41 protein-coding genes, 6 tRNA genes, 1 rRNA gene, 2 pseudogenes and 1 riboswitch (2 of these 51 cut by a window edge) are annotated in these 57,671 nt (G+C 71.1%); of the genes and pseudogenes, 29 read left to right on the top strand and 21 right to left on the bottom strand.

Annotation, left to right across the window (positions count from 1 at the left end; translation table 11 throughout):
- The 9 genes from purQ to purM all read left to right on the top strand — a co-directional run.
- Positions 1 to 265, top strand: the end of a protein-coding gene (purQ, locus tag ACOBQB_RS27760; protein WP_423595332.1) for a phosphoribosylformylglycinamidine synthase subunit PurQ. 416 nt of this gene lie to the left of the window's left edge; the window shows 265 of its 681 coding nt (coding positions 417–681); the start codon falls outside the window, past its left edge; its stop codon occupies positions 263 to 265.
- Positions 262 to 2,511, top strand: a complete 2,250-nt coding sequence (gene purL, locus ACOBQB_RS27755) for a phosphoribosylformylglycinamidine synthase subunit PurL (RefSeq protein ID WP_423595330.1) — start codon at positions 262 to 264, stop codon at positions 2,509 to 2,511. Before purQ ends, purL begins: the two co-directional genes overlap by 4 nt.
- 128 nt (positions 2,512 to 2,639) lie before the next feature.
- On the top strand, positions 2,640 to 3,146 hold the full coding sequence (locus ACOBQB_RS27750) for an ArsR/SmtB family transcription factor (protein ID WP_423595328.1): 507 nt from the start codon (positions 2,640 to 2,642) through the stop codon (positions 3,144 to 3,146).
- 51 nt (positions 3,147 to 3,197) lie between these two features.
- The gene (locus tag ACOBQB_RS27745) at positions 3,198 to 4,037 is read left to right on the top strand and encodes a M23 family metallopeptidase (RefSeq protein WP_423595326.1); all 840 of its coding nucleotides are present in this window, start codon (positions 3,198 to 3,200) and stop codon (positions 4,035 to 4,037) included.
- A gap of 5 nt (positions 4,038 to 4,042) precedes the next feature.
- Positions 4,043 to 4,681, top strand: coding sequence for a TetR/AcrR family transcriptional regulator (locus ACOBQB_RS27740; protein ID WP_423595324.1), 639 nt, complete (start codon positions 4,043 to 4,045; stop codon positions 4,679 to 4,681).
- A 9-nt stretch (positions 4,682 to 4,690) separates the two neighbouring features.
- Entirely contained in the window at positions 4,691 to 5,491 is an 801-nt protein-coding gene (locus ACOBQB_RS27735) for a sterol carrier family protein (RefSeq protein ID WP_423595322.1), read from the top strand.
- Positions 5,492 to 5,558: 67 nt separating this feature from the next.
- On the top strand, positions 5,559 to 6,416 hold the full coding sequence (locus ACOBQB_RS27730; protein ID WP_423595320.1) for an META domain-containing protein: 858 nt from the start codon (positions 5,559 to 5,561) through the stop codon (positions 6,414 to 6,416).
- Positions 6,417 to 6,515: 99 nt separating this feature from the next.
- Positions 6,516 to 8,042: an amidophosphoribosyltransferase gene (gene purF, locus ACOBQB_RS27725; protein ID WP_423595318.1), complete on the top strand. Its 1,527-nt coding sequence runs from the start codon at positions 6,516 to 6,518 to the stop codon at positions 8,040 to 8,042.
- A 69-nt stretch (positions 8,043 to 8,111) separates the two neighbouring features.
- Complete coding sequence (gene purM, locus ACOBQB_RS27720; RefSeq protein WP_423595316.1) at positions 8,112 to 9,185, top strand: phosphoribosylformylglycinamidine cyclo-ligase; 1,074 nt, start codon at positions 8,112 to 8,114, stop codon at positions 9,183 to 9,185.
- An 88-nt stretch (positions 9,186 to 9,273) separates the two neighbouring features.
- On the opposite strand, the gene ACOBQB_RS27715 is transcribed toward purM, so the two are convergent.
- Together ACOBQB_RS27715 and ACOBQB_RS27710 are read right to left on the bottom strand one after the other, a co-directional pair.
- Positions 9,274 to 9,534 (bottom strand): DUF3073 domain-containing protein, encoded by a 261-nt coding sequence (locus ACOBQB_RS27715; protein WP_423595314.1) that lies wholly within the window; start codon positions 9,532 to 9,534, stop codon positions 9,274 to 9,276.
- A 284-nt stretch (positions 9,535 to 9,818) separates the two neighbouring features.
- Complete coding sequence (locus ACOBQB_RS27710; RefSeq protein ID WP_423595312.1) at positions 9,819 to 10,895, bottom strand: Leu/Phe/Val dehydrogenase; 1,077 nt, start codon at positions 10,893 to 10,895, stop codon at positions 9,819 to 9,821.
- A gap of 231 nt (positions 10,896 to 11,126) precedes the next feature.
- Between ACOBQB_RS27710 and ACOBQB_RS27705 the strand changes: the two genes are divergently transcribed.
- The gene (locus ACOBQB_RS27705) at positions 11,127 to 11,978 is read left to right on the top strand and encodes a hypothetical protein (protein WP_423595310.1); all 852 of its coding nucleotides are present in this window, start codon (positions 11,127 to 11,129) and stop codon (positions 11,976 to 11,978) included.
- A 531-nt stretch (positions 11,979 to 12,509) separates the two neighbouring features.
- Positions 12,510 to 12,716, top strand: coding sequence for a developmental transcriptional regulator BldC (gene bldC / locus ACOBQB_RS27700; RefSeq protein WP_003949541.1), 207 nt, complete (start codon positions 12,510 to 12,512; stop codon positions 12,714 to 12,716).
- Between the two features lie 477 nt (positions 12,717 to 13,193).
- Here bldC and ACOBQB_RS27695 read toward each other — a convergent pair whose 3' ends face one another.
- The 3 genes from ACOBQB_RS27695 to hrpA all read right to left on the bottom strand — a co-directional run bounded on the left by ACOBQB_RS27695 (position 13,194) and on the right by hrpA (position 17,793).
- On the bottom strand, positions 13,194 to 13,490 hold the full coding sequence (locus ACOBQB_RS27695; protein WP_423595308.1) for a DUF6274 family protein: 297 nt from the start codon (positions 13,488 to 13,490) through the stop codon (positions 13,194 to 13,196).
- A gap of 129 nt (positions 13,491 to 13,619) precedes the next feature.
- Positions 13,620 to 13,694, bottom strand: a tRNA-Asp gene (locus tag ACOBQB_RS27690).
- 94 nt (positions 13,695 to 13,788) lie between these two features.
- Positions 13,789 to 17,793: an ATP-dependent RNA helicase HrpA gene (hrpA, locus tag ACOBQB_RS27685; RefSeq protein ID WP_423595306.1), complete on the bottom strand. Its 4,005-nt coding sequence runs from the start codon at positions 17,791 to 17,793 to the stop codon at positions 13,789 to 13,791.
- An 83-nt stretch (positions 17,794 to 17,876) separates the two neighbouring features.
- Here hrpA and ACOBQB_RS27680 point away from each other — a divergent pair, with 83 nt between their 5' ends.
- The 4 genes from ACOBQB_RS27680 to ACOBQB_RS27665 are packed head-to-tail and all read left to right on the top strand — an operon-like array spanning position 17,877 to position 21,057.
- Positions 17,877 to 18,236 (top strand): hypothetical protein, encoded by a 360-nt coding sequence (locus ACOBQB_RS27680; RefSeq protein ID WP_423595304.1) that lies wholly within the window; start codon positions 17,877 to 17,879, stop codon positions 18,234 to 18,236.
- Between the two features lie 56 nt (positions 18,237 to 18,292).
- Entirely contained in the window at positions 18,293 to 19,045 is a 753-nt protein-coding gene (locus tag ACOBQB_RS27675) for a DsbA family protein (protein WP_423595302.1), read from the top strand.
- Positions 19,042 to 19,920 carry a cytochrome c biogenesis CcdA family protein gene (locus ACOBQB_RS27670; RefSeq protein ID WP_423595300.1) on the top strand — a complete coding sequence of 293 codons (879 nt, stop codon included), beginning with the start codon at positions 19,042 to 19,044 and terminating at the stop codon, positions 19,918 to 19,920. The genes ACOBQB_RS27675 and ACOBQB_RS27670 overlap by 4 nt, the downstream gene beginning before the upstream one ends.
- A 33-nt stretch (positions 19,921 to 19,953) precedes the next feature.
- Positions 19,954 to 21,057 (top strand): ABC transporter permease, encoded by a 1,104-nt coding sequence (locus tag ACOBQB_RS27665; RefSeq protein ID WP_423595298.1) that lies wholly within the window; start codon positions 19,954 to 19,956, stop codon positions 21,055 to 21,057.
- Between the two features lie 327 nt (positions 21,058 to 21,384).
- Here ACOBQB_RS27665 and ACOBQB_RS27660 read toward each other — a convergent pair.
- The 4 genes from ACOBQB_RS27660 to ACOBQB_RS27645 all read right to left on the bottom strand — a co-directional run bounded on the left by ACOBQB_RS27660 (position 21,385) and on the right by ACOBQB_RS27645 (position 23,280).
- A tRNA-Phe gene (locus tag ACOBQB_RS27660) sits at positions 21,385 to 21,458 on the bottom strand.
- A gap of 25 nt (positions 21,459 to 21,483) precedes the next feature.
- Positions 21,484 to 21,558 (bottom strand) — tRNA-Asp (locus tag ACOBQB_RS27655).
- 39 nt (positions 21,559 to 21,597) lie between these two features.
- Positions 21,598 to 21,670: transfer RNA gene (locus ACOBQB_RS27650), tRNA-Glu, on the bottom strand.
- Positions 21,671 to 21,750: 80 nt separating this feature from the next.
- On the bottom strand, positions 21,751 to 23,280 hold the full coding sequence (locus ACOBQB_RS27645; RefSeq protein WP_423595296.1) for a metallophosphoesterase family protein: 1,530 nt from the start codon (positions 23,278 to 23,280) through the stop codon (positions 21,751 to 21,753).
- 71 nt (positions 23,281 to 23,351) lie between these two features.
- On the opposite strand from ACOBQB_RS27645, the gene ACOBQB_RS27640 reads away from it, so the two are divergent.
- The 4 genes from ACOBQB_RS27640 (at position 23,352) to ACOBQB_RS27625 (ending at position 27,193) form a co-directional block, all read left to right on the top strand.
- The gene (locus ACOBQB_RS27640; RefSeq protein WP_205036692.1) at positions 23,352 to 23,702 is read left to right on the top strand and encodes a metallopeptidase family protein; all 351 of its coding nucleotides are present in this window, start codon (positions 23,352 to 23,354) and stop codon (positions 23,700 to 23,702) included.
- A 134-nt stretch (positions 23,703 to 23,836) separates the two neighbouring features.
- Positions 23,837 to 24,409 (top strand): hypothetical protein, encoded by a 573-nt coding sequence (locus tag ACOBQB_RS27635; protein WP_423595294.1) that lies wholly within the window; start codon positions 23,837 to 23,839, stop codon positions 24,407 to 24,409.
- A gap of 225 nt (positions 24,410 to 24,634) precedes the next feature.
- The gene (locus tag ACOBQB_RS27630) at positions 24,635 to 26,953 is read left to right on the top strand and encodes a DEAD/DEAH box helicase (protein ID WP_423595292.1); all 2,319 of its coding nucleotides are present in this window, start codon (positions 24,635 to 24,637) and stop codon (positions 26,951 to 26,953) included.
- A gap of 166 nt (positions 26,954 to 27,119) precedes the next feature.
- A tRNA-Lys gene (locus tag ACOBQB_RS27625) sits at positions 27,120 to 27,193 on the top strand.
- A 756-nt stretch (positions 27,194 to 27,949) separates the two neighbouring features.
- On the opposite strand, the gene ACOBQB_RS27620 is transcribed toward ACOBQB_RS27625, so the two are convergent.
- The 5 genes from ACOBQB_RS27620 to ACOBQB_RS27600 form a co-directional block, all read right to left on the bottom strand.
- Entirely contained in the window at positions 27,950 to 28,165 is a 216-nt protein-coding gene (locus ACOBQB_RS27620) for a DUF3073 domain-containing protein (protein WP_423595290.1), read from the bottom strand.
- A gap of 161 nt (positions 28,166 to 28,326) precedes the next feature.
- Positions 28,327 to 28,707, bottom strand: coding sequence for an adenosylmethionine decarboxylase (speD, locus tag ACOBQB_RS27615; RefSeq protein WP_423595288.1), 381 nt, complete (start codon positions 28,705 to 28,707; stop codon positions 28,327 to 28,329).
- 908 nt (positions 28,708 to 29,615) lie between these two features.
- Complete coding sequence (locus tag ACOBQB_RS27610; RefSeq protein ID WP_423595286.1) at positions 29,616 to 29,867, bottom strand: chaplin; 252 nt, start codon at positions 29,865 to 29,867, stop codon at positions 29,616 to 29,618.
- Between the two features lie 274 nt (positions 29,868 to 30,141).
- A complete protein-coding gene (locus tag ACOBQB_RS27605) occupies positions 30,142 to 30,957 on the bottom strand; it encodes a MerR family transcriptional regulator (protein ID WP_423595284.1) in 816 nt (271 codons plus the stop codon).
- Between the two features lie 108 nt (positions 30,958 to 31,065).
- Entirely contained in the window at positions 31,066 to 31,980 is a 915-nt protein-coding gene (locus ACOBQB_RS27600; protein ID WP_423595282.1) for an alpha/beta fold hydrolase, read from the bottom strand.
- A gap of 101 nt (positions 31,981 to 32,081) precedes the next feature.
- On the opposite strand from ACOBQB_RS27600, the gene ACOBQB_RS27595 reads away from it, so the two are divergent.
- The 4 genes from ACOBQB_RS27595 (at position 32,082) to ACOBQB_RS27580 (ending at position 36,052) form a co-directional block, all read left to right on the top strand.
- A tRNA-Met gene (locus ACOBQB_RS27595) sits at positions 32,082 to 32,155 on the top strand.
- Between the two features lie 190 nt (positions 32,156 to 32,345).
- The gene (locus tag ACOBQB_RS27590; protein ID WP_423595280.1) at positions 32,346 to 33,530 is read left to right on the top strand and encodes a PP2C family protein-serine/threonine phosphatase; all 1,185 of its coding nucleotides are present in this window, start codon (positions 32,346 to 32,348) and stop codon (positions 33,528 to 33,530) included.
- A 231-nt stretch (positions 33,531 to 33,761) separates the two neighbouring features.
- Positions 33,762 to 33,909: riboswitch (cyclic di-AMP (ydaO/yuaA leader) on the top strand.
- 11 nt (positions 33,910 to 33,920) lie between these two features.
- Positions 33,921 to 35,015 (top strand): M23 family metallopeptidase, encoded by a 1,095-nt coding sequence (locus ACOBQB_RS27585; RefSeq protein ID WP_423595278.1) that lies wholly within the window; start codon positions 33,921 to 33,923, stop codon positions 35,013 to 35,015.
- Positions 35,016 to 35,107: 92 nt separating this feature from the next.
- Positions 35,108 to 36,052, top strand: coding sequence for an aldo/keto reductase (locus tag ACOBQB_RS27580; protein ID WP_423595276.1), 945 nt, complete (start codon positions 35,108 to 35,110; stop codon positions 36,050 to 36,052).
- Positions 36,053 to 36,077: 25 nt separating this feature from the next.
- Here the strand turns inward: ACOBQB_RS27580 and ACOBQB_RS27575 are convergent, their stop codons facing one another.
- The 4 genes and pseudogenes from ACOBQB_RS27575 to ACOBQB_RS27560 all read right to left on the bottom strand — a co-directional run bounded on the left by ACOBQB_RS27575 (position 36,078) and on the right by ACOBQB_RS27560 (position 41,573).
- Positions 36,078 to 37,466: a PrsW family intramembrane metalloprotease gene (locus ACOBQB_RS27575; protein WP_423595274.1), complete on the bottom strand. Its 1,389-nt coding sequence runs from the start codon at positions 37,464 to 37,466 to the stop codon at positions 36,078 to 36,080.
- Between the two features lie 54 nt (positions 37,467 to 37,520).
- A pseudogene (gene trmB, locus ACOBQB_RS27570) lies at positions 37,521 to 38,391 on the bottom strand (tRNA (guanosine(46)-N7)-methyltransferase TrmB).
- A 426-nt stretch (positions 38,392 to 38,817) separates the two neighbouring features.
- The gene (gene lhgO / locus ACOBQB_RS27565) at positions 38,818 to 40,026 is read right to left on the bottom strand and encodes an L-2-hydroxyglutarate oxidase (RefSeq protein WP_423595272.1); all 1,209 of its coding nucleotides are present in this window, start codon (positions 40,024 to 40,026) and stop codon (positions 38,818 to 38,820) included.
- Positions 40,027 to 40,127: 101 nt separating this feature from the next.
- Complete coding sequence (locus ACOBQB_RS27560) at positions 40,128 to 41,573, bottom strand: MFS transporter (protein ID WP_423595270.1); 1,446 nt, start codon at positions 41,571 to 41,573, stop codon at positions 40,128 to 40,130.
- 947 nt (positions 41,574 to 42,520) lie between these two features.
- Here ACOBQB_RS27560 and ACOBQB_RS27555 point away from each other — a divergent pair.
- A pseudogene (locus ACOBQB_RS27555) lies at positions 42,521 to 44,604 on the top strand (asparagine synthase-related protein).
- A gap of 117 nt (positions 44,605 to 44,721) precedes the next feature.
- The gene (locus tag ACOBQB_RS27550) at positions 44,722 to 48,435 is read left to right on the top strand and encodes an AfsR/SARP family transcriptional regulator (RefSeq protein ID WP_423595268.1); all 3,714 of its coding nucleotides are present in this window, start codon (positions 44,722 to 44,724) and stop codon (positions 48,433 to 48,435) included.
- Here the strand turns inward: ACOBQB_RS27550 and ACOBQB_RS27545 are convergent.
- Both ACOBQB_RS27545 and ACOBQB_RS27540 read right to left on the bottom strand, forming a co-directional pair.
- On the bottom strand, positions 48,432 to 50,369 hold the full coding sequence (locus ACOBQB_RS27545; protein WP_423595266.1) for a sigma-70 family RNA polymerase sigma factor: 1,938 nt from the start codon (positions 50,367 to 50,369) through the stop codon (positions 48,432 to 48,434). The genes ACOBQB_RS27550 and ACOBQB_RS27545 overlap by 4 nt on opposite strands.
- Before the next feature lie 202 nt (positions 50,370 to 50,571).
- A complete protein-coding gene (locus ACOBQB_RS27540) occupies positions 50,572 to 51,348 on the bottom strand; it encodes a TetR/AcrR family transcriptional regulator (protein WP_423595264.1) in 777 nt (258 codons plus the stop codon).
- Positions 51,349 to 51,722: 374 nt separating this feature from the next.
- On the opposite strand from ACOBQB_RS27540, the gene ACOBQB_RS27535 reads away from it, so the two are divergent.
- Together ACOBQB_RS27535 and ACOBQB_RS27530 are read left to right on the top strand one after the other, a co-directional pair.
- Positions 51,723 to 53,117, top strand: coding sequence for an NAD(P)/FAD-dependent oxidoreductase (locus tag ACOBQB_RS27535; RefSeq protein WP_423595262.1), 1,395 nt, complete (start codon positions 51,723 to 51,725; stop codon positions 53,115 to 53,117).
- A 185-nt stretch (positions 53,118 to 53,302) separates the two neighbouring features.
- Positions 53,303 to 54,979 carry an ATP-binding SpoIIE family protein phosphatase gene (locus ACOBQB_RS27530; protein WP_423595260.1) on the top strand — a complete coding sequence of 559 codons (1,677 nt, stop codon included), beginning with the start codon at positions 53,303 to 53,305 and terminating at the stop codon, positions 54,977 to 54,979.
- Positions 54,980 to 54,983: 4 nt separating this feature from the next.
- Here ACOBQB_RS27530 and ACOBQB_RS27525 read toward each other — a convergent pair whose 3' ends face one another.
- On the bottom strand, positions 54,984 to 56,270 hold the full coding sequence (locus tag ACOBQB_RS27525; protein ID WP_423595258.1) for an MFS transporter: 1,287 nt from the start codon (positions 56,268 to 56,270) through the stop codon (positions 54,984 to 54,986).
- A 122-nt stretch (positions 56,271 to 56,392) separates the two neighbouring features.
- Between ACOBQB_RS27525 and ACOBQB_RS27520 the strand changes: the two genes are divergently transcribed.
- The gene (locus ACOBQB_RS27520; RefSeq protein ID WP_127911820.1) at positions 56,393 to 56,941 is read left to right on the top strand and encodes a MarR family winged helix-turn-helix transcriptional regulator; all 549 of its coding nucleotides are present in this window, start codon (positions 56,393 to 56,395) and stop codon (positions 56,939 to 56,941) included.
- Between the two features lie 690 nt (positions 56,942 to 57,631).
- Positions 57,632 to 57,671, top strand: a 16S ribosomal RNA gene (locus ACOBQB_RS27515); it runs 1,487 nt beyond the window's last position.

The following is a 57,671-nucleotide window of genomic DNA, read 5'->3' as shown; positions in this document are numbered from 1 at the left end:
CCCGCTCAAGAACATCGACGGGCAGTACACCGCCGACGAGCGGACCCTGGACATGCTGGAGGCCGAGGGCCGCGTCGCCTTCCGGTACCTCGACACGAACCCCAACGGTTCACTCCGTGACATCGCCGGCATCACCAACGCGGCGGGCAACGTCGTCGGTCTCATGCCGCACCCCGAGCACGCGGTCGAACCGCTGGTCGGGACCGGCCGCACCGACGGCCTGGGATTCTTCACCTCGATCCTGAAGAAGCTGGTCAACGCATGACTCTGGACACCGTCAAGCACGCAGCCGAGACCCCCGACGTCAAGCTGCCCTGGGCCGAACTGGGCCTGAAGGAAGACGAGTACGAGCGCGTCCGCGAGATCCTCGGCCGCCGCCCGACCGGCGCCGAGCTCGCCATGTACTCCGTCATGTGGTCCGAGCACTGCTCGTACAAGAGCAGCAAGGTCCACCTGCGGCAGTTCGGCGAGAAGGTGCCGCAGAACGACGCGATGCTCGTCGGCATCGGGGAGAACGCGGGCGTTGTCGACGTCGGTCAGGGCTACGCCGTCACCTTCAAGGTCGAGTCGCACAACCACCCCTCGTACGTCGAGCCCTACCAGGGCGCGGCCACCGGCGTCGGCGGCATCGTGCGCGACATCATCGCGATGGGCGCCCGGCCGGTCGCGGTCGTGGACCCGCTGCGGATGGGCGACGCCCACCACCCCGACACCAAGCGCGTCCTGCCCGGCGTCGTCGCCGGCATCGGCGGCTACGGCAACTGCCTCGGCCTGCCCAACATCGGCGGCGAGCTGGTCTTCGACGCCTGCTACCAGGGCAACCCGCTGGTCAACGCCGGTGCCATCGGCGTCATGCGGCACGAGGACATCCACCTCGCGAAGGCTTCGGGCCCCGGCAACAAGGTCATCCTGTACGGCGCCCGCACGGGCGGCGACGGCATCGGCGGCGCCTCGATCCTGGCCTCCGAGACCTTCGACGACACGAAGCCGTCGAAGCGTCCCGCCGTCCAGGTCGGTGACCCCTTCCAGGAGAAGCTCCTCATCGAGTGCACCCTGGAGGCCTTCGCCGAGAAGCTCGTCGTCGGCATCCAGGACCTGGGCGCGGCCGGACTCTCCTGTGCCACCAGCGAGTTGGCGTCCAACGGCTCCGGCGGCATGCGGGTCGAGCTGGACGACGTACCGCTGCGCGATTCCACGCTCACTCCCGAGGAGATCCTCATGAGTGAGTCGCAGGAACGCATGTGCGCCGTCGTGGAGCCGGAGAAGGTCGCCCGCTTCCTGGAGATCTGCGAGAAGTGGGACGTCATCGCCACCGTCGTCGGTGAGGTGACCGACGGCGACCGGCTGGAGATCTTCTGGCACGGCGAGAAGATCGTCGACGTCGACCCGCGCACGGTCGCGCACGACGGCCCGGTCTACGAGCGTCCCTACGCGCGGCCGCGGTGGCAGGACGCGCTCCAGGCTGACGACGCCGACAAGCTCGCGCGGCCCGTGAATTCGGCCGAGCTGCGCGAGCAGGTCCTCAAGCTGGTCGCCGCCCCGAACCAGGCCGCGAAGTCCTGGGTCACCGACCAGTACGACCGCTTCGTGCAGGGCAACACCGTCCTCGCCCAGCCCGAGGACTCCGGGATGATCCGGATCAACGAGGAGACGGGCCTCGGCGTCGCCATCGCCACCGACGGCAACGGCCGGTACGCGAAGCTCGACCCGTACAAGGGCGCGCAGCTCGCGCTCGCCGAGTCGTACCGCAACGTCGCCGCCTCCGGCGCCAAGCCGCTCGCGGTCTCGGACTGCCTGAACTTCGGTTCGCCCGAGGACCCGGACGTCATGTGGCAGTTCGCCGAGGCCGTCCGCGGCCTCGCGGACGGCTGCCTGGAGCTGGGCACCCCGGTCACCGGCGGCAACGTCTCGCTCTACAACCAGACGGGCGAGGCGGCGATCCACCCGACGCCGGTCGTCGCCGTGCTCGGCGTGATCGATGACGTGGCCCGCCGCACGCCGATCGCGTTCAAGGAAGAGGGCCAGCTCCTTTACCTGCTCGGCGAGACGCGCGAGGAGTTCGGCGGCTCGGCCTGGTCGCAGGTGGTCCACGACCACCTCGGCGGGCTCCCGCCCGAGGTCGACCTGGGCCGCGAGAAGCTGCTCGCGGACATCCTGATCTCGGCCTCCCGTGACGGCATGATCGACGCCGCGCACGACCTCTCCGACGGCGGCCTCGTGCAGGCCGTCACCGAGTCCTGCCTGCGCGGCGGGAAGGGCGCGCGCCTGGTCGTCCCGGACGGTCTGGACGCGTTCACCTTCCTGTTCTCCGAGTCGGCGGGGCGCGCGGTCGTCGCCGTGCCGCGGAGCGAGGAGCTGCGCTTCACCGACATGTGCGGGGCGCGGGGCCTGCCCGTCGCGCGCATCGGTGTGGTCGACGGCGACGCGGTGGAGGTGCAGGGCGAGTTCACGCTGCCGCTGAGCGAGCTGCGCGAGGCGCACGAGGGGACGATTCCGGGGCTCTTCGCCTGACGGCCGTCTCTCGGAAGCCCCCGCCCGGACCTCACGGTCCGGACGGGGGCTTTTCCGTTTCCGCGGGCTCTCCGCAAGCCCTACGGCCGGCCTTGCCAAGAATTACGTACTTACGTAATCTCGTACATGTGGATCTCGAAGAGCGCGTCGCCGAGCTGGAACGGCGCATGGCGGAGCTGGAGAGCGCGGGGCCGGCCGTGCCCCCGGTGGGAGAGGGCGACTTCTGGGCCCTCGACGCCCTCAAGGCACGGCACCCGGTGGCCGAGGACGCGGACGGCGCCGTCCTGTTCACCGGAACGGTGCGCGTGCCGACCGGGCACCGGTACGACTGGCAGTACGGCCTGCTCACCGAGACGGTGTTTGAGGGCGACTGGTCGGACGCGGCCGAGTCGTTCGCCGCACTCGGCCATCCCGTACGGCTGCGGCTGCTGCGGGAGATCCTCGGCGGGCTGCGCACCGCCGCCGAGCTGGCCGCGCTCGACGACGTCGGGACGACCGGCCAGATCTACCACCACCTGCGCCAACTGACCGGCGCGGGCTGGCTGCACACCTCGGAGCGCGGCCGGTACGAGGTGCCCGCCGGGCGGGTGGTGCCCCTGCTCGTGGTGCTCACCGCCGCGCGCCCCGTGACCTGACCGTTGACCGCGCCACCCGACCGTTTTCCGTACCAGGACCAGGGGGAAGTCATGTTTGTAGGCTTGCGCAAAGCCGCCGCGCCGGTCCAGCGCGTGCTGTGGGGGATCTTCTTTGTCCAGGTGGTCGCCCGGTTCTTCGTGGACCTGCCGTACGACTACTGGGTGAGCTGGCTGCCCGCCGTCGGTGCGATCGCCATCAGCCTGGTGACCGCGCGCTCCGCCCGTCGGCGTTTCGAGGCGGAGCCCCCGGCGCCCGTCGAGGTCGGGGCCCCTGTCACCGGCCGCTGGTCGGCGCTCAACAGCCCCGCCGACAAGGTGCCGAGCCACGGCACGCACAGCCTCGGACAGACGTACGCCATCGACATCGTGGCCGAGCCGGAGGAGGGGCCCCAACGCCCCACGCCTGCCTGGTTCTGGCCGGTGGCCCACCGCAACCGGGCCTATCCCGCCTTCGGGGCGCCGCTGCTCGCGGTGGCCGACGCCACCGTGGTGCACGCCGAGGCCGGCCAGCGCGACCACCTCAGCCGCAGCTCCCTCGCCGGGGTCCTGTACTTCTGGCTGATCGAGGGCATCGGCAGGACGCTCGGCGGGACACGGCGCATCGTCGGCAACCACGTCGTCCTCGACCTCGGCGAGGGGGTGTACGCCGCGTACGCGCACGTCCAGCGGGGCTCGCTGGCGGTGCGGGCGGGGGACAAGGTCGCCGCCGGGCAGCAGCTCGCCCGCTGCGGCAACTCCGGCAACTCCACCGAGCCGCACCTGCACTTCCAGCTGATGGACGGGCCCGACCTGGACACGGCGCGGGGCGTGCCGTTCCGCTGGCGCGGGGTCGGGGTGCCCGGCAACGGTGAGACGTTCACGGCGCGGGAAGAAGCCACCCCGGTACCGTGACCCGCATGACAGAGGAGATGGGTCTGCGCGCGCGCAAGAAGAGGCAGACCGCCGCGCGCATCTGGAGCGTCGCCGTCGACCTCTGCTCCGAGCGGGGCTTCGACCACGTCTCCGTGGCGGAGATCGCCGAGGCGGCCGACGTGTCAAAGATGACCGTCTTCAACTACTTCGGCACCAAGGAAGGCGTGATCGTCGCTCCGATGGAGGAGCACGCCGGGGACCCGGCCCGCGCGGTGAGCGAGCGCCGGCCGGGCGAGTCCGCCGTGGCCGCCATGCGCCGGCAGTTCCTGGACCAGGTCGCGGGGCGCGACCCGTCGATCGGCCTCAGCGGTGACCCGCGCGCCCTCAAGGTGCGCCAGCTCATCAATGAGACACCGACCCTCGCGCACCGCATGGTGATCTTCCATATGCGCAGTGTCCAGCTCCTGGCGGACGCCCTCACCGAGGAGACGGGCGACATGCTCCTCGCGCGGGTCGCCGCCGCCCAGCTGACCGGTGCACGCAACGCGCTCATCATGGAGAACCACCGGCGCACCATCGTCGGCGACCCGCTCGACGAGATCGCTAAGGACTGTGCCGCGTCCGCCGAACGCGCCTTCGGCCTGGTGGAAAAGGGACTTCAGGGGTACCCCGGAAACGCTTAGGCTCGGCCCATGCCACCGGCCAAGAAGCGCACGCGTACGTACGACTCCGCCAAGATCCGCACCGCCGTGCTCGCCCAGTTCGGCACCGTACGAGAGGCGGTGCGCACCCTCACGCCCGAGCAGCTGGCCCGCCCCACCCGCCTCGGCGACTGGACCGTCCACGAACTGGCCGCCCATATCGCCATGGTGCTCGGCACCGTCCACCGCTATCTGAGCGTCCCGGAACCGGCGCAGCACGAAGTGCCGCTCATGGACTGGCCGTTCGCGACCGTCACCGCCGCCGCTCAGGTCGACGAGGACACCCGTGCCCTCGCGGAGAGCGCGGGCACCGAGCTGGACGAGCTGTTCGCCCGCACGCTCACCGGCATCGAGCAGTCGCTGCCGGCCGCGCCCGACGAACGCCTCGTGCCCTCCCGCTTCGGCGCCATGACCCTCGGCGACTTCCTGGTCACCCGCACGGTCGAACTGACCGTCCACACCGACGACTTGAACGACGCCGTGCCGGGCCTCGACGTGCCGTACGACCGGCAGGCCCTGGCCGCCTGCGCCCGTCTGCTCGCGGACGCGCTCGCGCTGAAGGCGCCGGGCGCCTCCACGGAGGTGCGGATTCCGCCGTACGCGGTGGTGCAGTGCGTCGAGGGCCCGCGGCACACCCGCGGCACCCCGCCGAACGTCGTCGAGACCGACCCGCTGACCTGGGTACGCCTCGCCACGGGACGCACGGACTGGGCGAGCGCCCTGGACGCGGCGAAGGTCAGCGCGAGCGGGGAGCGGGCCGATCTGTCGGGGCTGCTGCCGATCATGGGCTGACCGGGTCGTGTACGGCGTCCGGGGGACCGGATGGAACCGACACCCCCACCTGTCCCGTCACATTGCCATGCACACGCAGCGTCTGACCCTGACCCTGACCGCGCTGGCCTCCGCCGGGCTGCTGCTCACCGCATGCGGCACCGAGTCCGGAGCCGGCTCCGAAGGCGGCTCCGGTGGCAGTTCCGTGGCGACGGAACTGCCCCTCACCGGCGTCCGGTGGCACGTCGAGAGCCTCACCGTGGGCGGCAAGAAGTACGCGGCCCCGGACGACGCCCACCTCAAGATCGGCAAGGACGGGCGGGCCGGCGGCAGCTTCGGCTGCAACTCCGTCGGCGCCGACGTGACGATCAAGGGCGACACCGTGGACTTCGGCCGTCCGCTGATGACGAAGCGGGCCTGCACGGACGACGGCCGCATGCGGTTCGAGGAGAACGTCCTGCGCGCCCTCGGCAAGGAGAAGCTCACCGCGAAGGTCGACGGCGACCGGATGACCCTCACCACCGCCAAGGGAGACCGCATGGCGTTCACCTCACGGCCCGCAGCGCCCGACGCCCCGCTCACCGGCACCAAGTGGACGGTGAGCGCGGTGGGCGACGCCAAGAGCGCCGCGCCCCTGCCGAAGGACGTGGCCGACAAGGTCCACCTCACCTTCGGCGAGGACGGGACGGTACGCGGCAACCTCGGCTGCAACGACGTCACCGCCAAGGCCGAGGCGAAGGACGGCCGCATCACCTTCGGCGCCCCCGCCACCACCCGCAAGTTGTGCCCGGGCAAGGCGATGACCACCGAGCGCGAACTGCTGAAGCTCTTCGACGGCACGGCACGCTACGAACTGGAACGGGACACCCTGAAACTCACCGCCGCCGACGGCACGGTGATCCACGCGACCGCCGCGGAGAAGAGCGGCCCGAGCGAGGCGAAGTAGAGCCGCCGTCACGACCGCTGCCACGACCGCCGTCACCGTCCGTACAGGGCTCGTATCCCCAATTCGGACCAGTGGTCGATCTCGCCTACACTCGAAGATGTGCCACGTGGTGACGGTCGACTCAATCACGATCTGCTTCCCGGCGAGAAGGGCCCCCAGGACGCTTGCGGCGTCTTCGGTGTCTGGGCCCCGGGCGAAGAGGTCGCAAAGCTCACGTACTTCGGGCTCTACGCCCTCCAGCATCGGGGCCAGGAATCCGCGGGAATCGCGGTCAGCAACGGCTCCCAGATCCTCGTCTTCAAGGACATGGGCCTCGTGTCCCAGGTCTTCGACGAAACCTCTCTCGGCTCGCTCCAGGGTCACATCGCGGTCGGTCACGCCCGCTACTCGACCACCGGTGCCTCCGTCTGGGAGAACGCCCAGCCGACGTTCCGTGCCACCGCGCACGGCTCCATCGCGCTCGGGCACAACGGCAACCTCGTCAACACGGCCGAGCTGGCCGCTCTTGTCGCCGAGCTCCCGAAGGAGAACGGCCGCGCGACCCAGGTCGCGGCGACCAACGACACCGACCTGGTGACGGCTCTCCTCGCGGGCCAGGTGGACGACGACGGCAAGCCGCTGACCATCGAAGACGCCGCCATGAAGATCCTCCCGCAGGTTCAGGGCGCCTTCTCCCTCGTCTTCATGGACGAGCACACGCTGTACGCGGGCCGCGACCCGCAGGGCATCCGCCCGCTGGTCCTCGGCCGCCTGGAGCGCGGCTGGGTCGTCGCCTCCGAGTCCGCCGCGCTCGACATCTGCGGCGCCTCCTACGTCCGCGAGATCGAGCCGGGCGAGTTCGTCGCCATCGACGAGAACGGCCTGCGAACGTCCCGTTTCGCAGAAGCGAAGCCCAAGGGCTGCGTCTTCGAGTACGTCTACCTGGCGCGTCCCGACACGGACATCGCCGGGCGGAACGTCTACCTCTCGCGTGTCGAGATGGGCCGCAAGCTCGCCAAGGAAGCCCCGGTCGAGGCCGACCTCGTCATAGCGACCCCGGAATCCGGCACCCCCGCCGCGATCGGGTACGCGGAGGCCTCCGGCATCCCGTTCGGCGCGGGCCTGGTCAAGAACGCCTACGTCGGCCGGACCTTCATCCAGCCCTCGCAGACGATCCGCCAGCTCGGCATCCGCCTCAAGCTGAACCCCCTCAAGGAAGTCATCAAGGGCAAGCGCCTGGTGGTCGTCGACGACTCGATCGTCCGCGGCAACACCCAGCGCGCCCTGGTCAAGATGCTCCGCGAGGCCGGTGCCGCCGAGGTCCACATCCGGATCTCGTCGCCGCCCGTGAAGTGGCCGTGCTTCTTCGGCATCGACTTCGCGACGCGCGCCGAACTGATCGCCAACGGCATGACCATCGAGGAGATCGGCACGTCGCTCGGCGCCGACTCCCTCTCGTACATCTCCATCGACGGCATGATCGAGGCCACGACCATCGACAAGCCGAACCTCTGCCGCGCCTGCTTCGACGGCGAGTACCCGATGGATCTGCCCGATCCCGAGCTGCTCGGCAAGCAGCTTCTGGAGACGGAACTGGCCGCGGGCCCGGCGGGCACCGCCGCCGCCGACGCGATCCGCCGCCCGTAAGACACCCGCGTAAACACCCGCGTAAAACACCCGCAGTACGAGCAGTACGACACGAAAGTTCTCACCGTCATGTCTGAGACCACTGGTGCCAGCTACGCAAGCGCGGGCGTCGACATCGAGGCGGGCGACCGCGCCGTCGAGCTGATGAAGGAGTGGGTCAAGAAGACCCAGCGCCCGGAGGTCGCGGGCCTCGGCGGCCTCGGCGGCTTCGCCGGGCTCTTCGACGCCTCCGCCCTCAAGCGCTTCGAGCGCCCCCTGCTCGCCTCCGCCACCGACGGCGTCGGCACGAAGGTCGACGTCGCCCGTCAGATGGGCGTGTACGACACCATCGGCCACGACCTCGTCGCGATGGTCATGGACGACATCGTCGTGTGCGGCGCCGAGCCGCTCTTCATGACCGACTACATCTGCGTGGGCAAGGTCCACCCGGAGCGTGTCGCCGCCATCGTGAAGGGCATCGCCGAGGGCTGCGTCCTCGCCGGCTGCTCGCTCGTCGGCGGCGAGACCGCGGAGCACCCGGGCCTGCTCGGTCCGGACGACTTCGACGTCGCGGGCGCCGGCACGGGCGCGGTCGAGGCCGACCGTCTCCTCGGTCCGGATCGCATCCGGAAGGGTGACGCGGTCATCGCCATGGCCTCGTCCGGTCTTCACTCGAACGGGTACTCGCTCGTCCGGCACGTGGTCTTCGACCGCGCGGGCTGGGCACTGGACCGTCACGTCGAGGAGTTCGGCCGCACTCTCGGCGAGGAGCTTCTGGAGCCTACCAAGATCTACTCCCTGGACTGCCTGGCGCTCACCCGCACCACGGACGTCCACGCGTTCAGCCACATCACCGGGGGCGGCCTCGCGGCGAACCTCGCCCGCGTGATCCCGGACGGCCTGCACGCGATCGTCGACCGGGGGACCTGGACCCCGGGCGCGGTCTTCGACGTGGTCGGGAAGACGGGCCGGGTCGAGCGCCTGGAGCTGGAGAAGACGCTGAACATGGGCGTCGGCATGATCGCGATCGTCCCCGAGGAGTCGGCGGACGCGGCGCTCACCACCCTCGCCGACCGCGGCGTGGAGGCCTGGGTCGCGGGCGAGATCACCGACCGCGGTGACCACGCGACGGGCGCCGCCCTGATCGGTGATCACGCGAAGTAGACCCGCCCGAGCGGTTCAGGGCAGCACAAAACCCGGTCCGGTGTGGTGACCACCCCGGACCGGGTGAAGTGCAGTCGCTACAACGAGGTCAAGCGCCGCGGCGCTGTGACGACGGACCGGACTCATCGGGCGAGTCCTCGTCATCGTCGTCGACGTTATATAGATCCGCGTACTGGGCGTACGGGTCGTCTTCCTCGTCGTCGTCCTCGAACGGCTCGCCATTCGGCGGCTGTCGCGAAGTCGAAGCGCCCAGCTCATTGGCCAGGCGCGAGAGATCAGTCCCGCCGCTGCTGTACTTCAGCTGGCGGGCGACCTTCGCCTGCTTGGCCTTTGCCCGGCCGCGCCCCATGGCTCGACCCCCTCGGATACGGGGCTCGACGGCCCCAGAGTCTTGACACGCGTTCATGATCTAGGACGGACTCTCCTCGGAGAGACCGGTCCGTAGGGCTTCCACGGTACCTGCTCCAGCGGCCATACGGTACGTCGCCCGCAGGACGCGCCTCGGCGCAGAACCCGCGAGGAGCCCCGTCCTCGCTGGTCAACTGCGATTTTAACCTCTTCTTGCCGGGCGACCCGCCGACGGGAGTGAGTCTTGTCTCCCGAACCGCGTCGGCGGGTGCCCCGGCGGTGGTCTCAGCGGGCGTCGGCCATCCGCTGCTCGGCGATCCTGTCGGCCGCCGCGGCCGGCGGAATGCCGTCCTGCTTTGCGCGAGCGAATATCGTCAGCGTGGTGTCGAAGATGTTCGCCGCCTTCGCCTTGCACCGGTCGAAGTCGAACCCGTGCAGCTCATCGGCGACCTGGATCACGCCGCCCGCGTTCACCACGTAGTCCGGCGCGTAGAGGATCGCGCGGTCGGCGAGGTCCTTCTCGACGCCCGGGTGCGCGAGCTGGTTGTTGGCGGCGCCGCACACCACCTTCGCGGTCAGCACGGCCACGGACTCGTCGTTCAGGGCGCCGCCGAGCGCGCAGGGGGCGTAGATGTCCAGGCCCTCCGTGCGGATCAGCGCGTCCGTGTCCGCCACCGCGGTCACCGACGGGTGCTTGTCCAGGACGCGCCGCACGGACTGCTCGCGCACGTCGGTGATCACGACCTCGGCGCCGTCCGCCAGCAGGTGCTCGACCAGGTGGTGGCCGACCTTGCCGACGCCCGCGACACCGACCTTGCGGTCGCGCAGCGTCGGGTCGCCCCACAGGTGCTGGGCCGAGGCGCGCATGCCCTGGAAGACTCCGAAGGCGGTGAGGACGGAGGAGTCCCCGGCGCCGCCGTTCTCCGGGGAGCGCCCGGTGGTCCAGCGGCATTCGCGGGCCACGACGTCCATGTCGGAGACGTACGTACCCACGTCGCAGGCCGTCACGTACCGGCCGCCGAGCGAGGCGACGAAGCGGCCGTAGGCGAGGAGCAGGGCCTCGCTCTTGATCTGCTCGGGGTCGCCGATGATCACGGCCTTGCCGCCGCCGTGGTCGAGCCCGGCCATGGCGTTCTTGTACGACATCCCACGCGCGAGGTTCAGCGCGTCGGCGACGGCCTCCTCCTCGCTCGCGTACGGATAGAAGCGGGTGCCGCCGAGGGCCGGGCCCAGGGCGGTGGAGTGGAGGGCGATGACGGCCTTGAGGCCACTGGCGCGGTCCTGGCAGAGCACTACTTGCTCATGGCCGCCCTGCTCCGAGTGGAACAGGGTGTGCAGGACGCCGTTGTCTGCTTCGGTCACGGTGGTGACTCCCGGTCGAGTAGCGGCGGTGGGTGGGCTCCCGTACGGGTGGCGGGGGCCCGATGGGCATGAGACTAGAGCCTGTCCACCGCCTGTGAGTGCCCGGCGCCGAGGATCACCCGTCTCGCCGAGCGCGGGCCGCGTGACGGAGCGGCGCGGCGGAGTCCGGCCATGGCACTATCGGCGGTGATTTCGGGGTTGTCCGGCCGGAACGCGGGGGAGAGAGCAGCCGTGCCCAAGGTGTCATCGGTGACGGTCCCGTACGCGTCGTACTTGCGCGTCTATGAGCCGCTGGCCGCCTTCCCCGAGCCGGAACGCGACCACTGGGCGCGCTACGCCCGCCGCGCGGACCACCCCTCGTACCAGGACGAGCTCCGTCGCTCCCTCGCGGACCTGGTGCCGACGCCGCCCGTGCCCGTGCCGGTGCACGAGAGCAGCGACGCCTTCGTCCTGGAGATCGACGGGGTGCTGTGCGTCTGCCCGTGGCGGACCCGGCTGCGCGGCTGGCAGGCGATGGGGGAGCTGGCCGGGCAGCTTCCCGTGCCGGTCCTCGACGCGGTGCTCCCGCCCGTGCTGCGCCGCCAGACGGCCGCCGACTACGAGCAGTGGCTGGCCCGCAACCCCGACGCGCGCCCGTGGATCCGTACGGCGACGTGGCAGGTGCCGCTGCACTGGTTCGTGCTCGTCTCGGACGAGGAGCGCTGTTACGACCGCGGTGAGGAGGGCGCGCCGGACGCCCCGCCGGTCCTTCGCTACCGCACCCCGATGGTCCAGGCCCGGCGTCGGCTGGCGCGCGGCCTGAAGACGCTGCGGGACGCGCTGGACGAGGCGCCGCTCGTCGAGGGGCTCGTCGACGTCGGCCGGTGGCTGGAGGAGTTCCATCCGCGCTCCTTGGTCGAGCTGGACTACGGCGGCCTCGTGCACGCCCTGCCCGCCGACGAACTGGACGAGGACCACTCGGCCGCGGATGTCGCCGAGGGGATCGAGGCCCTGCGCGACGGTGACGGCGAGGCGGCCGGCGAGGCGTATGCGAGGCTCGTGGAGCGATGGCGGGCGGTCCGGGACCTTCAGTTCGCGAACTGAGGGCCGTTCTGACGTCCCGTCACTGCCGCTGGCCGCCGCTCACGGCCCTTCACCGCCCTTCACCGCCCGCCGGTTCACGGGCGGCAGGACGTAGGTCCCGATCCGGGCCTTTGTGTCAAGCGTGACGGACCGCACTTTACTGGGCCCTTGCGCCCATCGCCCCTCCTCATGCCAAAATAGGACAAGGAGTCCGGGGAGGGCTCCTTCCGCCCAAGTAAGGGCGGATTACTCTGCATTGCACGCTATGGGGGGTCCTGTTGACTCCTGATCGCTCTGTGACTGATCGTCACGGTGGCGTGACTGTCCGCTATGGCATGGTCCATCGGCTTCCGTCGGTGATGAACACCTGGGAGGGCAATTCCATCGGTTTGGCCGACGCGGCTGGACGGATGGTGTAGTTGTAGTGCCGAGGACAAGCCGTTCGTCCTATAACCGACTCGACCCGCGTCCGCCATTTCGGGCAACGCGGGTCAAGGTGCAGAATTTAGAGGAATGAACCGAGAAGGTTCGGTTCTCCCGAGGAGGCCGCTCATGACCGCTCGCACCCCTGATGCCGAGCCGCTGCTGACCCCGGCTGAGGTCGCCACGATGTTCCGCGTCGACCCGAAGACGGTGACGCGTTGGGCAAAGGCTGGCAAGCTCACGTCGATTCGCACGCTCGGCGGACACCGCCGTTACCGCGAGGCTGAGGTCCGCGCGCTGCTCGCGGGTATCCCGCAGCAGCGCAGCGAGGCCTGACGTACGTCCGGCATACGCCTGGCGTACGCCTGAAGTACCGCTCAACCAGCAGTAACCCGCATAACCCGCATAACCCGCACAACCCGGACGAAGAGCATCACTACTGTCAGGTCCCCCAACCTGGCCGTACGTCCGACATATAGCTGCACGCGACGAGGGTCTCGCCCCAACGGGATCCACGCCTGAGCCTCATGGGTGAGTCGTTCGATCGCGCTGGACTCCGCCGGGTCCAGCGCGATCTTTTTTTGTGCACCGAAGAGGTGCTGGTGGGCACCCTCGTGAGCCCCCTCGTGGGCGCTCTTGTCGCTCTCTGGGGAGTGCTGAGGGTAGTACTGAGGGGCGGTGCAATTGCACATATTAAATTGACCGGTTGTAGGGAGGGTGTAAGTTCGAGTGTTTCCAAAACCTGTTCGGTGACACCCGTCACACGCCGCACGCCTTGTTGCGTCAGATGCCTCTGCGCTAAAGGGACTTCGGTCATGCCTCGGCGGGACTTTCGTCCTCGCCCTCTGCGGCGCTCTCCAGGACGAAGCCGGCCTCGGGCGCCTCGCACTCACCGGGGCGGCGCGGGGAGGGCTCCAGGGCGAGCCTGAGGAGCCGGTGGCAGATCGCGCAGTGCCGCGTCAGGTGGCGGTAGCTCGTGGCCGCCGCGAGGTGGGCGCGCAACAGGGCGCGGGTCTCGTGCCGCGCAGCCGCGGAGGGCGCAGAGGGTACAGAGGGCGCAGGGGACGCAGCGGGCACAGAGGGCACGGAAGAAGCAGAAGAAGCAGACATGTGTCACCTCCCGGAGGAGTCTGCCGCCGACTCCCTGTTGTCTGGGGTACCGGTGGAATGTGACGCAGTCAAGATGCGAACGCGAGAACGGGCCGCATCGGAATCGATGCGGCCCGTTCTCATCAACTGCGGTCCTGACGGGATTTGAACCCGCGGCCTCCACCTTGACAGGGTGGCGAGCACTCCAAACTGCTCCACAGGACCTTGCTCGCGGCACTTGTTGCTCCGTTGTGCTGCGAGACGAGACTCTACAGCAGCGCAGGCCCGGCGGTCGAACTCACCCTGTGTGCCCGGGCGGTCACGGCGCCGCCGCGTCGATGGCCTTCACGATCCGCTTGTCCGAGACGGGGTACGCCGTGCCCAGCGCGTGCGCGAAGTAGCTGACGCGCAGCTCCTCGATCATCCAGCGGATGTCCAGCACCTCCTTGGGCACAGGCCGGCCCTGCGGCAGCTGCTCCAGGAGCCACAGGTACTCGTCCCGCATCTCGCGGACCTTCTCCATGCGCGCGGTGTCCCGCTGGACGTTGGTCGGCATCTGCTGGAGGCGGCGGTCGGCGGCCACCATGTACCGCATCAGGTCCGGCAGGCGCCGCAGGCCCGTCTCCGTCACGAAGCCCGGCTTGATGAGGGAGTTCAACTGCTCCCGCACGTCCGCGAGGTTGGCGAGGAGCGCCGGGCTCTTCGCCGCCTTCAGGCGCCGCTCACAGGCCTGCCAGGCGGCGAGGACCTGCTGCACCTGCCCGACCGCCCGCACGGTGGTGTCGACGATCTCCGCCCGCACCTTGTCGAACAGCTTGCGGTACGACTCCTCGTCCCAGACGGGCCCGCCGAAGTCCGCGATCAGCTGGTCCGCGGCGGCCATCGCGCAGTCGTCGAAGAGCGCCTGCATGGAGCCGTGCGGGTTCGCGGACAGGGCGAGCTTCTGCTGATTCGTCAGCTTGTCCGAGGCGAACTTGCCGGGGTTCACGGGGATGTTGCGCAGGATGAGCCGGCGGGTGCCCTTCCACATCGCCTGCTGCTGCTCGGCCTCGGTGTCGAAGAGGCGTACGGAGACGGTGTCTGCCGCGGGTCCTCCGTCGTCCACGAGCGCCGGGTACGCCTTCACCGGCTGCCCCGCCCGACGGGTCTCGAACACGCGGCTGAGCGTGCCGATGCTCCAGTCCGTGAGCCCCGTGCGCTCCACGGCCGCGCCGCCCGTGCGCTCGGCCGTCGCGGCGGCCGCCTGCGAGAGTGCCTTGCGGGCCTTCGGCTTCAGCCGCAGCTTGAGGGCTTCGAGGTCCTTGTCCTCGGCGAGCTTGCGGCGCCGCTCGTCGGTGATCCGGAACGTGATCTTCAAGTGGTCCGGTACGCGCGTCAGATCGAAGTCGTCGGGCGTCACCGGCACGCCGACCATCCGCTGGAGCTCGCGCGCCAGCGTGACGTGCAGCGGCTCCTGCAATGGAATCGCCCGCTCCAGGAACGCCTGCGCGAAGTTCGGAGCAGGCACGTAGTTGCGGCGGATCGGCTTGGGCAGGGAGCGGATCAGCTCGATGACCACGTCCTCGCGCAGGCCCGGGATCTGCCAGTCGAAGCCCTCGTCGGTGACCTGGTTGAGCACCTGGAGCGGGATGTGGACCGTGACGCCGTCCGCGTCCGCGCCCGGCTCGAACTGGTACGTCACCTTGAACTTCAGCGGCCCCTGACGCCACGAGTCCGGGTAGTCGTCCTTGGAGACGTCACCGGCCTTCTCGTTGATGAGCATCGACCGCTCGAAGTCGAGCAGTTCGGGCTCTTCCCGCTGCTTCTTCTTCCACCAGGAGTCGAAGTGCGCGCCGGACACGACGTCCGCCGGGACCCGCTGGTCGTAGAAGTCGAAGAGCGTCTCGTCGTCGACGAGGATGTCGCGGCGCCGGGCGCGGTGCTCCAGCTCCTCGACCTCCGTGAGCAGCTTGCGGTTGGCGGCGAAGAACTTGTGGTGCGTACGCCAGTCGCCCTCGACGAGCGCGTTGCGGATGAACAGGTCGCGCGAGACCTCCGGGTCGATGCGGCCGTAGTTCACCTTGCGGTCGGTGACGATCGGGACGCCGTACAGCGTGACCTTCTCGATCGCCACCACCGCGGCCTGGTCCTTCTCCCAGTGCGGCTCGCTGTACGTGCGCTTCAGGAGGTGCTGGGCGAGCGGCTCGACCCACTCGGGCTCGATCTTCGCGTTGACGCGGGCCCACAGGCGGGAGGTCTCCACCAGCTCCGCGGACATGATGAAGCGCGGAGGCTTCTTGAAGAGCGCGGAGCCGGGGAAGATCGCGAACTTGGCGTTGCGGGCGCCGATGTACTCGCCCCGTCCGCCGCGCTGCTTGGGGTCCTTGCTGTCCTTGCCGTCCCTGCTCTCCTTGGAGTCCTTCACGTCCTTCAGCCCGATGTGGGAGAGGAGGCCGGCGAGGAGGGAGATGTGGATGTGCTGCTCGGGCGCGTCCTCTTCGTTGAGGTGGATGCCCATCTGCTTGGCGACCGTACGCAGCTGCGAATAGATGTCCTGCCACTCGCGGATCCGCAGGAAGTTCAGGTACTCCGCCTTGCACATCCGGCGGAACGACGACGAGCCGCGCTCCTTCTGCTGCTCGCGGACGTACCGCCACAGATTCAGGAACGCGAGGAAGTCGCTCGTCTCGTCCTTGAAGCGGGCGTGCTGCTGGTCGGCCTGCGCCTGCTTCTCCGCCGGACGCTCGCGCGGGTCCTGGATGGAGAGCGCCGCCGCGATCACCATGACCTCGCGTACGCAGCCGTTCTTGTCGGCCTCCAGGACCATGCGGGCAAGCCGCGGGTCCACCGGCAGCTGCGCCAGCTTGCGGCCCTGCTCGGTGAGGCGCTTGCGTACGTCCTTCTGGGTCGGGTCCAGCGCGCCGAGCTCCTGGAGGAGCTGGACGCCGTCGCGGATGTTGCGGTGGTCCGGCGGGTCGATGAAGGGGAACTTCTCGATGTCGCCGAGGCCGGCCGCGGTCATCTGGAGGATGACGGAGGCGAGGTTCGTACGGAGGATCTCCGCGTCCGTGAACTCCGGGCGCGAGAGGAAGTCGTCCTCGCTGTAGAGGCGGATGCAGATGCCGTCCGACGTACGGCCGCAGCGGCCCTTGCGCTGGTTGGCGCTGGCCTGGCTGATCGCCTCGATGGGCAGCCGCTGCACCTTCGTGCGGTGGCTGTAGCGCGAGATGCGGGCGGTGCCCGGGTCGATCACGTACTTGATGCCGGGGACGGTGAGGGAGGTCTCCGCGACGTTCGTGGCGAGGACGATGCGTCTGCCCGTGTGCGCCTGGAACACGCGGTGCTGCTCCGCGTGCGACAGGCGGGCGTAGAGCGGCAGGACCTCCGTGAACCGGTAGTTCTTCTTGTTCAGCGCGTCCGCGGTGTCGCGGATCTCGCGCTCTCCGGAGAGGAAGACGAGGATGTCGCCCTTGCCCTCGGCCTGGAGCTCCTCGACGGCGTCGGTGATCGCGGTGATCTGGTCGCGGTCGGAGTCGTCCGAGTCCTCTTCGAGGAGGGGGCGGTAGCGCACCTCCACGGGGAACGTCCGGCCGCTGACCTCGACGATCGGCGCGTCCCCGAAGTGCCGCGAGAACCGCTCGGGGTCGATGGTCGCCGACGTGATGACGACCTTCAGGTCCGGGCGCTTGGGCAGCAGCTGGGCCAGATAGCCCAGCAGGAAGTCGATGTTGAGGGACCGCTCGTGGGCCTCGTCGATGATGATCGTGTCGTACGCGCGCAGGTCGCGGTCCGTCTGGATCTCGGCCAGCAGGATGCCGTCCGTCATCAGCTTGATGAACGTGCCGTCCGGGTTCACCTGGTCGGTGAAGCGGACCTTCCAGCCGACGGCCTCGCCGAGCGGCGTGTTCATCTCCTCGGCCACGCGCTCGGCGACCGTACGGGCCGCGATGCGGCGGGGCTGCGTGTGGCCGATCATGCCGCGCACCCCCCGGCCCAGCTCCAGACAGATCTTGGGGATCTGCGTGGTCTTGCCGGAGCCGGTCTCACCCGCGACGATCACGACCTGGTGGTCGCGTATCGCGTCGGCGATCTCGTTCTTCTTCTGGCTGACCGGGAGCTGCTCGGGATACGTGATCGCGGGCACGCGGGAGCCGCGCTCGGCCATCCGCGCCGCGGCCTTCTCCACGTCCGCCGCCACCTCGGCGAGGACTGCGGCGCGGACCTCGGGCTTGCGGATCCGGCGCGCACCCTCCAGCCGGCGGCCGATCCGGTGCTCATCGCGCAGCGAGAGTTCGGACAGGCGGGGGGCGAGGGTGTCGAGGGTGAGGGCGGGCTGCGTAGACATACGCCGTCCAGGATCTCACCCGCCGCTCGGCAGTGGCGAACCGATTTCACCGGCGGGGCCGCCCGGCACGTACGATTCCGGGCATGTTGTCCCGTGCGCGTACGGCGTGGTGCCCCTTGGTGGCGGTGCTGCTCGTCGTGCTCGGGGGGTTCTGCGGGCCCGCGGTGGCCGACGCCGCGGTGCCGGTCTCCACGGTGGCGCACGCGGCGGAGCGGCATGACGAGCCCGGCTGCGGCAAGGGCGGGCAGGGGGAGACCGGGCAGGCGCCTGCCGCCCCGGCGCGGTCCAGTTCCGCGTACGAGTTGCTGCCCGCGCTGTACGAGGCCCACGGTGCGTCCGGTTCCTGGACCGTCGACAAGGCGGTCCTTGAGCTGACGCCGGTGCGGGGGCCGCCGCCGCTCGCGCCGCCTTCCCCTGTGGATCTCTCTGTCCTGCGTGTGTAGAGGCCCCTGTACCCGGGCCCCTTCCACCACGTACAGGAACCAGGGAGAACCTCCTGATGCCGAAGAGCAACAACAACAAAAAGAAGAACTTCGCCATCGGCGCGGGCGTCGCCGTCGCCGCCGCGCTGCTCGGCGCCGCCTCCTACACGGCGACCAAGCCCTCCGACTCTCCGGGCACCACCCTGAAGGCGTCCGCCGGCGCCGCGCCCTCCGCCGAACCGCAAACCGGTGTCTACCCCGAGCTGGAGAAGCTCGCCCGGCGAGACGCCAAGGACCCCCTCGCGCAGGGCCGCGCCGACGCGCCCGTCGTGATGGTCGAGTACGCGGACTTCAAGTGCGGTTTCTGCGGGAAGTTCGCCCGCGACACCGAGCCGGGGCTCGTGAAGCAGTACGTGGACAAGGGTGTTCTGCGCATCGAATGGCGTAACTTCCCCATCTTCGGCGCGGACTCCGAGCGGGCCGCACGCGGCGCGTGGGCGGCGGGGAGGCAGGGGCGCTTCTGGCAGTTCCACGAGGCCGCGTACGCCGAGGGGGCCAAGGAGAAGGGCTTCGGCGAGGAGCGGCTGACGGAGCTGGCGAAGGAGGCCGGGGTCAAGGATCTCGACCGGTTCGCCGCCGACGCGGGCGGTGACGCCGCCCAGGCCGCCGTGAAGAAGGACCAGGAGGAGGCGTACGGCCTCGGCGCCACCTCCACGCCGTCCTTCCTGGTCAATGGCCGGCCCATCTCGGGTGCGCAGCCGGACGAGGTCTTCCGGCAGGCGATCGAGGCGGCGGCGGGGCAGGCGGGCGGCAAGGGGGCCTCCGAGTGACCGCCGATGTGGGGTACTTCGCGGCCTTCCTGGGCGGGCTGCTCGCGCTCGTCAGTCCGTGCAGCGCGCTGCTGCTGCCCGCCTTCTTCGCGTACTCGATCGACTCCACGTCACGGCTCGTCGCGCGGACCGGCATCTTCTACGCCGGGCTCGCCACCACCCTGGTCCCGCTGGGCGCCGCCGGGTCCTACGCCGGGCGGTTCTTCTTCGGCCACCGCGACCAGCTGGTGCTCGTCGCCGGGTGGCTGATCATCGGGCTCGGCGTGCTCCAGGTCGTGGGGATGGGCTTCGCCTCGCGGAGGATGGCGGAGCTGTCGGGGCGGATCCGGCCGACCACTGCCTTCTCGGTGTACGCGCTGGGGGCCGTGTACGGCCTCGCCGGGTTCTGCGCCGGGCCGATCCTCGGCAGCGTGCTGACGGTCGCGGCGGTGAGCGGCAGTCCTGTGTACGGCGGGCTGCTCCTGGCCGTCTACGCGCTCGGCATGGCCGTGCCGCTCTTTGTGCTGGCGCTGCTCTGGGAGCGGTTCGACCTGGGGCGGCGGAGGTGGCTGCGGGGGAGGGCCTTCCGCCTCGGGCGGTTCGAGCTGCATACGACGTCGCTGCTCTCGGGGTTGTTCTTCGTCGCGCTCGGGGTGCTCTTCCTCGTGTACGACGGCACGACCGCGCTGCCGGGTCTGCTGGACGTCGACGACTCGTTCGCGGTGGAGCAGTGGGCCGGGGGTGTCGGCAGGGCCGTACCGGATGCGGTGTTGCTCGTGGGGGTGGTGGTGCTGGTGGGTGTCGTGGTCGCGGTGCGTGGGTGGCGGCGGAGGGAGGAGACGGAGACGGAGACGGCTTCCTCGGGTTCGGAGTCCGTTTCGTCAACCTCTGAGTGAGAAGGCCGCGTATGCGTGGTTTAGCGTGTTCGTATGTCTGATCATGAGCCGGGAGAGCAGAGTCAGCAGCCGCAGGGACACCCGCCGCATGGTGCGCATGGGCGGGTTCCGACCCCTGGTGAGCGGTGGGCCGCCTTCAAGCGGTCGCCGTTCCTGCCCGCCATCGTGCTGGTGTTCATCCTGGCGGCGGCCGCGGGCCTCTTCGCGGGCTCATACACGTACTCGATGGCCAATCCGACCCCTCATCACGTCCCCACGGCGGTCGTCGGCTCCCCGGACGCGGCGCACGGCAAGGCCTTTCTCGGCGGCATGGAGAAGGCGCTGAACGCTTCGCTGGAGGTGCGGCGGTACGACAGCGTGGCCGCGGCGCGGCGGGACGTGGACGAGCAGAAGGTCTTCGCGATCGTCGACGTGGGTGAGCGGAAGGTGACGCTCGACGTCTCCGGGGCGTCCGGGGCCTCCGTCGCGCAGGTACTGGCCGAGACCGCGCCGAAGGTGGGTGAGCGGGTGGGGGCCCCGGTCGTGGTGAAGGACATCAAGCCGTTGCAGGAGGGGGACCCCCGGGGGCTCGCCATCTTCTACATCTCGCTGGCGGCGGTGATCATCGGGTTCGTGGGGGCGATCCAGCTGAGCGTGCACGCGCGGGGGCTGAACCCGGCGGAGCGCATCGCGTTCACGGCGCTGTACGCGCTGCTGGGGGCCTTTGTCATCGCGGCGGTCGTGGACTGGTGGCTGGGGGCGGTGCGGCTGCCGTTCGTGGAGTCGTGGCTGATCCTCGCGCTGACGATGTTCGCGTCGGGGATGGTCTTCACGATGTTCAACACGTTGTTCGGGCGGTGGGCGATGCTGCCGACGTGGGGACTGATGGTGCTCCTCGGGAATCCGTCGTCCGGGGGCGCGGTGTCGTGGCCGTTGCTTCCTTCGGCGCTGGGGCACATCGGGCAGTGGCTGCCGCCCGGGGCGTCGGTCAACGCGCAGCACACGGCGGTGTACTTCGGCGGACACCAGCATCTGTTTCCGTTTCTGGTCCTCGGGGGGTGGGCGTTGGTGTCCTCCGCGGTGTTCTGGGTGTGGCGGCATCGGCATCCGGGTGGGCGGGGGGCGGGGGCGGCGCATGCGGCTTCGGGGGGCGCGTAGCGCCTTCTGTTCGTCCTGTTCGTCCTGTTCGTCTGTGGGGCGGGGCCGCGGGGGGGGGTATGTCCGTGCTCGCTGTCTTGGCGCCGGCCCGCGGTTGCTCATCGGCTGGGCATGACCACCACTGTGCTCCGCGCGCACATACCCCCACGTCCCCTCGGGCCATCCGGCGCCCGCGGGCCGTCGTCGCCCCTGGCTTGCCGTCTAGACGCCGGTTAATGGGCGGGTTGGTGGGAGACATCCGCCGCGGAGCGGCGGGACAGGGGAGGCCGCTGGGTACGACGTGGGAACGGCGAAGGCCCCGTCCAGGGGGCGGGGCCTTCGGGGAAGTGGCTGGGGCCGGGATCGAACCGGCGACCTATCGCTTTTCAGGCGATCGCTCGTACCAACTGAGCTACCCAGCCACGCGATCCGCGGAGGGATCGCAAGCGGTCCTGACGGGATTTGAACCCGCGGCCTCCACCTTGACAGGGTGGCGAGCACTCCAAACTGCTCCACAGGACCAAGCATTGTGCGAGCACTAGTCTCGCACAAGGTGTTGCGTGCCCCCAACGGGATTCGAACCCGTGCTACCGCCTTGAAAGGGCGGCGTCCTGGGCCACTAGACGATGAGGGCTAAGAGGCCCGCCTGGGCGCTTTGCAGCGCGTCGGGGACGTGAGAAGCATATGGGATGCGAAGAGGTATCGCCAAAACGGTTATCCGCGGGGCTGTGCTCCGGGCTGGTTCTCCTTGGGGAGATGGCGGCTGACCTCCGCCTTCGTGAGGCCGAGCCCACCGAGCCTGATCTCGTCCCAGGCCTGTAGCCGCTTGGTCGTACGGTCCAGGTAGAGCACGGACGCCTCGACCGGATCGGGGTACTTGCCCTCGACCGCCCGCAGGCCGCTGCCGCCCGTCGATCCCTCGACGCGCAGCCGCGTGCCCCCGTCCATGACCTCCATTTCCTGGTGATGGATGTGGCCCGCGAGGACCAGCGGCACCTCGCCGTCCGTCTCGCGCGCCGTCGTCGGGTTGTGCGCGATCGCCACGTCGACCGGGGTGCCGGCCGCCCGCTCGGCGCGCAGGGCCGAGGCGAGCCGTATGCCGGCCATCCGGTGGACGGAGTCGCCCTCGGGCTGCACGGAGCGGTCGGGGGTGTACTGCGGGTCGCCGATCCCGGCGAAGCGCAGGCCGGCGACGGTCGCCGCCTTGCCGTCATCGAGGACGTGGACGTTCTTGAAGCGCTCCAGGTAGCGCTGCGTGGTCATCGAGTCGTGGTTGCCGCGTACCCACACGTAAGGGGCCCCCAGGTCCTTGATCGGGTCGAGGAAGGGGTTCTCGGCGGCGCTGCCGTGGTCCATCGTGTCGCCGGAGTCGACGATGGCGTTGATGTCGTACTGCTCGACGAGGGAGGCGATGATCTTCCAGCTCGCCGGGTTGAGGTGGATGTCGGAGACGTGCAGGACCCGCATGGTCGTGGGGTCCGGCTGGTACGCGGGGAGCGTGGAGGTGACGTCGTACAGCTTGGTCACGTTGGTGACCAGGCGCGCCAACTCCTGTTGGTAGACGTCGAATTCGCTGACGATGCTGCGGGCGTTGCCGACGACCGAGGGGGCGCTGCTGAGCAGGCCGGAGAACTTCGGTTCCAGGACGGACTTGGGGTTCCAGGTGGCGTACGCCGCCGTGCCCGAGGCCGCGAGGAGGGCGAGGGCCAGGCCGCCCGCCGCGAGCGCGCGGCGCGGGCGGCGGTAGACGGCGAGCCCGAGCGCGGTGGCGCCCGAGACGACGGCGACGCAGGACCGTACGGCCAGGTCGAGCGTGCCGTGGCCGACGTCGCGCGCCACCTCGTCCTGGAGCCCCGAGAGCCGCTCCGGGTGGTCGACGAGGGCCTGGGAGCGCACGGGGTCGAGGCGGTCCACGTCCACGTCCAGGCGGATGGGGGCGGTGTGGGAGCGCAGTTCCAGGGCGCCGAGCGGCGAGACGTTGATTTTCGTGCCGCCGGTGAGGGACGGGCGGAGCGTCATGCGAGTGTCCATCGGGCCGACGGGTGCGCGCACGCTGCCGACGATCAGCAGGCCGAGCCAGGCGCCGAGCAGGACGACCGCGATCAGGCCGAGGGCGCGGGTGTAGGGGTGCGGCGGGCTGACCAGTTCGCTGACGGGGTGGGTGCGGCGGGCGCGGTAGTGGCCCATGAGGGCGCGGACCGCCCTTCGTATGCCCTGCGGGACGACCGAGACGTCGCGAGCCATTGGTCCCGTATGCCCAATTGGAGCGGGAGGTATGCCGGGACGCGGGAGACGGCGTGGCCGACAATGGGGGGGTGCTGGAGATGACGCGCGAGGAGTTCGAGGAACTGGTCGGCGAGGCTCTTGACCGGATTCCGCCGGAATTGACGCGGTTGATGGACAACGTGGCCGTTTTTGTCGAGGACGAGCCGCCCGCCGAGGATCCCGACTTGCTCGGGCTGTACGAAGGGACGCCGCTGACCGACCGGGGCGAGTGGTACGCGGGGGTCCTGCCGGACCGCATCACCATCTACCGGGGGCCCACGCTCCGCATGTGTGAGTCGCGTGAGGACGTGGTCGCCGAGACGGAGATCACCGTCGTGCACGAGGTGGCCCATCACTTCGGGATCGACGACGCCCGGCTGCACGCGCTCGGGTACGGGTGAGGGTATGGAGGCGGGCGCGCGTCCGGCCGCGTGTGCGGGGCCGGTGTGGGAGCGGATGACGTCCGTGTCCTCTTGCGGGCCGCGGGAGTTGGGCAGTGCGTCCCCATTCTCAGCGCCTCAGGAGGTGCTCGGCCGTGCGCCAGTTGTACGTTCCCGTCCGTTGGGCCGCGGTCGCGGTGGCCGTCGCGGCCACCGCGGGCTGCATGAGCATCGGTGACGACGGGGAGGGGCCGCGGCCCGGGCACTCCGCGGGGGACGGCGGCTCCGCCGTCTCCGACGGCAGGCCGGTGGCCCGGGGCGACGACATCGCGTCCGGCGGTGAGCGCGGCCAGGGCCGGGACAAGGGCAAGGCCAAGGCCAAGCACAAAGGCAAGGGCAAGGGCAAGGGCAAGGGCGACGGTGCCGCCGGCGATGGCGACGCGGCCCCGGAGGCCGGGCAGCCCTCGGAGTCCGCGGCGCCCTCGTCGGCCGCCCCGAAGCCGACGAAACAGCCCGGCAAACCCCTCCCGCCGCGGCCGAAGCCGACGCCCACCCGGCCGAGCGAGGAGCCCGAGCCGCCGAAGCCCTCGTCGTCCCCGACGCCGGCCCCGACCACTCCGGAGCCGTCCTCCTCGGAGCACGACGGGTCGGGGCAGGGCGCGCAGCTCCAGCGCCGGAACGCGGACGACGCGGAGCGGGAGCCGTCGCCCGAGGCGGGGCCGCAGTAGTCGTATGCGCAGGTGGGAGGGGGTATGGCGGGGGCGGTTTGCCATATGGGGTGGGGGGTGCGTATGGTGGTAGATCGTTTGATCCCATTTGCCCGGCGCCGACACAGAAGAGCGCCGCGTGGCGCGTACTCTCCCTTGCCGTGGCTGACCGCATCGAGGCGGTCCATTGCGAAATCACGGAGTTGACGGGCGCGTGCCGAGACTCCGGAAGGTTTCGCATTTCGCATGTCCATTTTCAGTTCTGACCACGCCGTCCTGCCCGAGAACGAGATCGTCGAGAACGAGGTCGTCGAGGTCGTTGACGTCGTCGAGGCGGTCGAGGCCGTAGTGGCCGCCGCCGAGGCCGTCGAGGCCGTCGAGGCCGTCGAGACGACGACCGCGACCGTCGCGTCCGAGGACGTCACCGAGGTCACCCCCGACGCCGCTGAGGCCGACGCCGACGCCGAGCCCGAGATGACCTTCGCCGACCTCGGTCTGCCCGAGGGCATCGTCCGCAAGCTCGCGCAGAACGGCGTGACCACGCCCTTCCCGATCCAGGCCGCGACCATCCCGGACGCCCTGGCCGGCAAGGACATCCTCGGCCGTGGCCGCACCGGCTCCGGCAAGACCCTCTCCTTCGGCCTGCCGATGCTGGCGACCCTCGCCGAGGGCGGCCGCACCGAGAAGAAGAAGCCCCGCGGCGTCATCCTCACCCCGACCCGTGAGCTCGCGATGCAGGTCGCGGACGCCCTCCAGCCCTACGGCGACGTCCTCGGCCTGAAGATGAAGGTCGTCTGCGGCGGTACGTCCATGGGCAACCAGATCTACGCCCTGGAGCGCGGCGTCGACATCCTCGTCGCCACCCCGGGCCGCCTGCGCGACATCATCAGCCGCGGCGCCTGCTCGCTGGAGAACACCCAGATCGCCGTCCTCGACGAGGCCGACCAGATGTCCGACCTGGGCTTCCTGCCCGAGGTCACCGAGCTGCTCGACCAGGTCCCGTCCGGCGGCCAGCGCATGCTGTTCTCGGCCACGATGGAGAACGAGATCTCCACGCTGGTCAAGCGCTACCTGACCAACCCGGTGACGCACGAGGTCGACAGCGCCCAGGGCAACGTCACGACCATGACGCACCACATCCTGATCGTGAAGCCCCGCGACAAGGCCCCCGTCACGGCCGCCATCGCCGCGCGCAAGGGCCGCACGATCATCTTCGTCCGCACCCAGCTGGGCGCCGACCGCATCGCCGAGCAGCTCTGCGACTCCGGTGTGAAGGCCGACGCGCTGCACGGCGGCATGACGCAGGGCGCTCGTACGCGCGTCCTGGAAGACTTCAAGAAGGGCTACGTCAACGCCCTCGTCGCCACCGACGTCGCCGCCCGCGGCATCCACGTCGACGGCATCGACCTGGTCCTGAACGTGGACCCGGCCGGTGACCACAAGGACTACCTGCACCGCTCCGGCCGCACCGCGCGTGCCGGCCGCTCCGGCACGGTCGTCTCCCTCTCCCTGCCGCACCAGCGCCGCCAGATCTTCCGCCTGATGGAGGACGCGGGCGTCGACGCCACGCGCCACATCATCAACGGCGGCGGCACCTTCGACCCGGAGGTCGCCGAGATCACCGGCGCCCGCTCGATGACCGAGGTGCAGGCCGACTCCGCGGGCAACGCCGCGACCCAGGCCGAGCGTGAGGTCAAGGAGCTCACCAAGGAGCTGGAGCGCGCGCAGCGCCGCGCCGCCGAGCTGCGCGAGGAGGCCGACCGCCTCACCGCGCGTGCCGCCCGTGAGCGCGGCGAGGACCCGGAGGCCGCCGTCGCCGAGGCCGCAGCCGCGGCCGAGGCCGTCGTGGAGGCCGCCGTCGTGTCGGTCCCCGAGCAGCCCGCCGCCGAGCGCCCGGTCCGCGAGGAGCGTTCCTCCTCTTCGTACGAGAACCGCCGTCCGCAGCGTGACGAGCGCGGCAACTACGAGCGTGACCGTCGCGGTGACCGCGGTGGTGACCGTGGCGGCTTCAACCGTGACCGTCGTGATGACCGTGGCGGTGACCGTGGCGGCTTCCGTCGTGACGACCGTCCGTCGGGTGGTGGCTTCAACCGCGACCGTCGTGACGACAACCGTGGCGGTGGCTTCCGTCGTGACGACCGTCCGTCCGGTGGCGGCTTCAACCGTGACCGTGACCGTCGTGACGAGCGCGGCGGTGACCGTGGCGGCTTCCGTCGTGACGACCGTCCGTCGGGTGGTGGCTTCAACCGCGACCGTCGTGACGACAACCGTGGCGGTGGCTTCCGTCGTGACGACCGTCCGTCCGGTGGCGGCTTCAACCGTGACCGTGACCGTCGTGACGAGCGCGGCGGCGACCGTGGCGGCTTCCGCCGTGACGACCGCCCGTCCAGCGGTCACCGCGGCAGCGACCGTCCCTTCAACCGTGACCGTCGCGATGACCGCCCCTCCGGCGGCTTCCGCTCCGGCGGCCACGAGCGCCCGGCCTACAACCGCGACCGCTCCGGCACCGGCACCGGCTCCTTCGGCCGCCGTGACGACAAGCCGCGCTGGAAGCGCAACGGCTGACGGCACCCGTCGGCGCTGACCGCGCCGAGCCGTACTGAGCCGTACTGACAGTGGCCCCACCCGACTCCGGGTGGGGCCACTGCCCTCAACCGGGGGCACCGCGGAGGCCCGTTGGGGGACGAGGCAGTGAGACCGGCCCGGGCGTACGGCTATGCTGGGGTCGCGCGGGCCGCTAGCTCAATTGGTCAGAGCAGCAGACTTTTAATCTGTTGGTTGTGGGTTCGAGTCCCACGCGGCCTACACATGAGCCCCCTGGACCCGGTCATCAGACCGGGGCCAGGGGGCTTTGGCATGAGGGGGAAGGCACCGCGGTACGTGGGTGCGCCGTGAGTGTGTCGCTCGGCGTTCTGTACGAACACGCTGCCGCTGACCTTGTCGCCGGTGACGAGGCGGTAGTTCTCGTCGACCCGGGGCCGTCCCGCACGTCTTTGGCGAGATCCGGCAGCAGTGTCGCGATGAACCCGTCGACCGGTCGCTCCCGGTGGCTGGTGGCCGGTGGCCGCCAGCGTGTCACCGCTGACTGCCTTGTAGAGCTGCCACTGCTCGGGGACCAGAGCGTCCCGCGGCGCCGGGGCGGCCGCCACTGCCACGACCGGTCCGAGCAGCTCCAAGAGGTCCTCAACGCCTGCGCCCGGATGGAGCGACGGCCCGGAACAGCAAAACGTTCCGACGTTCCCACCGAGACCCTCTCGCGGGTACTTGTGGGCGGCTCTGTTGGCGGGCTGGGTGGGAGCCGAGGAGCTCCTGGGCTTCGGCGCCGTGTGGACGGTGCTCAGCGCGGCCGTGATGCTCGCGCTTCCGGTGACCCGTCGCCCTGGCCGCCGCCGGAGCCGCGGCCGGAGCGGACCGGGCCGGCCGAGCACACCGCGCCGACCGCCGCGAAGGTCCGGGAAAGCCTGGTCGGATAGCACGAAGCCGCCTTGTGGGGCGCGTCGAGAGGCCCTACAAGGCGGCTACGAATGGACGGTTGTGGCCGTTCCGAGCGTGCACCGGGTGCTAGGAGGATTGCTGGCCCTCGGGGGGACCATCCGTCCCGCCCCCGTCACGCGCTTCCTCCAAGGAGGGAGCCGTGATGCTCTGGGCGACGGTGGCGGGGCTGTCCGTGAAGCTTTGAAGCTCCTGCTGGAGCGATCTCAAGTCCGTCGAAGGAGTGTGGTACTTCAACTCTCGGGCGACCTTGGCCTGCTTCGCCCGCGCTCGACCGCGTCCCATATTCCCTCTCCTCAAGGCGAGGCTGGAGTCACCCCGCACTGATCCCCGCTCGGCTAGAGCCACAGCACCTAGACCAGCCCACTATAGGCCATCTGGTCCTGCCGAACGATGGGTCGACAAGTGCGGTGAGAGATGAGATTTGAGGGCCGGAGGAGAAGAGATCAGTGAACGGCCCGCAGCATTCGGGTGACGTTGATCCTCGTCGGCGACAGGCCGAGCTCCACGCTCTGCATCATGCGCTCGCCGTTGAGACGGCCATACGCGAGCAGATCGACATTGGCCAGGCTGTACTCGGGCCAGGTGTGGATGCTGAGGTGCGACGCGGAAAGCAGCAGAATGGCGGTCACAGCACCGTTGGGGAAAACGTGGGAAGCCTCACCGAGGACCGTCGCATTTCCCTTTTCCGCGGCATTGCGCAGAACTTCGAGGAGACGCTGCTCGTCGGTCAGGATGCTGTGGTCGCTCACCCACACGTCAACCGCGTACGAGCACAAATCGTCGACGTTTATGCCTTCGGTCGCGAGGTCGGCCGGATTCGTCATAGCGCATTAGGGAAGCAGGGGATTCGGACCCTTACCCCCGTCTCCTTTCACGTGGATGAACTCTGATCTGCCGCCGCCACCGGATGACCGGTGGCGTCCGGATCCTTGTGCTCAGCGTGACCAGAATAGCATCCATTTTAATGTCGCCCGCGGCGGTGCAGGTGGGCAGGGCCGGGCCTGGCTCCGGGCCCGGAGCCACGCACTCGCGACGTGATCTTGGCTTCGTGGACTGTCGCCCGGGAAACGGCTCCGCGGTCGGAGACCGTCAACCTTGGGCCAAGGGTATGGAGGGGAAGGGAGCCGTGCGTAATCCGTCCGTCCATTTGAGTGAATTCACCTCGCTGGACTGTGTCATGGCAACATGCGGAAGCCTATTGGTGCGGTTGGGAATATGGCCCGAGTGCACTGAGGGGCGACTGGGGCTACCGTTCCGTCGAACTGCCGGGAAGTGAATGGCCGGTGGGGCGGTTCGCCTTCCATCGTTGGCCGCCCGAGGCAGTGCTGCTCGACTGGTGCGGAGTCAACTCCGAACTCATTCGCCATCGGGATGCGAACACGGCCGAGGAATGCCTTCTGGAGCGGCTCGGAAAAGATCGGCCGACCATTGTCTTCTTGGATACGTTTCACCTTCTGTGCAGCTCTAATTATCTCCCCCGGGCGTCACGCTCACCGAATCGTCGTCCATTCGGGTGGGGGGAGGATCCGCGATCACCGTTCGTTATCGGGGATCTCTTTTGGGACTGGCGGAACCGCACGATATGCGCCTCACCCGAAGCCCCGGAGCAGCCCCCTGCGGCAGGCCGTCATACGCGGACTCTGCCCGCGCCGCCATCACACCCCGGAGGCGTACGCCGCCCTGAGCCCGGCCGGGATGATCCAGGCCAGCGTCTGGTTCGGGGTGACGCCCGTCAGTTCGGTTCGCAGACGTTGCCGACCGCGGGGCTGGGCACGCCGACGACGCTGATGGTGTTGCCGCAGAAGTTGAATGAGCCCTTCACGGGCATCTGTACGAGGTTGCCGCTGCCGGGACCGGGTGAGTCGCCGACCACGCCCTCCATGGTGGCGTCGGGGCGGGGGTCGGCCGCGGCGTGCGGGGCGCCGCCGGTGAGGGCGATCGCGGTGAGCGCGGCCGTCGCGAGGATCCTGCGTCCGCCGCTCATGGGGCGCCTCCAGCTGTGCACGTGGTGCCTCCGGGTGTTCACGCGTGGTCCGGTCTTCCGGGCGTGGTTCCGCCCGCCCCCGGAGCCTCGCCCGCCCGGAGCGGCTTCGACATTCCGGTGGCCCGGTGGCCGTAAGGGAACCGCTCGTTCGTAGGGCCCCGGGTGCGGGCGGCACGGGGCTGTGGCAGGCAGAGCTGTGACAGGCAAGGCTGTGGCACGGGCCTCAGCTGTCCGGCCCCGCGGCGGTCCGGCGGCGGAGGCTGTGGCACGGGCCTCAGCTGTCCGGCCCCGCGGCGGTCCGGCGGCGCTGCTCGGCGCGGTCGGACAGCGTCCCGAGGATGCGCTGCCAGGCCGGTGACGCCTCGACGAAGATCCGGGAGAAGACCAGCTGCGGGCTCCCCGGCCGGCTGCTGCTGTCCCGCTCGGACCGGCTGCTGCCCCGTGCTCCGGGCCGGCTGTTGTCCCGCTCGGGCCGGCTGTTGTCCCGCTCATGCCTGGTTTCCCACGCGTCCAGCTCGTCGATGAGCCGGTCCAGGCGTGGATCGTCCGGGGCCCAGTCGACCGCCTGGTCGCAGGCGAGGTACAGGCGCGTCGTCTCGGGGTCGTCGAACCGCGCGTTCTTGTCCCGTATCCGGTGTGGCATGGACGATGGGTCCAGTGCCTGGATCAGGATCCACGAGTCGCGCTCCAGCCGTACTCTCCGTTCGCTGACCCCGAGGGCGCGCATCCGGTCCAGGACGGCGACCACCTCGGGAGGCAGGACAAGCCTTTCGCCGCTGTCCAGCCGGGCGATCCGGCGGCGGTACTCGGTCAGCTGGTCGATCTTGCGCCGCAGCTCGGCGTCGATGTCTGCGACGGCCGAGGCGAACTCGGCCGGCTGCGCGTGCAGCAGCGCGTCGATGCGGGCCAGCGGGACACCGGCGTCGGCGAGGGTCCTGATACGGATGAGATCGACCGCGGCCTGCGCGCCGTAACAGCGGTAGCCGGAGGCATCGCGTTCGGGCTCGGGCAGCAGGCCGAAGTGGTGGTAGTGGCGCACGGTGCGCACGGTCACGCCGGCTGCCGCCGCGAGCTGGCTGATCGTCAGCACCGTTTCTTCACCTCTTACATCTCCTACGTCTCCTACGTCTCCTACGTCTCTTACGTCTCTTACGTCTCTTACGTCTGGTCTTGATCGGTGGCGTGGGCCGGGGCGATCCTAGGGGCGGCCCGCCCGGTCGACGACGTCGCGGACCGCCCGCACCACGGCGTCGGGACGGTCGAAGCAGAGCCGGTGGTGGAACGTGTCGGAGAGGACGCGCTGTTCCCCGTGCGAGACCGCGCTCACCAGGGCGGCGTCCATCTCCGTCTTGCCGTCGTTCATCTCCCGCGGCGTCCGCTCCGAGGTCAGTGCCTGCTGGGCCGGGTCGGCGCCCACCACGGTGAGGGCCACCACCGGTACGTCGGGGATCTCCGGCCCGGCCTTCAGCTCGGCGGCGAGTGCGACCAGGCCGCTCCGCTCGGCGACTCCGGAGCGCAGCCACGCGTCGCTCTCCTTGGCTTCGAGCAGCGGCTGTCGCAGGTGCTCCGGGTAGTCCGCGAGCAGCTCGGCGCGCATCTCGCGCAGGGCCGGGCGCATCTGTTCGAGTTGCTCCGCATCGGGTGCCATCCGCTCGGTCGCGGCCAGACTCGCCGCAGGAGGCATGAAGTCGTCCCAGTCCCGGTGGAACGCGTCCAGCCAGACCAGCCCGGCCACGTCCCCCGGGTACAGCTGCGCGAACCGATGCGCGTAGGCACCGCCGAGTGAGTGCGCCGCGAGTACGTACGGGCCGGCGATGCCCTGGGCGCGCAGCAGCTCGCGCAGTTCCGCGGCGACCTCGGCGGCGCTGCGCGGCAGCGGCAGCGGGTCGCTGTAGCCCGTGCCGCCGCGGTCGTACACCACGGCGGTGGTGAACCGCGAGACGCCTTGCTGCACGCCGAAATAGTCCAGGCCGACCGCGCCGGCCCCCGGCAGGAACACGACGGCCGGTCCGCCGCCGCCCGACCGGTGCACGAAGACGCGGCGGCCGTCGATCTCCTCGAACCCTCCGACCGGCGGGGCGAACCGGGCCGGGGAAGTGCTGTTGTCCGTCATGCGACGAGGCTGCAACGTTGACGCACGGTCAGGGTCAAGCGGCATCCGAAGGCCCTTGGTTCGCTTCACCCCCTCGGATGGCGTACTGTTGTGTTTACCGACGCGGGGTGGAGCAGCTCGGTAGCTCGCTGGGCTCATAACCCAGAGGTCGCAGGTTCAAATCCTGTCCCCGCTACTGAAGGCCGAAGGCCCGGAGTCAGTGATCACTCACTGACTCCGGGCCTTCGGTGTTTCCGGGGCCTTCTCACGCCTTCGCCCCCACGCCCCCGTCACCCGTCCGGCCCACACCGGCTCGCACCCGAGGCCCGCTCCAGGAAGCCTGGGTGCAGCGCGGCGATGGGCGCGGGATCGGCGGGAGACAAGCGGTGGGGCAGCGTGGAGGTACCGGGGGCAGCGGAGCCACCGCGCACGAGCGGATCCTCGTACGCGTCCTGCCCGTCCTGCTCCTGGTCGTCGGGGTCGGGTACGACGTCCTGACCCCGCCCGAGTTCACCGCCGCCCCGCTCTTCACGGCGGCCCCACTGATCGCCGCCCCCTTCTACTCGCTGCTCAGCACCGTCCTGACCGGTGTCGCGGCCTCGGCCGCGGTCATCGTGCTGCACTACGGCAACTCGGCCGGCGGCCATGTCGAGGCCGTCACCGAACTGCTCACCGTGGCGACCGTCGCGGCCCTCGCCGTCTTCATCAACCGCGTGGTGCGCCGCAGCAACGACCGGCTCGCCATCGCCCGCTCCATCGCCGAGGCCACCCAGCGCGCCGTCCTGCCGCAGCCCGACCCCCGCATCGGCGGCCTCGACCTCGCGGCGCGGTACGAGGCCGCGCAGGCCGACGCGTTCATCGGCGGCGATCTGTACGCCGTGCAGGACACCCCGCACGGCGTACGGCTCATCGTCGGCGACGTCCGCGGCAAGGGCATGGGAGCGGTCGCCGCCGTCGCCGTCGTCATCGGCGCCTTCCGTGAGGCCGCCGAGCAGGAGACCACCCTGGAGGCGGTGGCGCAGCGCCTGGAGCGGGCCCTCGCGCGGGAGGGCACCCGCCGGGAGGGGCTCGACGCCTTCGAGGGGTTCACCACCGCCGTCCTCGCGGAGATCCGGCTCAGTGAGGGCTGCGTACGACTGGTGAACCGGGGGCATCCGGAGCCGCTGCTGCTGCGGGGCGACGGGCGGCTGTGCGTGCTCTCCCCGAGCGAGCCCGCGCTGCCGCTCGGCATGGGGGAGCTGGGGGCGTGGCCGGACCGGGCGGACGAGTCGGAGTTCCCGCCCGGCGCGATGCTGCTCTTCTACACGGACGGGTTGTCGGAGGCGCGCGACGCGACCGGGTCCTTCTACGACCCGGCGGCCCGGCTCGGTGGCCGGATCTTCCCCGGCCGCGAGGGTCCGCACACGCTGCTCGCCACGCTCACGCAGGAGGTACGACGGCACACCGGGGGCGCGGCGACGGACGACATGGCGCTGCTCGCGGTGCGGCGGCCGACGACCGGGGACGGGAAGACGGCGGGCGGGGTGAGGGCCACTGGGAGGACCACTGGAGGGGTCACTGGCCGTGACTGAAGTGCAGCCCTGAGCAAGGCTAGTGACGTCATGTCAAGGGAATATAAGGTTCCGGCCGTCGGCATTCGCGAGATGACGAGAGGTCAACTCGCCCTGTTTTCCCTCTCTGTGTCCCGTAAGTACCGGCCGAGGGTGTTAATGATCAAACGGAACAGCTTGGAATACGGCACCACTGTCTATTAACGTTCGATAACGCAGCGCGGTCGTCCCAGCCGTCACTAGAGACGGCTCCGTGCGCACACGCCTAATCCCGCAAGGGAGCCGGGGAACCACCAACTTGGGGTGAATCGGGCACCTGTGCATCCGTGCCGGTGGTCCGTAGGAGACCTTCCTGCTCCGAACCCGTCAGCTAACCCGGTAGGCGAGAAGGAAGGAAAGGAGTGCGCCCCAGTGGCGTCCAACCGGCCTGCCCCCCAAGCCGCGTACATACCGAATGACGACGACTTCGGTGGATACGACCAGGAGACCTGGCAGGGCCAGGAGACCTGGCAGGAATGGAATCCCACCGAGGAGTCCGTCCGTCCCGTCCGCGGCAGGCACCGTGTGCACAAGAAGGGCGGTGGCGGGCTCGCCCGCAGCTCCACCGTGCTGGGTGTCGGCGTCATCGCCGCCGTCGGCGCGGGCGGCATAGCCACCGCGCAGGACGGCAAGGCGCCCGTCTCCATCTCGATGCCCGACCTGGGCGCCGTCACCGACTCGCTGCCCGAGGCCGAGTCCCTGCCCGGCGTGGGCTCCCTCATCTCCGACGACTCCGCGGCGCCCGCGGGCCCCGAGACCGTCACCGCGGCCGCCCCGCTGACCGCCGCCGGTGTCAGCCACACCGACGCCCAGCAGGGCGCCACCGACGCGGGCGAGGCGCTGCGCGCCCGCATCATGCAGCAGGCCGAGAACCAGCAGGACCAGGCGGACGACGCGGTGCGGACCGCGGCCGAGGAGGCCGCCGTCAAGAAGGCCGCCGAGGAGGCCGCCGCCCAGCAGAAGCAGGCCGAGCGGAAGGCCGACGCCCAGGCCGCCGCCAAGAAGAAGAAGGAGCGGGAGGCACGCGAGGCCAAGGCGCTGGCCGAGCGCCGTGCCAAGCTCGCCAAGAGCTACGCGCTGCCCACCTCCTCGTACACCATCACGTCCCACTTCGGTGTCGCCGGCTCCATGTGGTCCTCCGGGCACCACACCGGTCTCGACTTCGCCGCACCGACGGGTACCCCGCTCAAGGCCGTCCACACCGGCACCGTCAAGGAGGCCGGCTGGGCGGGGGCGTACGGCTACCGCACCGTCCTGGAGCTGAACGACGGCACCGAGGTCTGGTACTGCCACCAGTCCTCGATGACCGTCGGCGCGGGCCAGAAGGTCAGCACCGGGGATGTCATCGGGCGCGTGGGCGCGACCGGCAACGTCACCGGACCGCACCTCCACATGGAGGTCCACACCGCGGGCGGCTCCACCGTCGACCCGCTCGCCTGGCTGCAGAGCAAGGGCCTCAACCCCTGACCGGGCCGGAGGCTTGACGTTCATTTGGAGGCTTGACGTTCATTTGGGGGAGCAACCGGAATGCTGTTTTCCTCATGCTCGTTGAGGAACGCATGACTTCTCTTCGTACGCTTGGCTCATCCGACCTTGAGGTCTTCCCGCTCTCCCTCGGCGGCAACGTCTTCGGCTGGACGGCCGACCGGACCGCGTCCTTCGCCGTCCTCGACGCCTACACCGCGGCGGGCGGCAACTTCATCGACACGGCCGACGTGTACTCGGCCTGGGTGGAGGGGAACAAGGGCGGCGAGTCCGAGACCCTCATCGGCGAGTGGCTGGCCGAGCGCGGCAACCGCTCCGACGTCATCGTGGCCACGAAGGCCGGCGCCCACCCGGAGTACCAGGGCCTGGCCCCGGACACCATCAAGCGCGCCGCCGACGCCTCCCTGCGCCGCCTGGGCACGGACTACATCGACCTCTACTACACCCACTACGACGACCCGTCGGTACCCGTCGAGGAGATCATCGGGACGCTGGACGAGCTGGTCGCGGCCGGCAAGGTGCGCGCCATCGCCGCCTCCAACATCACGCCCGAGCGGCTCCAGGAGTCCCTCGACTTCTCCGACCGCGAAGGCCTGACGCGGTACGTCGCGCTTCAGCCGCACTACAACCTCGTCTCCCGCGACACCTACGAGGGCCGGCTCCAGGAGGTCGCCTCGCGCTCCGGCCTCGCCGCCGTCCCGTACTACGCGCTCGCCTCCGGCTTCCTCACCGGCAAGTACCGCCCCGGCACGCGCGTCGAGAGCGCGCGCAGCAGCCGGGTGGAGGAGTACGTGGGCACCGAGCGCGGCGACCGGGTCCTCGCGGCGCTCGACGAGATCGCCGGGGCACATGACGCCCAGGTCGCGACCGTGGCCCTCGCGTGGCTCGCGGCACAGCCCACCGTGGCGGCGCCGATCGCCTCCGCGCGCACGGTCGAGCAGCTGCCGGCGCTACTGGCGGTGGCGGACCTCGAACTGACGGACGCCGAGCTGTCGGCGCTGACGGCGGCTTCCGCCTAGGAGCCGTCAGGAGCCGTCAGGAGCGTCAGGAGCGGTAGGGGTTGTGGACCGGGTGGCCGTACGCCGGATAGGGCTGCGGCTGCCCGTACTGCGGCTGCCCGTACGGAGTGGGGGCGTGCGCGGCAGGGGCGTACGGGGCGTGGGGGTACGGGGTGTGCGGGTGGCCGTGGGGCGCGTACGGCATGGGGAGCCTGACCGGGGTGATCGCGCGGGCGGCGTAGCCCAGGGCGGGGCGGGCCGGTTCGCGGCGCTCCCAGAGCTTTTCGAGCAGCTCCCGCTCGCGTACGACGAAGTCGGCGCCCGCCCGGCCGCGACGCCCCCGGTGGCGCAGCAGCGCCAGTGACGTCGCGTACGTCTCGTACTCCATGACCGCACGGCCCGCGGCCTTCCCCCAGGTGTACGAGGCGTAGTCGCGGGCCAGCGCGCGGGCCCGCATCGAGCCGAGCGCGTACGGCTCGGGCGGGGTGAGCCAGCCGGCCGCCCCGTACACGGGCAGCTCGGCGCGGATCATGCGCAGGTCGCGCTGCCTCAGCCAGATCGCCAGCCAGGTCAGCAGCCCGAACGCGGGCAGCATGAAGAGCGCGTACACGGCGAAGAAGCCGTACTGGCCGAAGACCGCGGAGCCGTTCCACAGCGCGTGCATGCCCATGGCGAGCAGCAGTCCGGCGATCGGCAGCAGCACGCGGCGCAGGCGCAGGCGCTCCGCCGAGAAGGCGGCGAGGCCGAAGCCGATGCCGGTCAGGACCGTGAAGAGGGGGTGCGCGAACGGCGACATGACCACGCGTACGAAGAACGTCGCGGCCGTCACGGAGGCGAGGCCGCTCTCGCGGCTGAGCTGGTCGGTGACGAAGGCGTTGCCGAGGTAGAGGATGTTCTCGGTGAACGCGAAGCCCGTCGCGGTCACCCCGGCGATGACCATGCCGTCGACGATGCCGGTGAAGTCGCGTCTGCGGAAGAGGAAGACGAGCAGGACGGAGGCGGCCTTCGCCGACTCCTCGACGATCGGCGCGATGACCGTGGCGCCCAGGGTGTCGGCGCTGGTGGGGTCCGCGGTGGCGGTGGCTATCCAGCGGATCGCGAAGCTGTTCGCGACGATCGCGATGAGAGCGGCCGCGCAGGCGCCCCACGCGAAGGAGAAGAGGAGGTTCCGCCAGGGCCCCGGTGCCACCCGGTCCAGCCAGCGGAACGCGGCGACCAGCAGCGGCACCGGCACGGTCGCGAGGCCGAGCCCGACGAGGAAGCCCTCGGTGCCGGTCTGCTCCCTGACCAGGGCGAGGATGACGAGGCCGGACAGCGCGAGCAGCGTGACGAGTCCCGCCACGCGTATCGCGCGCCGCTGCCACCAGTGGGCGCGTCGGATTTCCCCCGGAGCGGGTGCCTCGGGGGGAATCGGATACGGAGGACTGGTGGCCACGTCGTTGACCCTAACGAGGGATGGAGGTGGCCGCGACGGGGCCTTCGTCCGCCGCTACTTGCCGGCGCCCGTCCCGAGTTGGTCGACGCGGCGGAACAGCAGGTCATGCACCACGTGCCCCTTCTTCAGACCCTGGCCCTCGAAGCGGGTGAGGGGGCGGAAGTCCGGGCGCGGCGCGAAGCCGCCGTCCTGCCGGGTGTTCTCGAAGTCGGGGTGCGCGGTGAGCACCTCCAGCATCTGCTCGGCGTACGGCTCCCAGTCCGTCGCGCAGTGCAGGAGCGCGCCGGGCTTGAGCGAGGGCGCGGCCAGCGAGAGGAATTCCGGCTGGATCAGGCGGCGCTTGTGGTGGCGGGCCTTGGGCCAGGGGTCGGGGAAGTAGACGCGCAGTCCGGCGAGGGACTCGGACGGGAGCATCTCGCGGAGCAGGATGATCGCGTCGCCGTTGGCCACGCGGACGTTCGTGAGGCCGCCGCGCTCGGCGAGCCCGAGGAGATTCCCCTGGCCGGGGGTGTGCACGTCGACGGCGAGGACGCCGGTGCCGGGGTCGGCGGCGGCCATCTGCGCGGTCGCCTCGCCCATGCCGAAGCCGATCTCCAGCACGACGGGGAGGTCGGGCGGGGGCCCCGCTCGTCCGCGAACAGCTCGCCGAGGTCGAGCGTGCGCAGGCCGTCGATGTCCAGGCCCCACATCGGCCAGAGCCGCCGCAGGGCATCACCCTGGCTGGTGGTCACCCGGCTGCGGCGCGGCTGGAAGCTGCGGATCCGCCGCTCGTGGTGCGAACCGGCGGGGTCGGGTGAGGGCCCACCGGGAAAGCGGGGGCGGCCTGCGGACGACCGGTCCGGCCCGCGCCCGACTCGCCTCCCTCGGGAGCGCGGGGGGCGCCGGTGGCTTCGTTGGCTTCGGGGGTGTGGGGTGACTCAGACACAGTGCGGCAATTTTACGGCCCGCGCGCCGGGGCGTGGTCCGGCCGGTTGTTGGCACGTGTGCGGACCGGATGTGGCCGGGCGCGCAGTTCCCCGCGCCCCTTTGGGTGCCTTGCGGGCGCCCGGGGCCGGCAGCTGCCCTGCCCAGGGGCGCGGGGAACTGCGCGCTCAGCCGTATGCGGTCCGCAGCGCACCGGGAGTCCGGTCTGTATTGGCGGGTGCTGGGCTTACGGTGGCGGGGCCGGCAGCTGTCCTGCCCAGGGGTGCGGGGAACTGCGCGCTCAGCCCTATGCGACCCGCAGCGCGCCAAGCGCCCGGCCACATCGGCGCGCGCGGGGCTTCGGAAGGCCGGCCACCCCACCCGGCGGGACGTCACGAGGCCGGACGCGCCCTCTCCAGCCACCCGGGGGGCACGGGCTCACCCCCGCTCAGCCCAACGCGGCCAACGCCCGCCGAGCGACCTCCCGCCCGATCGGCAGCGAAGCCGTAGCGGCAGGCGACGGCGCGTTCAGGACATGGACCGTGCGCACGCCCTCCCGTATCAGGAAGTCGTCGACCAGCGTGCCGTCCCGCAGCACCGCCTGCGCGCGGACCCCGGCCGGGGCGGGCACCAGGTCGTCGGGCCCGATCCCCGGCAACAGCCTGCGCACCGCCGAGGTGAACGCCGCCTTGGAGGCGGAGCGGCGCAGCTCACCCGCCCCGTACCGCCAGTGGCGGCGGGCTATGCGCCACGATCCGGGCCAGCCGAGCGTGCCGGCCAGCTCACGGGGGCGGACGACCGACCAGGCGTACCCCTCGCGGGCCAGCGCGGGGACCGCGTTCGGCCCCACGTGGACGCCGCCGTCGATGCCCCGGGTGAGGTGGACGCCGAGGAAGGGGAACGCCGGGTCGGGCACGGGATAGACGAGGCCGCGCACCAGCTCGGGGCGGGCCAGTTCGAAGTACTCACCGCGGAACGGCACGATCCGCATGCCGGGGTCGTCACCCGTGAGCCGCGCGACCGCGTCGCAGTGCAGCCCCGCGCAGTTCACCAGGACCGCGCCGCGCACGACGGCGCCATCGGCGGTGCGGACGGCGACGCCCAGGTCGGGGCGGCGGTCCACGCGCACGACATGCCCCGCGGCGCCGTAGCGGATCTCGGCGCCGGAGACCTCCGCCAGGCGCTGCGCCACCGCGCCGTAGTCGCAGACGCCGGTCGTGCCGACGTGGATGGCGGCGAGGCCCCGCACTTCCGGTTCGTACTCCGTGATCTGGGCGGGGCCCAGTTCGCGTACCGGAATGCCGTTCTCCCTGCCGCGCTGGACCAGGGCGTGCAGGCGGGGGAGCTCCGCGCGCTCCGTGGCGACGATCAGCTTGCCGGTGACCTCATGCGGAATGCCGTACTCCGCGCAGAACTTGATCATCTCGGCGGCGCCGCGGACCGCGTATCTCGCCTTCAGGGAGCCGGGGCGGTAGTAGATCCCGCTGTGGATCACCCCGCTGTTGCGGCCCGTCTGGTGGCGGGCGGGGCCGCGCTCCTTCTCCAGCACGGTGACACGGGTGCCGGGGACGGCGCGCGTGAGGGCGTACGCCGTCGCGAGACCGACGATTCCCCCGCCGATCACCAGCACGTCGCAGTCGTTCGCGACCTTCTTCACCGCGCCTCACCTCCCACCACAGATACTGCCCTGCGCCACTGACAACGCCCTCAAACCTGGGGTGGGTGTGTGGTTGATCGCCGCGGATCTCCGCGCCGCGGCTACGCGGGAGCCATCAGCAGCGGCCTGGCGCGCTCACGGAGCTCCACGACCCTCGGCTCGTCCCCGTACGGTTCGAGGCGGTGCAGGAGGTCCCTCACGTACTCGGTGGTCCGCGCCGAGGAGATGCGGCCCGCGACCTCCAGGGCCCGCGTGCCCTGCTCGCACGCCGCGTCGAGGTTGCCGGACTCCAGCTCGGCGACGGCCGAGACGACCAGGCGCAGGCCGTGCGAGCGTACGAACTCCTCCGTGGGGCGGGAGAGCGCCTGTTCCGTGAAGCGGCGGACCTGCCGGGGCGCCTTCAGGTCGCGGTAGCACTCGGCGGCGTCGGCGGCGAAGCGGTCGTAGCCGTAGAAGCCGAGCCAGGTGGGGTCGTTGTCACCGTCGCGGGACCGCTCCAGCCAGCCCTCGGCGGCCCGCAGCGCCGCACCCGCGGCCTGCGCGTCATGGGCACGCGCGTGTGCGCGCGCCTCGACGAGCCGGAAGAAGCTCATGGTGCGGGCCGTCGCGAGCCCGCGGTTGCGCTCCAGGGCGGCCTGCGCGAGGTCGACACCCTCGTCACCGAAGCCGCGGTAGGTCGCCTGGAGGGACATGGAGGCGAGCACGTACCCGCCCAAGGGCACGTCGGCCGCCGCGCGGGCGAGCCGCAGCGCCTGGATGTAGTAGCGCTGGGCGGCCTCCTGCTGGCCTGTGTCGAAGGCCATCCATCCGGCAAGGCGGGTCAGCTCGGCGGAGGCCCCGAAGAGGGCGCGTCCGACCTCGTCGGAGTAGGAGCCGAGGAGCAGCGGCGCCGCCTCGACGCGCAGGCACTCCGGGACCATGGAGGAGCGCCAGTCGCCGCCCCCGTACTTGGAGTCCCAGCGCCGCGCGTCCTCCGCGGCCTCCCGCAGCTTCAGCACGTCGCTGTGGCCGACCTTCATCGGCGCGCTGCCGTCGTCGGCGTGCGCCACGTCGCGTGGCATGTCGCGGGAGGCGTCGCGCGCCACTGAGCTGTCGGCCGGGGTTATGAGCCAGCGTGAGGCGGGCGTCGCGTACGCGCTCACCGCGAAGGAGCCGGCGAGGGACTGCCAAATGCCGCCGCCCGCGCGCCGGCCCGCCAGATCGAGGCGGTACAGCTCCGTGGCCGACTTGACGGCGGCCCCCACGTCACGGGGGAAGGCGAGGCCCACTTCGGGCGCCGGGTCGGCGTCCGCGAGGCCGATCTCGTGCAGAGGCACCGGGCGGCCGAGCTTCTGCCCGATGGCCGCCGCGATCAGGTGGGGGGCGGCGCCCTGCGGCACCATGCCCTTGGACACCCAACGGGCCACCGAGGTCTTGTCGTATCGAAGCGTCAACCCGCGTTGAGCGCCGAGGTCGTTGACCCGGCGTGCGAGTCCCGCGTTGCTGATTCCCGCGAGGGCGAGAACGGTGCCGAGCTTTTCGTTCGGCCCGCGTTGCTCCCTGGACATGCGCCACCCCTCGACACAGACGGCTGCCGGGCGATGGCTGGACCGCTCGGCATTCGTGCTGCGTTCCCCCGGGGGCAAGCGCTACCCATGGCCGCGGCCGCCGTGGCGTGAGCCTCGGACACCGTGGCCGGAATCGCGGCCGCAAGAGCGTTTGGCCGATCCTCCGGGTATATGCCTCCGTTGAAAACATCAGCACACACAGGGTAGTTCGCCGCATCCCAAGCGTTAAGGGGCGCAGTTCCGTATGGCGGGATTGTTGTCCGTACGGAAGTGCGGTGGGGCCCGCGCGTGCTCCCGGTGTGTGGCCGTGCGCCCGTCCGTGCGCTCTTCTCCGGCCATGGGGGGAGCGCTTCCATGGACGACGCGTGGGTCGGCCCGCTGCGCTGGAGTCAGTGGGCTGGGGGACACCGCCGCCTCCATCCCCGCGGGCGGCGGACCGGTCCGGGGGGCGAACACCGCCTCCCGGACTGTGCGTTGCCTTCGAACAGTTCCGTTCTGGGCGTATCCCAGGCCGATTTGGCCGAAAATCACCTACGCGAAGGAACGGGCATTTCGCCCATACGTGGGTGGAGTGCGAGTTGAGCGCGAGTCGGGCGCGAGTTGAGCGCGGCCCGCGCGAGGAGAGTCGAGTACAGCACGCGCGAGGAGAGTCGAGTACAGCACGCGCAAGGAGAGGGGCGTCCCCCGCCCTTCAACCACCGCCCACTGCGGGCGGATTCACCGTCCCCCCCCCGGACGGACGCACCGCCTGGCTCAGGCGGAATCACCGCCTGCCTCGGGCGGATTCACCGCCCACTGCGGGCGGATTCACCGCCGCACAAGCGGCCCCGCGGCCCCTCTCGTGTGCCTCCTTCGTGGCAGCATGGGAGCCCAGTCCTTCGGTGCACCGGTCGGCCGTGCCTCTCGGCGCCTCGCCGACGGTCCGTCCACAGCCTGTGGAGGCAGCGATGCGGTGGTTGGTGGGGTGGAGCAGTGCCGCCGCGACGCCCTCGGCGGCGGGCTCGGCCGGGGCCACCGGTGACGACGGGGAGACCGTGCGGCCCGTGGGCTCCCAACTCCTGTGGGGCGACCCCGACCCGCTCTGGGCCGTCGGCGACTGGCGCCCCGACGAGGTGCGGACGGTGACGGTCGACGCGCAGACCCGCATCGCGGTCCTCGGCACCTGCGGAGCCTCCGCCGAGGAGCTGCGGGTCGGCCTCTTCGCCGCGCGCGGGGGCGCGCTGCGCCACCTGACCGCCTGGTCCGGCAGTTACACCGCGGTCGTCCAGGTCGGCCGCCGCGTCATGGTCGCCGGTGACCTCGCGGGCGCGCGCCCCGTCTTCCACACCCCCTGGGCCGGCGGTACGGCCTACGCCACGGCCGCGCTGCCGCTGGCCGACCTCGTCGAGGCCCACCTCGACATCGGCCACCTCGCGGCGCTGCTCGCCGCTCCGGACGTTCCCGAGGCGCTGCACGACTCGACGCCCTACCAGGGCGTGCGGCGCGTGCCCCCGGGCATGCGCTGATCCTGCGTGCGGGCGCACGGGAGATCGCAGGGTACGAACCGGTCGCCTCGCTCGCCGTCGCCGCTCCCGCCGCCGACGCCGCTAGCGCCGTGGACGGCGTCCGTGACGCCCTCGTGGAGGCGGTACGCGCCCGCCTCACCGCCCCGCGCCATGTGCCCGGCACCGACATCGACCCGGGTCCGGTGCCCGGCATGGGGCCCGCCGAGCGGCGCGCGGCCCGCGGCATGCCGGTGCCGGGCATCGGAGCGGACCTCTCCGGAGGGCCCGCCTCGGGGACCCTCGCCCTCCTTGCGGCCGGTCTGCCCGGCATGCCCGGCACGGTCCTCGGCCATGGCACGGGCGCCGGAGAGCGGCTCCTCGCCGTCACCTTCAACGACCTCGCCGTCCCAGGCCGCGAGGCGGAACTGGAGCGGGCCGGCGTCATCGCCGCCAACCCGCGCCTGCACCACGTCGTCGTCGCCGCGGGCGAGGACGCCCTGCCCTACGCCGAGCTGGACGGGCCCCTGACGGACGAACCGAGCGGCACCCTGGTGACGGCCCAGCGCCACCGCGCCCGGCTCTCCTCGGGCAGCGCGGACCACTTCACGGGCCACGGCGCGCGGCAGGTCCTGGACGCCCATCCGGCGCGGCTCGCCGACCTCCTGATGGACCGTAAGCGCCGCCACCTGGTGCGCCCGGTGGCCGCGCTCGCCAAGGCCGACGGTTCGGTGATGGTCCCCGCGCGCGTGTACGGCGCGGCACGCAAGCTCGCCCGCATGCCGCACCGCGCGGGCGTCGACTCGCTCGCCGACCGGCTGCTGCACCGCCGCTTCGACGAACCGGGCGGGGCCGTGGGCGCCTCGCTGGCGGCCCTGGCGTGGGCCAGACCCGGCCCGGCCGCGCGCTGGCTGACGGGCGAGGCCCTCGCTGAAGTATCGGTTCGTCTGAACGACACGACCATGCGCCCGGGCGGGCCCGGCCAGCGGCCCGGCGAGTTCCGCGCGCGGGCGGCCCTCGCCCGGCACGCCGCGGATCTGCGCATCCTCGAACAGGCGGCCGAGGTCCGCTTCCAGCGGCTGCACGCGCCCTTCCTCGACAACCAGGTCGTCCGCGCGTGCCGGGCGCTCCCCGAGGCCCTGCGCGTCCAGCCGGGGGCGCGAGCCGCGATCCTGCGGACGGTCCTGGAGGGCGCCGGGGTCACCGATCTGCCGCCGGGCTGGGGCGCCCCGTCCCACGCGCCGGGCGCCGCGGCGGCCCGCGCCGGCCTGCGCCTGGCGGTGGAGGACCTGCTCACCGTCTTCGACACCCCGCTGCTCGCGCAGGCGGGGCTGGTCGAGGCCCGCGTCGTCCGCAAGGCGCTGCGCGAGGCCGCCGAGGGCGCGCCGCTCCCGCTGGACGGCCTGGCCGGCCTGGTCTCCACGGAGCTGTGGCTGCGGCGCCTGCTGTCCCGCAGGGGAACATGCTGGACGGGGACCCCGGCCAGGCAACGAGCCGTCCCTACGGGGAGTGTGGTTCCGCAGAGGGGCGCACTGGGAGCAGGGCGGTAAGAACGGCGCGTTTGGAACGGGGCGTCAGGGAGCTTCCGGGGGCTTCACGGGGCCCGCGACTCCCCTCACGCCGGTAAAGCCCGAGCCTTGAGCCGGCCCGCCAGGGAGAATGGTTCGGTGCGGTACGCAATCCTGGGCGCCACTGAGGCGTACGACGACCAAGGCGCCCCCCTGCCCGTAGGGGGCCAGCGGCTGCGCGCCCTGCTCGCCGCCCTGGCGCTCCACGCCGGCCGCACGGTCGTCGTGAGCACGCTCATCGACGAGGTCTGGGCCGACGCCGATGACCCGCCGAGCGACGCGACGGCCGCCCTGCAGGCCCTCGTCGGCCGGTTGCGCCGCGCCCTCGGCAAGGACGCCGTCGTCTCCGCTCCTGGTGGCTACCGCCTCGCCGTCGCCCCCGAGGATGTGGACCTGCACCGCTTCGAGCGCCTCGCCCGGGAGGGCAGGGCTGCCCTGGACCGCGACGACCCGGCTTCCGCCGCCCGCGTCCTGCGTGACGCGCTCGCCCTGTGGCGCGGCCCCGCCCTCGCCGACCTGCCCGACCGGGCGGCCGCGGCGCGCCCCGAGGCCCAACGCGCCGAGGCGGTGCGCGCGCGGATCGAGGCGGACCTGCGGCTGGGCCGCGCCTCCGACGTCGTACCGGAACTGCGGGAACTGACCGCCGGCCGGCCGTACGACGAGACGCTGCGCGCGCTGCTGATCCGCGCCCTGCGGGACGCCGGGCGCGGTGCCGACGCGCTCACCGCCTACGAGGAGGCGCGCCGCGCCCTCGCCGAGGGACTGGGCGCGGACCCGGGCCCGGAACTGCGGGCGCTGCACGCGGAGTTGCTCTCCCCGCCCAAAACGGCCCCGCAACCGCCCCATGCCTCGCAACCGCCCCATGCCGCGCAACCGTCCTACGCCGCGCAGCCGGGCCTTTCGGGGTCGGGACAGCCCGCACGGCCGGGCCTTTCGTGGTCGGAACATCCCGCACGGCCCGGGCAAGCTGCACAGTCCGGACACCCATCACGGCCGGGACAGCCCGCACGGCCCGGATATCCTGCACAGTCCGGGCAAGCTACGCAGTTTGGGCAAGCTGAACAGCCCGGCCTGGCTGAGCACCCCGAGCAGCCCGCGCAACCCAGCCAGGTTGGCCAGCCTGCGCAGCTCGGGCAGCTCGGGCAGCTCGGCCACCCTGCGCAACCCCGCCAGACCGAGCAGCCTGCGCAACCCGGCCAGCCCGGCCATCCTGCGCAGCCCTGGCAACCCGGCCAGCTTGGCCAGCCTGCGCAACCCCGCCAGCCTGGCCAGCCCGGCCAGCTCGGCCACCCCGGCCACCTCGCCCAGTCCGAGCGGAAGGGGAACATCCGTAACCGGTTGACCTCTTTCGTCGGGCGGGAACCCGAACTCGCCGCCATCCGTTCTGAATTGCACAGGGCCCGCCTGGTCACTCTCACCGGACCGGGCGGCTCAGGAAAGACCCGCCTCGCCGAGGAAGCCGCCGCCGGGCATCCGCAGGCATGGCTGGCCGAGCTCGCCCCGCTCGACCAGCCCGAGGCGGTGCCAGGCGCTGTCGTCAGTGCGCTCGACCTGCGCGAGACCGTGCTGATGACCAGCGAGCTGACCGCTCCGCAGGACGACCCGGTCGCCCTGCTCGTCGAGTACTGCGCCGCGCGCAGCCTGCTCCTGATCCTTGACAACTGCGAACATGTGATCGACGCCGCCGCCGAGCTCGCCGAGACCCTCCTCACGCACTGCCCCGGTCTCACCATCCTCGCCACCAGCCGCGAACCCCTGGGCGTGCCCGGCGAATCCGTGCGCCCCGTCGAGCCGCTCCCGCCCGACCCGGCGCACCGCCTGTTCGCCGAGCGGGCCGCGGCGGTGCGGCCCGGCTTCGCGCCGGACGAGGACGCCGAGGCGGTCGCCGAGATCTGCCGCCGCCTGGACGGACTGCCGCTCGCCATCGAACTGGCCGCCGCCCGCCTGCGGTTGCTCACCCCGCGCCAGATCGCCGACCGGCTCGACGACCGCTTCCGCCTCCTGACCAGCGGCAGCCGCACGGTCCTGCCCCGCCAGCAGACCCTGCGCGCCGTCGTCGACTGGTCCTGGGACCTGCTCGGAGAGGCCGAGCGGACCGTGCTGCGCGAGGCGTCCGTCTTCGCCGGCACCTGGGACCTGCCCGCCGCCGAGGCGGTCTGCACCGGCCCCGCCACGGACCTGATCGGCGCCCTGGTCGACAAGTCCCTGATCGTGGCCGTCCCCGGCGCCGGGCCCGAGGACGACGGCATGCGCTACCGCCTCCTGGAGACCATCCACGAGTACGCCGTCGAGCGCGCCGCCGAGACACCCGCCCTGCTCACGGCCGCCGAGCAACGCCACGCCGCCTACTTCCGGGCGCTGGTCGAGCGGGCCGAGCCGCTGTTGCGTTCCGCCGAGCAACTGCCGTGGATCAGGCGCCTGGAAACGGAGCTCGACAACATCCGCGCGGCCTTGCAGCACTCCATCGAGACCCGTGACGTGGAGTCGGCGGCCGCCCTCGCCCTGCACACCGGCTGGTTCTGGTGGCTGCGCAACTACCACCGCGAGGGCTGCGAGTGGATGGGCCGCATCCTGGAGCTGGCCCCCGCCGACGGCCCCGCCGGCCGCCTGACCCTGCCCGACGAGGCCGATCCGCTCTACTGGCCGTGGATGAACCTCCGGTTGCTGCACCTCTTCCTGGTGACGGAGTCCCGCACCGCCGAGGCGCAGCCGGTGGGGACCGAGGGCGACTGGACCGACGTCGGCTACGTCGAACGGGTGCGCGCCGTCTTCGCCCGGCCCGGCCCCCACTCCGCCCGGTTCCCGGGGCTGATCTGGCCGTTCACCATCTTCTTCACCGGCGGCACGCTCGACGACACCCGGCCCGCCGTGAACAAGGCGGTCGAGAACTGCCGACGGTACGGCGGGGACTGGGAGCTGTGCGTCATCCTGATGTTCCGCGGTCACATGGCCATCGACATGAACGGCAACCTCTCGGGCGTCGACGAGGACCTGGCCGAGCTGCGGACACTGAGCGGCCGCGTGGGCGACCGGTGGATGCGCGCCCAGGTGAACAGCGCCGTGGGTGAGGCCGCGATGGCCCGCAGCCGCCACGACGAGGCCCGCGCCGCCTACGACGAAGCGCTGCGCCTCGCCTATGAAGTGGGGGCGTACGCGGAGATGTCGTTCCTCATGGCCCGGCTCGCCGAGATCGCCTACCGCGAGGGTGAGCGCGATACGGCGGAGAAGATCCTCGACGAGGCGGGCACGGAGGCGGACCGCCATGGCGTGACGGACGCACGCACCTTCGTACGGCTGCTGCGCGCGCGGATGGCGCTGGACGACGGCGATCCGCTGCGGGCCAGGGAGCTGATGGAGGAGGTCCGCGAGCTCAAGGCGCAGGGCACGCCGCCGCCGCAGTTCAGGGCCAGTGTGCGCGGGGTGGAGGCCGGGGTCGTCGCCGCGGAGTCCGGCCCGCGGGCAGGCCTGCGCGAGCTGGCCGAGGCGCTGCACGAGGCCGTGGCCGACCACTGCTCGGAGATGATCATCGCGGCTCTCGTGGACATCGGAGCCGCGCTCACCTGCCGGTTGGGTGACTACGGGCGCGCCGCCCGCCTGCTCGCGGCGGCCACGCGCCTGCGGTGCGGCCACCCGCGCCCCATGCCCGAAAGAACCGCCGTGGAGCACCACATGGCGACCGCGTCGGCCGTCCTCGGCGAACGGCAGTACGAGGAACAGTGCGCCAAGGGCGCCTCCCTCACGACCGCACAGATCATCGCGGAGCTGGCGGAGGCCGCCGGGGAGGCAGGGCCCGCCGAGCACGCCCGAGGCTAGGTGCAGCGCACCTTCGACTGGGCCCAGTCCGCCAGCGCCGCCGTGGCGAAGGGCGTCTGCGGCTCGACAGACAGGCGGATGGTCTTGCGGCCGGTGAGGTTCACCCGTACCGGCAGCGCCGGGTCACCGCCCTTGATCACCGGCGAGCGCCACAGTCGTGCCCCGTCCGCGTGGACGGAGAAGCGCACCCTGCCGATCTCCATCGTCATGTCGTCGACACCGACCAGCGCGTCGTACGTCGTGCAGCTGCGGTTCAGGTCGATCGTCACGGAGGACTCGCCGTGCACGGTCACGCCGTGGGAGTACTGCTTGCCGGCGATCGACAGGCCCTGGCGCTGCCACACCCAGCTGCTCTCGCCGAGCCGCATCTCGGGCTTCGTGCCGTCGCCCACGCTGCCGTACTGAAGTTCGCTCCACTGGTACACCACGGGCGCCGGAGGCGGCGGCTTCGGCGCCGGCTTGGGCGGGGTGGGCCGCGGCTTCGGGGGCGGCGGCGGAGGCGTCGGCCTCGGCCTGGGCTTCTCCTTGGGCGGAGGGGGCGGCGCGGGCGTCGGCGTGCGCTTCGGGGACGGCTTCGGCGCGGGCGGCGGCGGTGTCGGCTCGGGCTTCGGCCCCGCCTTCGGCGGTGGCGGGAGTGGCTTGTGCGGCACGACCGACTCGGACACCGCGGGCCCCTTGGCCTTCGGCGGCGGGTTCTCCTTGGGCTTGCCGTCACCACCGGTGAGGGCGATCGCCGCGGCCACCCCGGCCGCCACGACCACACCCGCCGCGATGCCGGCCTTCGCCGGGGCACCGAGCCCCTCGGCGGCGGCGCCCGCGGCGGACCCTCCGGAGGAGCCACCCGCCCCCGCGGCCCCCGCGGCACCCGCGCTCACGGTGCCGCCCCCGATAATCGCGCCCACCTTCGCGTACCCGGCGGCGCCGAACCAGCCGATGACGGCGACGGGCACGACCGCGGGGATGCCGCCCGCGACTTCCTTGATCTGGCCGGCGGCCAGGCGGCACTTGGCGCACTCCTCCAGATGCTTGCGCAGACCCCGCTCGGCGCGGCCGCGCAGGCCGCCACGGGCGTAGGCGCCGAGGCGGTCGGCGTAGCGGGCGCACTCCTCGCTCTCGGTGAGTGTGGCGCTGACGTGCGCCTGGAGATAGGCCTGCTTGAGGCCTTCGCGGGCGCGGCTGGCGAGCACGCGCGTGCCGTTCGCGTCGAGGCCGAAGAGGGTGGCGACCTCGCTCGGGGACTCGTCCTCGACCTCTGTGTGCCACAGCACGGCCTGCCAGCGCTCCGGCAGGCTCCGGAAGGCCTGCATGACCATGGACTGCTCGGCCTCGTGCATCGCGCGGACGTCCGCGCCCAGATCCAGGCCCGCTCCGAAGGAGCCCATGGACACGGTGTCATCACGGGCCTCGGAGCCGCCGCGCACGGCCTGCGCCGCGAACACCGCGAAGTCGTCGACCAGCTGCTCCCGCTTCGCCGACTTCGTCCACCCGGCGGCGACGCGCCTGACCGTGGTCAGCAGATAGGCGCGCACCGCGTGCTCGGGCCCGCTGCCGCCGCGGACGGCCTGGAGCATGCGGGCGAAGACCTCCGCGGTGAGGTCGTCGGCGGTGTGGGCGTCGCGGCAGCAGGTGCGGGCGTACCGGCGGACGGCTTCGGCATGTCTGCGGTACAGCTGCTCGTACGCGGAGTCGTCGCCCGCCCGCATCCGCGCGATCAGATCGGCGTCGGACGCCGGCGCGTCCTTCCCGCCTTCGCGCTGCGGGGGTACGCCGGCGCCGGGCGCCGTGGTGGCTATGTCCGCGGGGTCAGAACTGTCGGCACCGCCCTGAGGAGGCGCCTGCCGGGCGGACAACCCGTCGGCCTCCGTGCCGCCGCTCGCCGAAGGTGTCTCCTCACCGAAGTCGGCGGACGGCTCGTCCCGACCGTCAACACTCATCGCGGAACGCCCCCGGTTGCACCCTCAGACCCGAACACCGGGAAAGAGTGCCACAAGGCCGTGCTCCGGCCGAGGCTCATGGCGGGCAACCACTCGTCCGAGGTGACTTCCCGCAATGGAGCACTATCGTTCACCCATTCGGGGAAGGCTCAACAGCCGCCGTTGTGGGCGGAGTTGAGCCCCCTCTCCCTGGGCGCGTCCGCTACGCGGGCCGCGACCGCAGCCCTTCGAGCAGGATGTCGAGCAGCCGTGACGAAGCCGCCGCCTGCTGCGCCGCGTCCGGCAGCGAGGGCGCCGCCGTCGCGATCACCAGCAGGACGTCCGACACGGTCACGTCCGGACGGAGCTCACCCGCCGCACGGGCACGCTCCACGAGACGCCCGACGACGTCGAGCAGCGTCGCCGCCCCCGCGTCGTCACTCACCGCCGCGGAGACCGACTCCTCGGCGGGCGCCCGGCGCTGTTCCACGAGGCGCAGCTCGGGGGAGTCCGGGCCCGGCTGCCGTTGCTGCGGCACCCGCGCCTCGTCCTCCTCGGTGGCGCCGTCGTCGACGCTCACCCGCAGCACCTGCGGCGGCAGCAGCCGTCCCGCGCCCGACGCCACGGACGTCCGCAGGAAGCGCGAGAGCGCCGACCACGGCTCGTCCTCCTGCCCGAGCGCCGCGCGTGCCTGGTCGGTCAGCCGGGAGGTCTCCTCCTCGGCTATGCGCCGGACCAGGACGTCCTTGCTCGGGAAGCGGCGGTAGACGGTGCCCACACCGACCCGCGCGCGGCGCGCCACGTCTTCCATCGGCGCGCCGTAACCCAGCTCGCCGAAGACTTCGCGTGCCGCACGAAGTACATGCTCAAGATTGCGCTGTGCGTCGACACGCAGCGGTGTCGTGCGCGCTCCTTCCCCCATGTCACGTCCGTTCCCGCCGATGCCGACGGCGGATGCCGACGCGGCAGCGGAAGTCCAGTGGGTCTCCTGAATGCTCATACACGTTCCCCCGGTAATGACGTCTCCCCCCGGAGACACTCCCCGTCATTGGCTACCGGCGTGTTGAGGAGTGATCCCTTCCGCGAGCCCCGCAATGCGGCCCGACGGGCGCATCCCCCGACACCCCGACGTCCCACGAACATAGTTGAGCCTGAGTCAATTCAGAAGGGGTGGGTTCCGCACGGAGCGCCCCCCGATCGGAGTACGCACCGTTTCCAGCCTTATTGCACCCCCGACACATGCCCCTCTCACAGCCGCTGACCTGCGCTCCTTTCCCGCGCCGCGGCAAGCCGCCGAGCGCCCGCCGCGCGCCGCCGCCGGTCACACAAATTGCCGGGCCTGTGGACAAACTCCGGAGCCGGGTGCGTCATGGGATGGTGAAGGCTGCGATCTCCAGCGGGACCACCCCCGCATCCCCGGACTGTGTGCGCGTCCTCGTCGTCGGCGGCGGCTACGTCGGCATGTACACCGCACTGCGGCTCCAGCGAAAGCTGAAGGCGGAGCTCAAGCGCGGTGAGGCCGAGATCGTCGTGATCACGCCCGAGCCGTATATGACGTATCAGCCGTTCCTGCCCGAAGCGGCGGCCGGCAACATCTCGCCGCGCCATGTCGTCGTCCCCCTGCGCCGCGTCCTCGACAAGTGCCGCATCGTCATCGGCGAGGTCGAGGCGATCGCCCACGCCAAGCGCACCGCCACCTTCACCACCCTCGCCACCGAGGAGGAGGGCACGGGGCCCGTCGACATCACGTACGACGAACTGGTCCTGGCCCCCGGCTCCATCTCGCGCACGCTGCCCATCCCCGGCCTCGCCGAGTACGCCATCGGCTTCAAGACCGTCGAAGAGGCCATCGGCCTGCGCAACCACGTCCTCGAACAGATGGACATCGCCTCCTCCACCCGTGACCCCGCGATCCGCGACGCGGCCCTGACCTTCGTCTTCGTAGGGGGCGGTTACGCGGGCGTGGAAGCGCTCGGCGAGCTGGAGGACATGGCGCGCTACGCGGCGCGGTACTACCACAACATCAAGGCCGAGGACATGAAGTGGATCCTTGTCGAGGCGTCCGGGCGGATCCTGCCCGAAGTCGGCGAGGAGATGGGCAAGTACACCGTCCGCGAGCTGCGACGGCGCAACATCGACGTACGGCTGGAGACCCGTCTCGACTCCTGTGAGGACCGCGTCGCCGTCCTGAGCGACGGCGCGCGCTTTCCCACCCGCACGGTCGTCTGGACGGCGGGCGTCAAGCCGCACCCCGTCCTCGCCGCCTCCGACCTGCCGCTCGACGAACGCGGCCGCCTCATCTGCACCGCACAGCTGTCCGTCGACGGCGCCACGCACGCGTGGGCCGCGGGAGACGCCGCCGCCGTCCCCGACGTCACGGCCGACGAGCCCGGCAAGGAGTGCGCGCCCAACGCCCAGCATGCGGTGCGCCAGGCCAAGGTCCTCGGCGACAACATCGTCGCGACACTCCGGGAGCGGCCTCTTCATGAGTACCGGCACAAGTACGTGGGCTCGGTGGCGTCTCTGGGGCTGCACAAAGGTGTCGCGCACGTCTACGGACGCAGGCTGAAGGGCTACTGTGCCTGGTTCATGCACCGCGTCTACCACTTGAGCAGAGTGCCGACCGTCAACCGCAAGTCCCGTGTACTCGCCGAATGGACCCTCTCCGGGCTGTTCAAACGCGAGATCGTCTCCCTGGGGTCGCTCGAACATCCCCGCGCGGAGTTCGAACTGGCGGCCGGTGGCGAGCGCCCGAAGGAGTCCTCCTGACCGGCGTCAGGAACTCCCCGCACAGGACCCACGTCTGATGGTTGTCCGGCCGCACCCGCGAATGTCAGACCGGTCGGCGAGACTGTTCGTGTGACCATGGTCCGGCCGCAAGGCCGACACCAGGGACGTCCGCCCTCGACAAGCTGTGTTCCCGATCCAGAAGCGACACCACGAGGCCTACCGCAGTGAACTTCACGCGCTGGAGCGCCCGGCTCCCCGGAACGCAGCGCCGCGCAGCAGCGCGGACCGAACAGACGATCCCCGCGACCCCGCGCACGGACGGCGCCGTGCCCGCCGCCCGCGCCGAGCGGCGCACCGACGGAGTACGCACTCCGCACGCCGACGGCAGCGGTATTGACGACCTGCCGGTCCGCGAGGTGCTCGACCGCGTGCCGGCCCTCGTCGCCCTCGTGCACGGCACCGACCACCGCCTCGCCCACGTCAACGACGCGTACGTCGCCGCCTTCGGCCCCCGCCCCGTCGGCGAACCCGCGCGCGTGGCGTTGCCCGAACTGGCCGAGCTGGGCCTGCTGCCCCTCCTCGACCAGGTCCTGCGCAGCGCGAAGCCACGCACCGTCAAGTCCCGCAAGGCGCCCGGCGGACGCTCGTACACCTTCACCTGCACGCCCGTGACGCTGCCCGTGGGCGGCTTCGCGGCGGGCACCGAAGCGGGCGGCGGCGTCCTCGTCTTCGCCGCCGATGTCACGGACCACGCCGAGGCCGCCGAGCGCCTGCGCGCCAGCGAGCGCGCCCAGCGCGAGACGGCTGTCACCCTCCAGAAGTCCCTGCTGCCCCAGGAACTGGAGCAGCCCGACGACCTGCGCATCGCCGCCACCTACCAGCCGGGCGGCACCGAGGCCGCGGTCGGCGGCGACTGGTACGACGTGATCACCCTCGGCGGCGGCCGCACCGCCCTCGTCATCGGCGACGTGATGGGCCGCGGCGTGCGCGCGGCGGCCGTCATGGGCCAGCTCCGCACGGCCGTGCGCGCCTACGCCCGCCTCGACCTGCCCCCGCACGAGGTCCTGCAACTCCTGGACGGCCTCGCCTCCGAGATCGACGCCAGCCAGATCGCCACCTGCGTATACGCCGTCCACGACCCCAACGAAGGAAGCCTCGTCTACTCCTCCGCCGGGCACCTGCCGATCCTCGTACGCGACGAGAACGGCACCATCCACCGCGCCGAGGAACCCACCGGACCGCCGCTCGGCACCGGCGGCTGGATGCACACCTCGGGCTCCGTGCCGCTCGGCCCCGGCTCGACGGCTGTCCTCTATACGGACGGCCTGGTCGAGCGGCGCAGCGAGGACATCGACGAAGGGGTGGCCTCCCTGGAGCGCGCCCTGGCCGGCGCCACCGGCACGCCCCAGGTGGTGTGCGACCGCCTGATCCGCGCCCTCGGGGTGACCGCCGACCACGACGACGACGTCGCCGTCCTGGTCCTCCAGCACCCCGCCCGCACCGGCGCGGACGCCGACCTGTTCCGCAACGCCGCCCTGGAGCTGCTCGGCGGCGTGGAAGCCGCCCCACGCGCGCGTGCCTTCGCCACGGGAGTCCTCGCCAGCTGGCGCTTCTCCCCGGAGCTGCACGACCTCGGCGTCCTCGCGGCCAGCGAACTGGTCGCCAACTCCCTCCAGCACGGCACGCCACCGATGCGCCTGCGCCTGCGCCGCACCGACCGGCGCCTGATCATCGAGGTCACCGACGGCGACGACCACCTGCCGCGCCGCCGCCGCGCCGAACCGGCGGACGAGGCGGGACGCGGCATCGCCATCGTCGCCACGATCGCGTCGAACTGGGGCTCGCGCCGCACACCGGGCGGCGGCAAGGCCGTCTGGTGCGAGTTCGCGCTGCCGCGCTAGTCGGTCAGGCGTTCGCGGCCGCGGGCTCCGTGGCGGCCGGACCGCCCTGCGCCACGACCGGGCTCTTGGCCAGCGAGGGCTGGTTCTGCACCGGGCTGAGCCGGCGTCCGAGCCGCACCGCCAAGACCGTGATGCCGAGCGAGAACAGCACGAACGTCACGATGTACGGGACGTGCAGCGCGGCACCCATCGGCCCGCCCACGGCCGGCCCGACCGCGAGTGCCAGCTGCTTCACCAGGGCGAAGGCCGAGTTGTACTGACCGACCATGCCGCTCGGCGCCAGATCCGCGACCAGCGGCGCGACGGTCGGCGACAGCATCGCCTCACCGAGCCCGAACAGGGCGTACGTCGAGACGAACGCGGCGGTGGCCATCGCCTGGCTGCCGTGGCCGAGCCCGGCGTACCCCGCGAGGAGCCACGCGAAGGCCCAGATGAGACCCACGGCCGCGATCACCCGGGACCGCTTGCGCCGCTCGACGAACTTCAGGACGGCGAACTGCGCGATCACGATGACCGCCGTGTTGGCGGCGAGCGCGATGCCGAGCGTCGACGGGGTGATCCCCGCCGCCTCCACGCCGTACGCGGAGAGCCCCGACTCGAACTGGCCGTAGCAGGCGAAGAAGATCACGAAGCCGAGAACGCACAGCTGCACCATGGCCTTGTGCTTCAGGAGCGCGCGCATTCCACCGCGCGGGGCCGAGGCGTCCTTGGGCATCGCGTCCTGGATGGACGGCGCGTGCGGCAGCCGCACGGTCAGCGCGATCGCCGCGAGCACCAGGAACATCACGGCCTCGATCGAGAAGAGCAGGGTGAAGCTGCTCGCGTGGTCCTCGTCGACGATCTGGCCGCCGAGGAGGCCACCGATACCGAGGCCCAGGTTCTGCAGGAAGAACTGCATGGCGAAGGACCGCGTACGAGTGGTCGGCGTCGAGGACCACACGATCATCGTCGCGAGCGCCGGCTGCATGACCGCCGTACCCGCGCCGAGCAGCGCCGCGGAGAGGATGGCCGCCGTCTCACTGGCGGCGACGCCGAGCGCGACCGCGCCCAAGGAGGCGACGACAGCCGACCCCACGAGCACCGGGAGGGGGCCGCGGCGGTCGATGACGCGGCCGGTGATGGGCAGGACGATCAGCGCGGCCATGGCGAAGGCGGCCAGCACGATGCCCGCCGTACTGGACCCGAGTCCCCGCACCTGCGCCACGTAGACGTAGAGGAACGGAACCGTGAACCCGATGCCGAACGCGCTCAGCGCGCTGCCTGCCTGAATACGACGCATCGCTGCGCCCATCGCCCTGGTCACTTTCACCTGCCTTAGGAGTTAGAAGTGAAGACTTCGAAGCTAAAGTTAGGATCTAAACAGTACACACCGAAGGACTTCGATGCCAAGTCGGGCCGTGCCATACTGCGGTCATGGGTGACACCCCCGGCCCGAGCGAGCCGACACTTGAAGAGCAGATCGCCGCGTACCAGCGCGAGTTCCAGGACCTCGACCCCCAGGTCGAGAAGATCGTCTCGGCCCTCGGCCGCCTGAACCGCCGTATGAACGTCGCCTACGGTCGCCAGACCGCGACCCTCGGCATCAGCAACGCCGAGTGGGAGGTCCTCAAGGCCCTCGTCCTGTCCGGCGCCCCGTACCAAATGGGCCCGGGCGAGCTGGCCAAGCGCCTCGGCCTCACGCCTGCCGCCATGACCCACCGCATCGACCGCATGGTGGGGGAGGGCCTGGTCACCCGCGACCGCGACGAGACCAATCGCGTCCGCGTGATCGTGGAGCTGACCGCCGAGGGCCGCGAGAAGTGGCTGGAGGCGATGCGTCTGGCGACGGTCTTCGAGGAGGAGCTCCTCCAGGACCTGTCGGCCGACGAGCGCGGCGTCCTGGACGAGTTGCTGACGCGGCTTCTACGACGGGTGGAGCACGCCCAGCCGGACGCGGGCGGACGCCTCACCGACCTCGACTGACGCCCCGGCCAAGGCCCTGTTTGGCGCCTTGGCCGGTGGGCAGAGGGTGGGGTTGACAGTCACTCGGCCGACCCGTAAGGTTCTTCGGGTTGCCACGGAGCCGTAACGGTTCTGCGGCAGCACTCCCGCCGCTGATCGAGCGGCAAACCAAACTCAGCACGATCTCCCAACGGAACGCATTCGGCATGCCCGAATTCAATTCCACGGCTCGATTATGAGTCGCCGGGAAAACCCGCTAGAGTTTGAGACGTCGGAACGGCCCAACAGCCGCGAGGACAACCCCCGCCGACCGGGAATCAGGCCCGAAAGGATCTGATAGAGTCGGAACCGCCGGAAAGGGAAACGCGAAAGCCGAAAGGCCGGAGCGGGAACCGGAAAGGCACCGAGGAAATCGGACACGAAAGAGTCTGATAGAGTCGGAAACGCAAGAACAAAAGAAACACCGAAGGGAAGCGCCCGGAGGAAAGCCCGAGAGGGTGAGTACGAAGGAAGCGTCCGTTCCTTGAGAACTCAACAGCGTGCCAAAAGTCAACGCCAGATATGTTGATACCCCGGCTCACTTCGGTGAGTTGAGGTTCCTTTGAAAAAGTCCTTCCACGGAAGGCACACAGCGAGGACGCTGTGAACGGACGGGATTATTCCTCCCGACCGTTCCGCTCTCGTGGTGTTCATCCCGATTACGGGAAAACATTCACGGAGAGTTTGATCCTGGCTCAGGACGAACGCTGGC

The organism is Streptomyces sp. G5(2025), from assembly GCF_049542075.1.
Lineage (GTDB): Bacteria > Actinomycetota > Actinomycetes > Streptomycetales > Streptomycetaceae > Streptomyces.
The sequence above is the reverse complement of the archived record's forward strand: the minus strand, read 5'-3'. Positions and strand labels throughout refer to the sequence as shown.

Excerpts from the sequence above, each read along its gene's own strand:
- purL (WP_423595330.1), top strand. The coding sequence starts at position 262 with ATGACTCTGGACACCGTCAAGCACGCAGCCGAGACCCCCGACGTCAAG.
- ACOBQB_RS27745 (WP_423595326.1), top strand. The coding sequence starts at position 3,198 with ATGTTTGTAGGCTTGCGCAAAGCCGCCGCGCCGGTCCAGCGCGTGCTG.
- ACOBQB_RS27740 (WP_423595324.1), top strand. The coding sequence starts at position 4,043 with ATGACAGAGGAGATGGGTCTGCGCGCGCGCAAGAAGAGGCAGACCGCC.
- ACOBQB_RS27735 (WP_423595322.1), top strand. The coding sequence starts at position 4,691 with ATGCCACCGGCCAAGAAGCGCACGCGTACGTACGACTCCGCCAAGATC.
- ACOBQB_RS27730 (WP_423595320.1), top strand. The coding sequence starts at position 5,559 with ATGCACACGCAGCGTCTGACCCTGACCCTGACCGCGCTGGCCTCCGCC.
- purM (WP_423595316.1), top strand. The coding sequence starts at position 8,112 with ATGTCTGAGACCACTGGTGCCAGCTACGCAAGCGCGGGCGTCGACATC.
- ACOBQB_RS27715 (WP_423595314.1), bottom strand. The coding sequence starts at position 9,534 with ATGGGGCGCGGCCGGGCAAAGGCCAAGCAGGCGAAGGTCGCCCGCCAG.
- bldC (WP_003949541.1), top strand. The coding sequence starts at position 12,510 with ATGACCGCTCGCACCCCTGATGCCGAGCCGCTGCTGACCCCGGCTGAG.
- ACOBQB_RS27695 (WP_423595308.1), bottom strand. The coding sequence starts at position 13,490 with ATGTCTGCTTCTTCTGCTTCTTCCGTGCCCTCTGTGCCCGCTGCGTCC.
- hrpA (WP_423595306.1), bottom strand. The coding sequence starts at position 17,793 with ATGTCTACGCAGCCCGCCCTCACCCTCGACACCCTCGCCCCCCGCCTG.
- ACOBQB_RS27680 (WP_423595304.1), top strand. The coding sequence starts at position 17,877 with ATGTTGTCCCGTGCGCGTACGGCGTGGTGCCCCTTGGTGGCGGTGCTG.
- ACOBQB_RS27675 (WP_423595302.1), top strand. The coding sequence starts at position 18,293 with ATGCCGAAGAGCAACAACAACAAAAAGAAGAACTTCGCCATCGGCGCG.
- ACOBQB_RS27665 (WP_423595298.1), top strand. The coding sequence starts at position 19,954 with ATGTCTGATCATGAGCCGGGAGAGCAGAGTCAGCAGCCGCAGGGACAC.
- ACOBQB_RS27645 (WP_423595296.1), bottom strand. The coding sequence starts at position 23,280 with ATGGCTCGCGACGTCTCGGTCGTCCCGCAGGGCATACGAAGGGCGGTC.
- ACOBQB_RS27630 (WP_423595292.1), top strand. The coding sequence starts at position 24,635 with ATGTCCATTTTCAGTTCTGACCACGCCGTCCTGCCCGAGAACGAGATC.
- ACOBQB_RS27620 (WP_423595290.1), bottom strand. The coding sequence starts at position 28,165 with ATGGGACGCGGTCGAGCGCGGGCGAAGCAGGCCAAGGTCGCCCGAGAG.
- speD (WP_423595288.1), bottom strand. The coding sequence starts at position 28,707 with ATGACGAATCCGGCCGACCTCGCGACCGAAGGCATAAACGTCGACGAT.
- ACOBQB_RS27610 (WP_423595286.1), bottom strand. The coding sequence starts at position 29,867 with ATGAGCGGCGGACGCAGGATCCTCGCGACGGCCGCGCTCACCGCGATC.
- ACOBQB_RS27600 (WP_423595282.1), bottom strand. The coding sequence starts at position 31,980 with ATGACGGACAACAGCACTTCCCCGGCCCGGTTCGCCCCGCCGGTCGGA.
- ACOBQB_RS27580 (WP_423595276.1), top strand. The coding sequence starts at position 35,108 with ATGACTTCTCTTCGTACGCTTGGCTCATCCGACCTTGAGGTCTTCCCG.
- ACOBQB_RS27560 (WP_423595270.1), bottom strand. The coding sequence starts at position 41,573 with ATGTCCAGGGAGCAACGCGGGCCGAACGAAAAGCTCGGCACCGTTCTC.
- ACOBQB_RS27545 (WP_423595266.1), bottom strand. The coding sequence starts at position 50,369 with ATGAGTGTTGACGGTCGGGACGAGCCGTCCGCCGACTTCGGTGAGGAG.
- ACOBQB_RS27540 (WP_423595264.1), bottom strand. The coding sequence starts at position 51,348 with ATGAGCATTCAGGAGACCCACTGGACTTCCGCTGCCGCGTCGGCATCC.
- ACOBQB_RS27535 (WP_423595262.1), top strand. The coding sequence starts at position 51,723 with ATGGTGAAGGCTGCGATCTCCAGCGGGACCACCCCCGCATCCCCGGAC.
- ACOBQB_RS27525 (WP_423595258.1), bottom strand. The coding sequence starts at position 56,270 with ATGGGCGCAGCGATGCGTCGTATTCAGGCAGGCAGCGCGCTGAGCGCG.
- ACOBQB_RS27520 (WP_127911820.1), top strand. The coding sequence starts at position 56,393 with ATGGGTGACACCCCCGGCCCGAGCGAGCCGACACTTGAAGAGCAGATC.